Source organism: Mycobacterium sp., assembly GCF_049647605.1.
Classification (GTDB): Bacteria; Actinomycetota; Actinomycetes; order Mycobacteriales; family Mycobacteriaceae; genus Mycobacterium.
In genome coordinates this window covers 1-55,589 of sequence record NZ_JBARXZ010000154.1, presented here as the reverse complement: position 1 = coordinate 55,589, position 55,589 = coordinate 1, and the positions used below count along the sequence as shown (strand labels likewise).

Genomic DNA, 55,589 nt, shown 5'->3' with positions numbered 1-55,589 from the left:
GCACAGCGGCGCCGACGGCGGCCGGGCGGGCGGCCAGGTCCAGCGCCGCCCCCCAATCGTGTTGCCGCTGCCGTGTTTCGGCGATGACGGCCGGTAATCGGCCGCTGACACGCAGTTCCGGCGCGTGCTCGAGGGCCAGCATGGCCAGCACGTCCCGCTGGGCATGGAGCTCGCGTGCCGCCGCCTCCTGTGCGGTGGCGCCCCGGGCCGCCAGCCAAGGCGCCAGCACACCGGCCACCGCCAGGCAGATGGCCAGCACCAGCGCCGCCGCCGGTGAGATGATCGCGATGACAACCACCGCCGCGACGGACAGCACCACGGCCACCGCGATCGGAAGCACCGCCCGCACCAGCGCATCGGCCACGGCGTCGACGTCGGAGCCCACCCGCCCGGCCAATTCGCCACCGTCCAGGCGCGCCACCACGTCCACCGGGCCGTCGGCGAGACTGCGGTAGAGCTGTGTGCGCGCGGTGCCGGAGGCCCGCAGCGCCACGTCATGTGAGGCGAGCCGTTCACAGTAGTGCAGCACCCCGCGGGAGATGCCGAGTGCCCGAACTGCCACCACGGCGATGGTGAGGTCCAGAATGGGCGGCATCTGCCAGGCCTTGGTGATCAGCCAGGCCGATACCGCTGCCAATGCCAGCGCGCTGCCCAGCGACAGCACCCCGCACAGCGTGGCCAGCAGCAGCCGGGGCAGCCGGGGTTTCAGCAGGGGCAACACCTGCAACAGGGGGTCAGGCCGAAGCATGGCTGCCCACTTCGATGATCTGGTCGGCGATGGCCAGCACTGGCGCGCGGTGCCCCACCATCACGACGGTCGAGCCGGCGCGGGCGCGGTCGACGAGGGCGTCGAGCACTGCTGCCTCGGTGGCGGCATCCAGGTGGGCGGTGGGCTCATCGAGCAGCAGCACCGGCGCCGCCGAGCCGAGAGCCCTCGCCAATCCCAGTCGCTGTCGCTGGCCCAGCGACAGGCCCACGCCGCCGCGTCCGAGGACCGTGTCGAAACCCTGAGGTAACTCGGCCAGCACCTGGTCGAAGCCGGCAGCGCTGCAGGCGGATTCGGGATCGACGAGCTCGCCGAACAAGGTCAGGTTCTCGGCGACCGTGCCGGGCACCAGCACGGGACGCTGCGGAAGCCAGCTCAGCTGTGCCCACCACGCGTTGCGCTCCAGATCTGCCACCACGACACCGGCCACGCTCACCTGCCCCGCCGAGGCGGTTGTCAGCCCGGCGATCACCTGCAAGGTGGTCGACTTCCCCGCCCCGTTCGGCCCGGTGAGCACCGCCACCCGCCCCGGTTCGATCACGGCGTTGAGCTGCTCGGGCGCAAAGCCGGAACGGCTGAGCACCGAGAGGGCTTCGATCCGGATCGGCGCGCCGGCAGCCCGCACCGTGCGAGTGCCGGACGGTGCGGTGGTGGCGGTGTCGATCAGCGCGAAGGCGCGGTCGGCGGCGGCCTTTCCGTCTTGGGCGGCGTGGAATTCGACGCCGACCCGACGCAGCGGCCAGAACACATCCGGTGCCAGCAGCAGCACGGTCAGCGCGGTGGCCAGGTCCAGATGCCCGTACACCAGCCGCAGCCCGACGCTGACGGCGACCAAGGCCACCCCCAACGTGGCGATCAACTCCAGCACCAGCGAGGACAGGAAGGCGATCCGCAGGGTGGCCATCGTCGATCGACGGTGTGCCGTGGAGAGATCGGTGATGCGTCCCGCCGGCCCGTCGGCCCGGCCCAGTGCGCGCAGCGTCGGTATTCCGGCGATCAGATCGAGCATCCTGGACTGCAGTGTGGTCATCGCCGTCAGCGCGGCTGCGGAGCGTTCCGCGGTGGCCAGACCGATCAGCACCATGAAGATCGGGATCAGCGGCAGTGCCACCAGGACGATCGCGGTGGCCTGCAGATCGAACACCGCCATCACCACCACCGCCGCCGGGGTCAGCAGCACGGCGAGGATCAGTGCCGGCAGGTAGGCGGTGAAAAAGGGCCGCAACCCGTCGAGCCCACGCAACACCACCACGGCGGCGTCGTCGCGCCGTTCGGCGAGCAGGCGCGGATCACCGGAGGTCACCGAATCCAGGACTCGCCCGCTGAGGTCGGCGATGGCGCCGCTGGCTCCGTGCTGGCTGAGCCGGCCCTGCATCCACTGGGCGGCGGTGCGCAGCAGCCACACCGCAGCCAGCAGGAGCAGCTGCGGTGTCCACTGCGACAGCGTTCGCTGACCGGGGTCGGTGACGATCGCCGCCACCATGTGGGCCAGCAGTACCGCTGAGGCCAGGGCACACCCCGTGATCACAACACCGCAGCAGACCGAGGCGACCAGGAACCGGCGCACTGCGGCGGAGGTTCGCCACAGCCGCGGATCCAGCGGTGCCCGGCCTGCCGATGCGGATTTTTCGGTAGTCAGGAGGTGCGTCCCGGCAGGCCTATCGGATCTGGGATCCGGTCAGCTGAGATCCGTTGCCGGAAAACCCAGTACGTCCAGGATTGGTAGATGATGACCATCGGCGCGCAGATCGCTGCCGCCCACGTCATGATCTTCAGCGTGTAGGGACTCGACGACGAGTTGTAGATCGTCAGGCTCCACTCCGGGTTCAGTGTCGAGGGCACCAGGTTCGGGTAGAGCGCACCGAACAGCATGACGACCACCGCCGCGACCACCAGGGTGGTCGAGATGAATGCCAGCCCGTCCCGAGTTCCCTGGTGCAGCAAGGCGACTGCGGTGAGCTGGGCAACGACGGCAATCGCCAGCACCGCCCACATCCAGGTCTTGCCGTGGGCCAGTTGGGTCCACACCCCGAAGGCGGCGACCAACAAGGTCACCGGCACCGTCAGCAGGCGGGCCACCCGCAGCACATCGGTGCGGATCTCGCCCGCGGTCTTGAGGGCCAGGAAGGATGCGCCGTGCAACAGGAAGAGTCCGCCGGTGGCCAGGCCGCCCAACAGTGTGTAGGGGTTGATCAGCGCACCGAACGTCAGCTGGATCTGGTGATCGGCGTCGACGGGCAGTCCGTGGGCCAGCGAGGCGAAGGCGACACCCCAGAGCACCGCGGGGAGCCAGGACCCCACCGCAATGCCGATATCGGCGCGGGTCCGCCATTTCGGGTCGTCGATCTTGCCGCGCCACTCGATGGCCACGATTCGCATGATCATCGACAGCAGGATTGCCAGCAGTGGCAGGTACAGCCCGGAGAAGACTGTCGCGTACCAGCCGGGGAACGCCGCGAACATGGCGCCGCCGGCGGTGATCAGCCAGACTTCGTTGCCGTCCCACACCGGTCCGATGGTGTTGAGTACTGCGCGGCGGCGTTTTTCCACCGTCTCGGCAGGCAGCGGGGCCGTACCGGACTCCCCGCCGGTCCCGCGCAGGCGCGCGAGGGGTTCCATCAGCATGCCGACGCCGAAGTCGAAGCCCTCGAGGATGAAGAACCCGAGGAACAGCACGCCGACGAGGATGAACCAGAACTCTTGTAAGCCCATGATGATCTCCTGGGTAGGCGAGGGGACTCAGTAGGCGAACGAAAGTGGGGCGACGTCATCGTCACCCGGTGGTTTGGGTGGCGCCGGCTCGGAATCGTGTTCCTGTGGGCCGGCAGTGATGTAGCGGCGCAGCAGGTAGAACCAGATGACCGCCAATACCGCGTAGATCAGGGTGAAGCTGATCAAGCTGGTGAGCACCATGCCCGCCGAGTGTTGCGATACGCCTTGTTGGACGGTCAGGTGGATGTCGGGATCGCCGTCGATGTTCGGTACCACCACCCAGGGCTGGCGGCCCATCTCGGTGAAGATCCAGCCGGCGCTGTTGGCCAGGAAGGGGGTCGGCAGGGTGATGAGCGCAAATGTCGAGAACCAGCGCTTGTTCGATGTCCGGCCGCCACGGGTCAGCCACAATGCGGTGAGCGCAAACAGCACCGGGATCACCAGCAGGCCGATCATCGCCCGGAACGACCAGTAGGTGACAAACAGGTTGGGGCGGTAGTTGCCGGGGCCGTACTTCTCCTCGGCTTGCGCCTGGAGGTCTTCGACACCCTGCAGGGTGACGCCGGTGAACTTGCTCTCGGCCAGGAACGGTAGGACGTAAGGCACCTTGATGAGGTGGGTGACACTCTCGCAGTTGTTGTGGGTGCCCACCGTCAGGATCGAGAAGTCGGGGTCGGTTTCGGTGTAGCACAACGATTCCGCCGATGCCATCTTCATCGGTTGTTGCTCGAACATCAGCTTGCCCTGGATGTCGCCGGTGAAGAACAGGGCGACCGCCGACACCAATGCCACCCAGCAGCCCAGGATGGTTGCGGGCCGGTACATGTTCCTGGCTTCGGTTGCGGTGCCGTCGGTTTTGAGATTGTCGCGCACCATCAGCCAGGCGCAGACGGCGGCGACAAACACACCGGCCGTCAGGAATGCACCGGCCACGGCGTGCCAGAACGCCGCGATGCCGGTTTCGTTGGTGAACAGCGCGACGATGCTGAGGAGTTCGGCGCGCCCGGTCTCGGGGTTGTAGTGGGCGCCGACCGGGTGCTGCATGAACGAGTTGGCACTGATGATGAAGAACGCCGAGGCGTTCACCGCGAGCGCGACGATCCAGATGCAGGCCAGGTGCACCAACCGGGGGAGCCGGGTCCAGCCGAAGATCCACAGTCCGATGAAGGTGGATTCGAAGAAGAAGGCGACCAGGCCTTCCATTGCCAGGGGAGCGCCGAAGATGTCACCGACGAAACGGGAGTACTCGCTCCAGTTCATCCCGAACTGGAACTCCTGGACGATGCCGGTGGCCACCCCGATGGCGAAGTTGATCAGGAACAGCTTCCCGAAGAACTTGGTCAGCCGGTACCACTCGGTGCGGCCGGTCACCACCCACATCGTCTGCATGACGGCGATCAGCGGCGCCAAGCCGATCGTCAGCGGAACGAAGATGAAGTGGTAGACCGTGGTGATGCCGAACTGCCATCGTGATACGTCGAGGGCGTCCATGTGCAACTTCTCCCGGGGCCGGCCGTGCTGAGTACTACGTGTCTACGACACAGAGTAGTAGTTGCGTGGTCGCAGGACTACCGATTCGACGGTCGCACCCCAGTGATATCCCCGACAAGGGACTTTCGGGCTACGCCGAAAGGGCTTTGGATTCTTTCCGGATGCCGAAGGCCATCACGATCTCGAAGATGCCCGTCACGATCAACCAGATACCGACCACCAGCGCCAGTGTGGCCAGCGACTGGAAGGGCATGACCATCATGACGATGCCGGCGATCAGGGTGACGACGCCGAAGAAGATCTCCCAGCCGCGGCCGGGCAGCGTCTTGTCGCTGATCGCGGAGGCGGCGGTGGCCACCCCACGGAAGATGAATCCGATGCCGATCCAAATCGCGAGTAGCAGAATGGAGTCTTCCAGGCTCAGGAAGCACAGCACACCCAGTACGGCGGCGGCCAGGCCGCTGATGAACAGCAGTACCTTGCTGCCGATCGGGGCGCGCAGGCTGAATGCCAGGACCACCTGGGCGATACCGGTGACCAGCAGATAGGCGCCGAAGAAGATCGCGGCCACCAGGATCGAGATGCCGGGCCAGGCAACAACGGCGATCCCGAAGAGAACCGCGAGCACACCCGACACCAGCGTGGACTTCCACAGGTGGGGCAAGAGGCTTGGAGCTGTAAGCGTTCCCATGCGCGAAGTGTGGCATAGCGGGGTTGCGAAAGCGTCGGTTTTTGATCACGGTTCGATGTGCCAAGAACGCAGAATGCCTGTGATAAGAGGGTGCTGTCGTTAATGTTCGGTTACCGGGACTGCGCGCTGGGTTTCCGGTGGTTAAGGTCGTCGGCGGTTCGAGACGGACGGCACGACGACCCGATGCAAAGAGAAGAGGCACCGTGGAAGCTGGAGAAATCGTGGAAGCTGGAAACCAGAATCGCCGAGCACGTCCAGGTCGGTGGTCCACCGCAGCGCTGTTCGCGGTATCGGGAGCCTTGGTGCTGTCCGGTTGCGCAGCAGGCAGCGACAGCGGCGGAAACAAGGAGACCACCTCCGCCGGGGCAGCGCCCTCGGGGGTCGAGGAGATCGCCAACACCGTGCCCGAGGACATCAAATCCACCGGTAAATTGGTCGTCGGCGTGAACATTCCCTACGCCCCCAACGAATTCAAGGACGAGAGCGGCCAGATCATCGGCTTCGACGTCGACCTGATGAATGCGGTGGCCGCCACCCTCGGCTTGACCGCCGACTACCGGGAGTCCGACTTCGCGAAGATCATCCCGTCGATCCAGGGCGGAACCTTCAACGTCGGTATGTCGTCGTTCACCGACACCAAGGAACGTGAGCAGACCGTCGATTTCGTGACGTACTTCTCGGCTGGCACCCAGTGGGCGCAGAAGCCGGGCGCGGGTATCGATCCGAACAATGCCTGCGGTAAGAGGGTTGCCGTCCAGGCCACCACCTTCCAGGAGACCGACGAGCTGCCCGCCAAGAGCAAGGCCTGCACCGATGCCGGTAACCCGGCCATCACCATCGTGCCCTTCGACGGTCAGGATGCCGCCACCAACGCGGTGATTCTCGGCCAGACCGACGCCATGTCGGCGGACTCGCCGGTGACGGCGTACGCCATCAAGCAGAGCAACGGCAAGCTGGAGCAGGCCGGTGAGATCTTCGACGCCGCGCCATACGGCTGGCCGGTGGCCAAGGGGTCGGCGCTGGCGCAGTCGCTGCAGAAAGCTCTCGAGCACCTCATCGAGACCGGTGAGTACGAGACGATCAGCACCAAATGGGGTGTCCAGGAGGGCATGATCGACAAGCCCGTCATCAACGGCGCGATCAGCTGATCGATGAGTGCTGACGCTTCGCCGCCATCCACCCAGAAAGCCGCCCCGCCGCCGACCGGTCCTGCTGCCATAGACGCGGTCCCACTGCGGCATCCGTGGCGGTGGGTGGCGGCGGGCGTCATCCTCGTCCTGGCCGGCCTGTTCCTCTATGGAGCGGCCACCAATCCGGCCTACGGCTGGTCGACCTACTTCGAGTACCTGTTCAACGAACGGGTCCTGACGGTCGGTGTGCTCAACACGCTGCAGCTGACCGTCTATTCGATGGTGCTTGCGATCCTGCTCGGCATTCTGCTTGCCGTCATGCGGCTTTCACCCAACCCGGTGTTCCGGTGGGTGGCGTGGGCGTATCTGTGGATCTTCCGTGGCACCCCGGTGTACGTGCAGTTGGTGTTCTGGGGCCTGATGCCGACCATCTACCAGAACATCCAGCTCGGTGTGCCGTTCGGGCCGTCATTGCTGCACTTCAACCTGCAGTCGCTGTCATTCCCGTTTGCGCTGGCGATCATCGGTCTGGCCCTCAACGAAGCCGCCTACATGGCCGAGATCATCCGCGCCGGAATCAGTTCCGTGCCCGAGGGGCAGCTGGAAGCCTCCACCGCGCTGGGCATGTCCTGGGGCCTGGCGATGCGGCGCACGGTGTTGCCGCAGGCGATGCGGGTGATCATCCCGCCGACGGGCAACGAGATCATCAGCATGCTGAAGACCACCTCACTGGTCACCGCCGTGCCGTTCACGCTGGATTTGTACGGCATCACCTCTCGGGAGATCGCCGCGCGCATCTTCGAACCCGTGCCGCTGCTGATGGTCGCGGCGACCTGGTACCTCGTGGTGACCAGCATTCTGATGGTGGGTCAGTACTACCTGGAGAAGCACTTCTCCCGTGGCGCGTCACGCAAGCTCACCACCAAGCAACTCGAGGTGCTGGCCAAGGCGCAGATGGGGGAAACGCCATGACACCGATGGTGAAAGCGGAAGCCGTCTGCAAGGACTTCGGTGCGCTCAAGGTCCTCAAAGGCGTGACCCTCGAGGTGGATCGGGGCCAGGTACTGGTGCTCGTCGGTCCGTCCGGGTCGGGCAAGTCGACATTCCTGCGGTGTATCAACCACTTGGAGCAGGTCAACGCCGGACGGTTGTACGTCGACGGCGACCTGATCGGCTACCGGGAACGTGGCGGCAAGCTGCACGAGATGTCGCCGCGAGACGCCGCCAAACAGCGCCGCGACATCGGCATGGTGTTCCAGCATTTCAACCTGTTCCCGCACCGGACGGCGCTGGAGAACATCGTCGAAGCGCCGGTGCAGGTCAAGGGCGTCAAGAAAGCCGAAGCGGTGACCCGGGCCAAGGACCTGCTCGACCAAGTGGGACTGTCCGCCAAAGCCGATGCCTATCCCGCACAGCTGTCCGGCGGTCAGCAGCAGCGGGTGGCCATTGCCCGGGCGCTGGCGATGAGCCCCAAGCTGATGTTGTTCGACGAGCCCACCTCGGCGCTGGATCCGGAACTGGTGGGTGAGGTCCTTTCGGTGATGAAGACGCTTGCCTCAGAAGGGATGACGATGATCGTGGTCACTCACGAGATGGGCTTCGCCCGCGAGGTGGCCGATCAGTTGGTGTTCATGGACGGCGGCGTCATCGTGGAAAGTGGAAAGCCGCGCGAGGTGCTGGGAAATCCGCAGCATGACCGCACCAAGGCGTTCCTGTCGAAGGTGATGTAACCTCAAGCGACCCGATCCGGGGGGTTTGGTCGCTGTCCAGGAGTTTGCCGGTGGATGCTCACAGTGACGGGTCGTTGCGGCCCTTCGGGCATTACCAGTTGCTGGAGCTGCTCGGTCGCGGCGGTATGGGCGAGGTCTACCGGGCGCGCGACACCAAAACCGACCGGATCGTTGCGCTGAAGGTCCTGCCGCCGCATCTGGCCGAAGATGTGGTGTTCCAGCGGCGGTTTCGCCGGGAATCGCAGGCCGCCGCCGGTGTCGATGACCCTCACGTCGTGCCGATACACAGCTACGGGGAGATCGACGGTCGGCTCTATCTGGACATGCGGCTGGTAGAGGGCCTCGATCTCGGCACCATTTTGGCCGAACGTGCTCATCCACTGGGGAAGCGACTTGCGGTCAAGGTGGTGGAGCAGGTGGGGTCGGCACTCGACGGCGCCCATGCGGCGGGTCTGGTCCACCGCGACGTCAAGCCGTCCAACATCCTGATCTCCGAACGTGAATTCGTCTATCTGATCGATTTTGGTTTGGCCCGCACCACCAGCGATCCCGGATTGACCACGGCGGGCAGCACACTGGGCACTCTGGCCTACATGGCGCCGGAACGCTTCAGCGGCGGCCAGGCCGATCCGCGCTCGGACATCTACGCACTCACCTGTGTGCTCTACGAATGTCTCACCGGCAGCAGGCCATACCCCAGCGACAGCCTGGAACAGCAGATCGCCGGCCACATGGTCACCCCGCCGCCGCTGCCGTCGGACAGTGATCGCAGGCTGGCCGCATTCGATGCCGTGATCGCCAAGGGGATGGACAAGGACCCCGCGAAGCGTTACCGCACCGGAGCGGAGCTGGCCGCGGCGGCGCGCCGGGCGCTGGAGAGCCCGGTACCGCGAATCGGGCAGCACAAGGCGCGGCACTCCGCGCACCGGGCACCCGCGCGTCGCGGCGACCGATCGCGCCGGTGGGGTTTTGTCGTCGCCGGGCTGTGCGTGCTGCTGGTGGCGGTAGGCGGGGTTGCCGCGTGGCAGCTCCGGGGCCAGAGTTCCTCGGGCGGCGCGCGGTCGGCCAGTCTGGCAGAGAGCAACGCGGCACCTGGTGACGCCGGGCCTGCAGCGGTTTCGGCGATCGCGGCCACCGTACCCGCTGACGTCCGGGCCACCGGCCGGATGGTCATTGGCGTCAATGTTCCCTACGCGCCCAACGAATTCCGGGACACCCGCGGCGAATTGGTGGGCTTTGACGTCGATTTGATGAATGCGGTGGCCCGGGTGCTCGGTCTGAGGCCCGACTATCGGGAAACCGCTTTCGAAACGATCGTGCCGTCGGTGCAGTCCGGGACCTTCAACGTGGGAATGTCGTCGCTGACCGACACCAAGGCCCGGGAGGAGAGCGTCGACTTCGTCACCTACTTCCAGGCGGGCACGTTGTGGGCGCAGCGACCGGGTGACACCGTCGATCCCGCGGCCGCCTGCGGGCTGCGAGTCGGGGTGGCCTTCGGCACCATCCAGGACACCGACGAGATCCCGGCCAAGAGCGACACCTGTGTGGCCGCCTCGCAGCCACCCATCGAGAAAGTGGTCTACACGAGTCAGGACGATGTGACGGCAGCGTTGATGTCCGGTGCCGTCGACGCGATGTCCGCGGACTCTCCGGTGACGGGGTTTGCCATCAAACTCAGTGGTGGTGGGCTGGAGGAAGCTGGGGAGGTGTTCGATTCGGCGCCCTATGGGTGGCCGGTGGCCAAGGGGTCGCCGCTGGGTGAATCACTGCGGCAGGCACTCGAGCACGTGATGGGCACCGGCGAGTACCGCACCATCGCCACCATGTGGGGCGTCGAGAGGGGCATGATCGAGGCCCCGGCGCTCAACGGTGCGGTGAAGTAGAAATTCGGTATGTCTCACCAACCAGATCGGGATCCCTGTGGGCCGCTGTGGCGGGCCGCCCAGGTGTTCCGGTTGCTGAGTTTCGTTTACGCGTTGGGCTTTCAGGTGGTCAGCAACGGCGAGCTGGACCGCCCGGTGCTGGGGTGGCTGCTGTTTGCCGTGTTGTCCGTCTGGACTGCCGCGTGCGGCGTTGCCTATCTGCGGGGTTTTGGACGCCGGCCGGTCTGGGTGCTGAGCGAGATCGTGGTGGTGTGCGCGCTCATCATGTCGACGGAGCTGGTTGCCTCCTCGGGATGGATCGCCGACAACCAGTCGTTGCCGACGACATTGTGGGCCACCAATGCGACCATCTCGGCGGCGATTCTGCTGGGTCCGGTGTCGGGCATGTTGACCGGCGTTGTCATCATGGCGGTGTATGCCTTCCTGAAGGGGTACGTCAGCCTGGATTTGGCACGCAACGCGACCATGGTGATCGAACTCGCGGTGGGGCTGGCGGTGGGGATGGCGGGTCAGACTGCGCGGCGTGCCCACGCCGAATTGGAACGCGCCACGCGACTCTCGGCGGCGGTGGCCGAACGGGAACGGCTGGCCCGCCAGGTGCATGACGGTGTCATCCAGGTTTTGGCGCTCGTCGCCAAGCGTGGTCGTGAAATAGGCGGAGCCACAACAGAGTTGGCTGATCTGGCCAGTCAGCAGGAACGTGCGCTGCGCCGGCTGGTGAGCGCAGAGGTGGTGGACCCCGAGCCCGACTCTGCGTTGGTGGACATCGTGGCGGGTCTGCGGTTGCGGGCCGGGGACCGGGTGGTGGTCAGCCTGCCCGCCACCCCGGTATTGCTCGACGCGGAGGTCGCCGCTGAACTCGAAGCCGCGGTGGGCAACGCCCTGGACAACGTGGTGGCCCATGCAGGGCCGGGCGCCACCGCATACGTGTTGGTCGAAGATCTGGGAGATGAGGTGACGGTGAGTATCCGTGACGACGGCGTGGGGATCGCGCCGGGGCGGTTGGAACAGGCCGTCGCGGACGGGCGTGTCGGGGTCTCGAAATCCATTGTGGGGCGGCTGCAGGCGCTCTCGGGTTCGGCGAAGCTGACCACCGACGTCGGTGGCGGCACCGAGTGGGAATTGACGGTGCCTCGTGGCTGACGGGCAGCCGCTGACCGTCATGGTCGTCGACGATCATCCGATCTGGCGGGACGCGGTGGCCCGGGATCTGGCCGAGGACGGTTTTGCGGTGGTGGCGACCGCCGAGGGGGTGGCGTCGGCACGTCGGCGTGCCGATGTGGTGCGCCCCGATGTGGTGCTGATGGACATGCAGCTCACCGATGGTGACGGCGCCCAGGCCACCGCCCAGGTCTTGGAGGTGTCTCCCGAGTCGCGGGTCCTGGTGCTGTCGGCGTCGGCGGAACACGACGATGTGCTGCAGGCGGTGAAGGCCGGTGCCAGCGGCTATCTCGTCAAGAGTGCCTCCAGAATCGAACTGGCCGAAGCGGTTCGGGCCACCGCGGCGGGCCGGGCGGTGTTCACCCCGGGCCTGGCAGGTCTGGTGCTGGGGGAGTATCGCCGGATCGCGCGCCGTCCGGACGCGGCACCGGACGCGCCGACGCTGACCGAGCGGGAGACCGAGGTGCTGCGCCATGTGGCCAAAGGGTTGACGGCCAAGCAGATCGCCGCGAAGCTCTCGGTCAGCCACCGGACTGTGGAGAATCACGTGCAGGCCACATTCCGGAAGTTGCACGTGGCCAACCGCGTGGAATTGGCGCGTTACGCCATCGAACACGGGCTCGACAAAGAACCCGGAGGCAGATCCGAGTAGTCCTACTCAACTCCCGCACCTGTTCGTGGGCGACGATAGCGGGATGAGCCAACCGCATCAGGCCGCGTTTGCCCGCTTGTCGGACGAATTCACCGCGCTGTCGCATCAGCTGGCCCGCGTCGCGGGGCAGCTGACCGAGATGGAAAGCGTCCTCGCTGTGCCGGCACCGGCACTTGCATCTGCGCCCGCGCCGACACCGATGCAGTACCGACCGCCCTATCCCTACCCCTATCCGGTGCCACCGCAATATCCACCACAGGCATACCCATCGCCGCCGTATCCGGTGGCACCGCAGGTGGCCGCCCCGGGACCCGTCGCACCGCCGGTTGTTGCCCCGCGACCTGTCGCACCGCCCACATCGCCGGCAACACCGCCGGTTTCGGGTAAGGAACCTCGGCAGAGCTGGATCGGCAAGGTGCTGGCCGTCGCCGGCGTGGCTGTCACGCTCATCGGTGTTGTCATGCTGTTGGTACTGGCCGCGCAGGCCGGGCTGCTGGCACCACCGGTCCGGGTGGCGGCCGGCGCGGTGCTCGCGGGAGCGCTGGTGGCTGTCGCCGTGGTGTTCAACCGTCGGCTCGGCGGACGGATCGGTGCCATCTCGCTGGCGGCGACGGGCATCGCCGCGGCGTACATGGACGTCATCGCAATGACCACCATCTACGAATGGATGCCGCCGGCGGCGGGATTGTTGCTTGCCGCCGTGATCGGCGGGGGCGGTCTGGGATTGGCCCGCCGCTGGGATTCCCAGCAGCTCGGACTGCTCGTGTTGATCCCACTGGCCGTGTTGGCGCCGATCGTCACCGACGGTGTGAGCGTGCTGCTGGTCGGCTTCATGCTGGTGCTTTCGGCGGCGTCGCTACCTGTTCAGCTGGGCAAGGACTGGCCCCTGCTGCATGCGGCGCGCACGGTGGCGGTCACATTTTCGCTGTTGTTGACGCTGCTGGTTTCGGGCGTCGTCTCGCAGGAGAGCCCGGGGCTGCTCGGCGGCGCCTCCGGGGTGGCCGCGCTTCTGGCCGTGGCAGGTGCCCTGGTGCTGCTTCCCACCAGCTCGCATCCGGTGGCGATCGCGGTGACCACCGCGGTCGGTGTCCTTCCGGCGCTGTCGGCGGCGATCGCGGTGGAGCGGGTGCTGGCGGTGCTGTTGGCCGCTGCGGTCGCGATCGTCTTGTTGGCCATCGTTTTGCTGGGCAGCCGGCTGCCCGGAGTGACCAAGTCCGTCACGGCCATCTGGTCGGTGTTGTCGGCGGTCGCCGCGGTCGTGGCGGTGACGGTGGCTTTCGACGGTCACATCGAGGCGCCGGTGTTCCTTGCGCTGGCACTGGTGGTGACCGTCGCAGGCCGCCACAGTGCGATAGCACGTTGGACGGCAATGGGTTTCACCGCCATCGGTGGTTTGGTGTTTCTCGCTTACAGCCCGCCGCAGTACCTGGTCGAGGCGGTGTCCACTGCGGCGCCGGAGGCGGTGTCGGTGCTGGCGGCCAGCGCGCTGCTGATCGCCTGCGCCGTCGCGATCTGCTGGTCGTGGATGGGCTCGGTTGATGATCAGGTGGCCCGGGTGCTCTGGTCGGGTGCATTGGTGGTCAGCGTCTACGCCGTCACCACCTTCACCGTGACCGCCGGTGTGCTGGTGGGAGGCGAAGGGGGCGGATTCCTGGCCGGGCACATGGCGGCCACCATCTGCTGGATCGCGATGGCCGCGGCGCTGTTCGCGTATGCGCTGCGGGTCGGTGACCGCGATGCGCGCACCGCACCGATCGCCGGTGGGCTGGCTCTGACCGTGGCGGCCACAGCCAAGCTGATGCTGTTCGACCTCGGCACTCTCGACGGGATCTTCCGCGTGGTGGTTTTCATCGTCGTCGGGCTGGTGCTGCTGGCGATGGGTGCCGGGTACGCGCGCAGCCTCGCCGAACAGGATCAGCAAAGGGATGCCTCGCCAACCGTGACGGACTAGACAATCCGTCGGGCATGTTTTGCAGCGCGTCGGCGTTGTGCTCATCAGGTAGGTGGGCAGGTAAAGAAAACCAGGAATACCGGCCGAAACTCACGTTTCGGCGGGATCGGGCGAGTTCCGAGCGCCGACGGGCACTGGTGTCCGAAACAAGGGAAAGGGCGTTTGTCGTGACTGTCGCAGCAACCATCAATCAGCGGCGTGAAGCTACCGACATCACCGGTTTTGTACCGACCGCGGAGTTCTACGGCAACCTCCAGAAGGTGCTGGTCGATCTCATCGAGCTGCACCTGCAGGGCAAGCAAGCCCACTGGAACGTGGTGGGAACAAACTTCCGGGACCTGCATTTGCAGCTCGACGAGCTGGTCGATTTTGCCCGGGAGGGCAGCGACACCATCGCCGAGCGCATCCGGGCACTCGGCGGCGTTGTCGACGGCCGCTCCGACACGGTGGCCGCCACCACTTCGCTCCCGGAGTTCCCGGCTTTTGAGCACAGCACCACCGAGGTGGTGGATCTGATCACCACCCGCATCTACGCCGCGGTGGGCACCCTGCGCGCGGTGCATGACGCGGTGGATGCCGAGGATCCGAGCAGCACCGACATCCTGCACCAGCTGATCGACGGTTTGGAGAAGCTGGCCTGGTTGATCAAATCGGAGAACCACAAGGTCTGACCACAAATCTTGATTGAGAGGGGCCGTACGGCTCGCCTGGAACTTCTCTCGCCGGGCGGGCCGTACGGGCATATCTAGGATGTGTTGATGCTCAGCGTCGCCGCCCTCCTGAAACACCCTTTGGTGTCGGTCTCGGTCGGGGCGGGAGCGTTGGCCGCCGGCGCCGCCACCGCCTGTTACCGCACGGCGACCCAGGTGCCGGTGCTGGGCCCGGCGATCGATCACGGTGTCCACGCTCTGGCCCAGCGCGGCGACCACATCATCGCCGTCGGCCTCGAACCGGCGCGGGCGGCTGTGGCTTCCGTCGTGGTGCAGATCGTCGAGCAGGTGCTCGACCAGATCGATCTCACGGCCCTGGTGCGGGACCGGGTGGACGTCAACGCGATTGTGGCTGAGGTCGACATCGATGCGATCGTCGACCGCATGGACCTGATCGGGTTGGCCAACACCGTGATCGACGGTGTTGATCTGCCGTCGATCATCCGGGAATCCACCAGTTCGGTGACAGCCGAGGTGATGACCGACGTCCGCACCCAGGGGGAGCGGGCCGACGACATGGTCTCCGGCATCGTCGACCGCATGCTGGGCCGTCGTGGCGACGCCATGGGTTCGACACGATGACGGGTCTGCGGACTGCCGGAATTGTCAGCCGCGGGCTGGCCGCCGTGATCGATCTGATCGTGGTGCTGGCGTTCATGGGGATCTTCTACGTCGGTCTGATCTTGTCGGTGCTGGCCTTCTCCCCGCGGGCCTTCAGCTTCCCGGCGCCGTCGTTGATCTTCTCGACGATCGGATTCGGGGTGGTGGCCGCGGGATACCTCGCCGCGTGCTGGGCGGTGTCGGGATGCACCGCCGGCTGTGTGGTGATGGGGTTGCGGGTGGTCGGCCGCGGCGGCAGCCGACTGGGTTGGGCGGCTGCGCTGCTGCGGGGTCTGGCGTGTGTGCTCTTCCCGATCGGGTTGGCCTGGGCGGCACTGGATTCCAACCGACGGTCGCTGCAGGACGTCGCGTTCGGTACTCGGGTGATCTACAACCGACCGTGATGTGTCACTGACCGAGAACGTGGATCTCGGTGCCCGCCGGTGTCTGCACCGGTTCTGATCGTCGTCCCACCAGGTACCAGGTTCGCATCACGCCCTTGCCTTTGACCATGATGTCGCCGCGCTCCTCGAGGATGAAATCGTTTTCGAGGCGGTGGAAGACGTCTTCGGGCACCTGGATCCGGCCGGCCTGGTCGGTGGTTTCCATTCGGGAGGCGACGTTGACGGCGTCGCCCCAGACGTCGTAGAAGAACCGGCGGGAGCCGACGACGCCGGCAACCACCGTGCCGGCCGCCAGCCCGATCCGCATCGGGACGGCGCGCCCCAGCGGATCGGTGAGTCCCGTCGCTGCGGCCAGCATGTCCAGGGCGAGGTCGGCGAGCGCTTGCGCATGGTCTTCTCGTGGTTCGGGGACTCCGCTGACCACCATGTAGGAATCGCCGGTGGTCTTCACCTTCTCCAGGCCATGCCGGTCCACCAGCACGTCGAACGCGGTGTAGATGCGGTCCAGGAAACCCACCAGATCGCAGGGTGGGATGTCGCTGGCACGTTCGGTGAATCCGGCGATGTCGGCGAACAGGATCGAGGCGTCGTCGTAGCGGTCGGCGATGGTGGTGCGGTTCGGATCCTTGAGCCGGCTGGCGATGCTGGCCGGCAGCATGTTGGACAGCAGTCGTTCGGAGCGGTCGTACTCCATTTCCATGGCGGCCTCGGCGCGGGCGATCTCCCGCAGGGCGTACCACACCGTCGCGAACGCCAGTACGCACGAGGCTGTGACCGAGGTGATGAATCCGACCGTCAACGGCCACGCCGGTTGGTTGTCGACCCTGCCGGGGACGGTGATCTCCAGGGTCACTGCCAGGGCGGCACCGAGAGCGGCCAGCGCCCCGGCCAGCACGATGCGTTCGATGCCCAGCATCAGCACCAGCACCGATGCGGCAACCAGGTAGTAGAACTGCAGCCCCGCGTCGGTGCCGATGTTCCAGGTGATGAAGAAGATCGACCCGTAGGCCACCACGGTGAACATCAGCGGGGCCACCAGGTCCCCGAGCGGGCGGAGCAGCGGGATCGCCAGGAACACCAATCCGGTCACGACATTGATGACGCCGATGTGCCACATTTCGTACCCGGACACCAGCTGCCATGTGCCGAAGCCGGCGCTGACCAACGCGGCGATCCAGGTGGTGATCTTCAGGACCCGGAATCGCCGGGCGGTGCTGTCCGCGTAGTGGGCGCTGCGGACCGGCACACACGGGTGGCGCTGCCGGAACCCACCGTCGGCCAGGGCCGCGGCGGCGGCATCGCGAAACGTCACCACGAGGGCAGCGTATCCCGCAACGGCGCTGGTGAGGGCCGACTTCGGCGATGGCGCTCAGCTGGTGGCGGAGACCAATCGCGTGGCGCGATCGACGACGGCTTCCAGGTCTTCGCCGAGATTCCCCGACAGCCATTGCTGTGCCAGTTCGGACATGGCTCCGGTGTAGAGCGCCGCGGCGATCAGTGTCGTGATCTTGTCCTCGACGGGATGGGTCTGCTCCCGCTCGCTGAGGACGATCTGGCGCAGGTTCTCCAGCGCGATCTCCCGGCGGGTGGTGAGCACCGGATTCGCCCGGGCCTCGGTGAACAGCACCCGGCCGCGGCGGGAGTCTGCCGAGCTGAACCCCAGTACGGCACGGATGCCGGCGCGGAGCCGGTCGACGTCGGTGCCGCCGGAGGTGATGACGTCTGTGATCGCCACCTCCACGGCTTCAGCCAGGCCGGTCGCCACTCCGTCGTAGACCGCACCGAGCAGTTCGTTGGTGTCGGCGAAGCTCTCGTAGAAGTACCGGGTGTTGAGGGCGCACTCGCGGCACACCGACCGGACCGACACGGCGCTCTCGCCACCGTCTCCGAACAGTGCAAAGGCCGCGGCGACCAGCAGTCCCCGGCGCTCGATCCGGCGGTCGGTCAGTGGTACACCGGCCCACCTGGTGAGGCTCGACATCGGTTCATCCTAGCGATACAAAATTTTGGCGACGGGTGTTGCCAAAAGTGTAGGCTGGGTTGCCACCCCCACTTCGAACAGCGCGCAGGTGATAGCAATGCAGTTACTGCCGCCCTTGCCCCATCAGATGCTTCAGCAGCGGTTTCTCAGGTTCTACGACGAAGAGATCCGGCGCCGTTATTTCCGCGGCCTCGAGTTCGCTGAGCCGGTGGGTGACCCGGGTTGGTTCGGGCCCGGCAGTGCGGTCTGGCACGTGCACTCCCATATGCCGGCGCTGGTGCTCGGGCTCTACTGTGCCGCCTATCTCGAGCGGTTCGATCCGTCGATCTTCTGGATGGGTATGGACCATTCGCGCATCCCCGAACGCGACGCCGCGGGCGTTGCCACCGGTCGGATCGATCCGGACGGCGCCGGCGTACGCCTCGGTCATTCGGTGTCGTTCTTCACCGGGACGGCCTACGGCTCCACCGCCACTGCCGAGCGGCTGGCCACGACGGTGCGCGCCATGCATCACACGGTCAAGGGAACCCGGCCCGACGGGCTGGCCTATGACGCCGACGATCCCGACTGGTTGCGCTGGAACTATGCGACGGTGGTGTGGGGGATCGCCACCGCGCATGAGATCTATCACCCGAATCCGTTGCGTGGCAGGAAGATCGATCGCTACTACCGGGAGTTCGTGAAAGTCGGCCACGCGCTCGGCGGGACCGATCTGCCCGAGACCAAAGCGCAGACGCTGGACTGTCTGAAGTCCTATCTGCCCAGGCTTGCGATCACCTACGGCATGGCGATGTCGACCGGTCCGAATCTCGGCGACGCCGACGACGGTCTTCCCGGGGGTGAGCTCATCGACTGGGCGATTCGCGATGCTCTGCCCGACTGGGCCGCGGCCATGGTGATGCATCGCTCGCCCCATCCGATCGAGCGGTTCGCCAGGAGGGCGGTGATGTGGTCGGTGATCAACGGCATCCACACCGTGATGGGCCCGTTGCCGGAGTTCCGTGCCGCCCAGCAGCGCGTCCGCAACGGCGTCGACGAGCCGACGTCGCCCACCCACATCCCGGGCAGTGACCCGGTGCGTTCCCGGGCTGAAGCCGAGGGGATGACCTGACAAAAACCCGTCGCTACGTCACGTCGGGGAAATCGGATTGGCTTACACCCCCGTAAATGGTGTGCCGGAGGCTAGTCTTCCTATGCCAGCAAACTTCGCCGACGGGGGACTCCGTGATTTCACGCCGCTCGATGCAGCTCGAACCGTCGTGCCAGTCTTGTGCTGCGCTCCACGTCAAGCGGTCGGCGGCGGTTCTGTTTGCACTCGGCGCAGTGGTAGCCGGCGCCCCGGCCGTCGCGTCGGCGGCACCGGGCACCGATCGTGGTAACGACACGTCGAGCAGCCGCGAGCAGGCCCGGGAGTCCAAGAGATCCGAAGCGGCAGCCTCGGGCGCCCGGTCCGGCACCAGGGGCTCACAATCTGATTCGCGAGCCTCCGGATCTGGCAACACCGATGATGCAGACGCCGACGTCGATGCCGGCACCACCGATGCCGTCGACCCGAATGCCGACGGTTCCGCGGGCGCCTCGCCGGATGAGGCCAAGGGTGCCGCACCGCGGAAGGCGCGGACCTTCGGCACGGCCGGCGCTGACCGCACACCGTCCGGCAGATCGGTTGCCGACACTGCCGACGAGGTCGACGAGGTCGACGGCACCCCCGTCGACAACCGGTCCGCTGACACGACCGTCGACAACACCGCTCCCGACAGCACGACTCCCGACAACACGGCTTTCCACAACGCTGGGTCAGTCGACGACACCTCGGGCGAAGAAGCATCGGCCGAACCGGAGCCGGTCTCGTCCACGGCCACCCCGAACACCACCGAATCGGCCGTCATCGTGCCCGCCGCGCTACCGCAGCCGGCACCCACTCCCGTCGTCCGGCCGGTGAACGCGGCCACGGTGGTCGCCGACATCCTCACTTGGGCCGGTTTCGGATCGTTTGCCGCCGATCTGCCGGTTCCCGCCGCGCCCCTGCCCCGGATCATGGAGATGTTGTGGGTTGCGGTCCGTCAGTCCCAATCCAGCTGGAACAACCAGCGTCCGACCGCCCAGCCGACGTTGACGGGGCAAGACGGCGAGGTGGTCGGCGCTGGCGTCGATGTCACCGGCGTTCCGCCGGCGATCAACGACGCCTCCGTGGGCCGGCCCGACGCGGTGACCGTGCAGATGGGCACCGACGGCCGGATCAGTGTCATCAACGGCACTTTCACCTCTGAGCAAGTCACCGACAGTGCCGCTGCGGCCAAGGTGCTCAACGAGTGGGCCTCGATCCTGGGCGCCGAAAGTGGTTTTGCCAGTGCCGATTTGATCACCGTCCACCGGGTGGTCCGGTCGTCGTCATCCGGGTCGGCGGTCACCGAGGAGTTCTACCGGCTCCGGGAAAGCATCGGCGGCATCACCGTCGTGGGCAGTGAGGTCATCCTCGTCACCGACGGCAATGGCACGGTCACCGGTCTGTACAACAACCACGACAGCCGCCTCAACGGCCTGGATACCTCGGTCGAGGGGTTCAACGGGTCGGCGGCCGTGGCATCGGCGGCGGCGCACCTGTTGGGCGCGTTCGGCCAGCGGCCCAGTAAAGCCTGGACGGCACGGCTGCTGAAGTCCACCACTGCCGACACCGAACTGGTCATCTTTGCCCTCGAGGACGACGTCGCGCCGGCGCTGGCGTGGCACGTGAAGATGCGATCTGCGGCCGATTCGGCCAACCTGCTCGGAGCCAGCTACTACGTCCGCGCCAACGGCGCCGACGCCGGAAAGGTGATCGTCGGGACCTCAAATGTCCAGGCGCTGACCACCGCCGGAGTCGACCTGCGCGGAGTCACCCGCACCATCGACGTGGCCCCGGGCCGGTGGCTGTTCTTCTTCAACTCCCACAGCCTCGTCGACAAGACCCGCAACATCTCCACCTATGCCACCACCTACAGCCTTTTTGGGCTCGGCGGGCCGGTCACCCCCGGCAGCTTGGTGACGCGCTCGCTGCTGTTCGGCTGGAGCGCGGCGGGGATTTCGGCACACGCCAACATGGCGGTCGTCTATGACTACTACGCCACGGTGCTGGCCCGCGATTCGTTCGACGGCAACGGTGCCACCGTGGTGACCTCGGTGGGCTACAGCCCGCGAACCACCCTGCAGGAGTACCTGTTCGGGTATGCCAATGCCTTCTGGAGTCCGTCGGCTCAGCAGTTCGTGTTCGGCAGCGTCGGGCAGTACGAGGCCGCCCTGGACGTGGTGGCCCACGAATTCACCCACGGAGTGGTCAGCCACATCGTCAGTAACGGCGGGTCGGTGCTCGACTACGGCGAATCCGGCGCGCTCAACGAGGCCTACTCCGACATCCTCGGCGTCCTCATCGAAGGCAAGACGGGCTCGGGTCGCTGGCTGATCGGTGAGGACTCCGCCAACGGTGCCATCCGCAGCCTGGCCAGCCCGGGTTCGGTCGGAACGGGCTACAAGACCCACTATGTGAACCGCTACACCGGGACCGAGGACGACGGTGGGGAGCACTGGAACAGCACCATCTTCAGCCACGCCGCCTACCGGATGATCACCGATCCCAACACCGCATCGGTGTCGAACGACACGTGGGCGCGGGTGTTCTATCACTCGCTGTACCGGCTCAGCCCGGGCGCGAAGTTCGTCGACGGGCGCGCGGCGATCCTCGACACCGCGACGCAGTTCGGGTTCACACCCTCGGAGCTCCAGGCGATTGCCGACGCATTCGACGGCGTGGGCATTGTCGGCACCTCCACGCTGGTGGGGCCGGACGTGCTGGTCCTGGTGTAACTGGTGCCCTCGGTGAGATTCGAACTCACACTGCACGGGTTTTGAATCCGTTTCCTCTGCCAGTTGGGATACGAGGGCTTAATGTCGCGTGCGGGTTACCACCATAGAGGATCGCCGCGCGGGAACTGACAGAGGTTACCCTTCCGGCCCTGCGCTCGCCCAATGGGCCGCCTCGCGCGACAATGACGGGATGACCGCGCCAACGGGCGACTCCGACGTCGCCACCCCGCACCGAGTGCTCATCGCCGAAGATGAGGCGCTGATCCGGCTGGATCTGGCCGAAATGCTGCGCGAAGAAGGCTACGACGTTGTCGGCGAGGCAGGTGACGGCCAAGAGGCCGTCGAGCTGGCTGAACAGCTCAAACCTGATCTGGTGATCATGGATGTGAAGATGCCGCGCCGGGACGGTATCGACGCCGCCGCCGAGATCGCCAGCAAGCGGATCGCCCCGATCGTGGTCCTGACCGCGTTCAGCCAGCGTGATCTGGTCGAGCGGGCCCGCGATGCCGGCGCCATGGCGTACTTGGTCAAACCGTTTTCGATCAACGATCTGATCCCGGCGATCGAACTGGCTGTCAGCCGGTTCAGCGAGGTCTCGTTGTTGGAACGTGAGGTGGCGAGCCTGTCGGACCGGCTGGAGACCCGCAAGCTCGTCGAGCGCGCCAAGGGTTTGTTGCAGTCGAAGCAGAACATGTCCGAGCCGGAAGCGTTCAAGTGGATCCAGCGCGCGGCGATGGATCGCCGCACCACGATGAAACGGGTCGCCGAGGTCATCCTGGAAACCCTCGATCCGCCCGCGGAAGAGCCCGCGGACGAGTCGCCGGAAGGCTGACGCGGCGCCTCCGGAGTTAAAACTGCGTTTCCCCGCAGCCGAGTTTTTGCTCGCCCGTCGCGCTGACCGCGATGTTTGTCGACTCGACGCGATTCCGATGAGGTTCGCCTTGATCAACAGCACGCGGTCCGGCGATCGGTTGGTTATGTTTCTCTCCTAAGCGTTGATGGTCCGACCTGGGGTGTTGACGAGGACTCACATTGACTCGGAGGTGAGAAGTGCGCAGTCGCGCGACACGGAGTGCATTCGCTCTCAGTTCAGCAGCTCTGCTTGCGGTGGGACTTGTCGGCTGCAACCAGGGTTCGCCCGAGGAAGGTTCAGCACAAAGCGATCTGGCGATCGTCGAGCAAGTCCAGATCGATCAGAACGGTGCCGAGGTACCGGCTGTGGAGGGTGCCGAACCGGCCAATCCCGCCGGTGACGGCAACGCCCAGTGCCCCCCGCTGTCGCTGGCCATGGCCGGGGCGTTGACCGGTCCGGACGCTGCACTCGGAATCAACATCAAAAACGGTGTCCAGTTGGCCGTCGATCAGCACAACGACGCCAATCCCGGCTGCCAGGTGCAGCTCAAGACATTCGACACCGAGGGTGATCCGCAGAAGGCGACGCAGATCGCCCCGCAGATCGTCAATGACGCCTACACGGTCGGTTTGGTCGGCCCGGCGTTCTCGGGCGAGACCAAGGCCACCGGCCAGGTGTTCGATCAGGCGGGTCTGGTGGCGACCACCGCGTCGGCCACCAACGTCACGTTGTCGGAGAACGGCTGGCGGACGTTCTTCCGCGGGCTGGCCAACGACGGGGTGCAGGGCCCCTCGGTGGCCAACTACCTGAAGAACACGCTGGGCAATCAGAAGGTCTGTGTGGTCGACGACAGCACCGACTATGGCCTCGGTCTGGCCCAAGCGGTCCGCGAGACACTCGGTGAGGTCGCGGATCCGGGTTGCAACATCTCGGTGAAGAAGGGCGACAAGGACTTCTCCACTGCGGTCAACCAGATCAAGGGTGTAGCACCGGATTCGGTGTTCTTCAGCGGGTACTACGCCGAGGCGGCGCCGTTTGTGCAGCAGTTGCGTGACGGGGGTGTGGAGGCGACGTTCGCCAGCGCCGACGGCACCAAGGACCCCGAGTTCGTGAAGCAGGCCGGTCAGGCTTCCAAGGACGCCGTGTTGGCGTGCCCGTGCGGTCCGGCCACCGGGTCGTTCGCCGAGGAGTACACCGAGAAGTTCGGGCAGGAGCCGGGCACCTACAGCACCGAGGGCTATGACCTGGGGACGATCCTGCTCAAGGGCATCGACGCGGGCAAGGTGACACGTCCGGAGCTGCTGGAGTTCGTCCGCACCTACAGCGCGCCCGGTATTGCCCGCAACTACGAGTGGACCCCGACGGGTGAGCTCACCAACACGCTCATCTGGATCTACAAGGTCCAATAAGACTGGCGATGAACGCGTCCGCGGCCCAACGGCCCGGACGCGTTCTCTTTCATCGGGTTTGCGTGAGGAGCTCCGAAACGGATGATCCAGGACTGCATCGGGCACACCGCGTGTCTTGCCAATATCGGCTTCAATGTCGAGGGCCTGTTCAACAGCTTCTGGCAGTTGACCATCGATGGATTGTCCTGGGGGGCGATCTATGCGTTGGTGGCGGTCGGCTACACCTTGGTCTTCGGTGTGCTGCGGCTGATCAACTTCGCCCACTCCGAGATCTTCATGCTGGGAATGTTCGGCGCGTACTTCTGTCTCGACATGATCCTCGGCTTCACACCGAGCGGAAACGCCTACAACAAAGGCGTGTTGCTGACGGTGCTGTACCTGGGTATCGCGATGCTGTTCGCGATGCTGGTATCCGGTTCTGCGGCAGTGGGTTTGGAGTTCATCGCGTATCGGCCCCTGCGAAAACGCAACGCCCGGCCGCTCACCTTCCTGATAACCGCGATCGGGATGTCGTTTGTCCTGCAGGAGTTCGTGCATTTCATCCTGCCGAAGCTGATCACCGGCTACGGCGGTAACAACGCCCAGCAGCCGATCACGCTGGTGCAGCCCAAGGAGCAGTTCTCGGTATTCGGCGCCTCGGTCACCAATGTCACGCTGGTGGTCATCGGTGCCGCGCTCATCCTGGCGCTGCTGGTGGACATGGGGCTCAATCGAACCAAGTTCGGCCGGGGTATCCGGGCCGTCGCCCAGGACCCGACTACCGCGACACTGATGGGTGTCTCCCGGGAGCGCATCATCATGACCACCTTCCTGATCGGTGGTCTGCTGGCGGGCGCCGCCGCGCTGCTGTACACGCTGAAGGTGCCGCAGGGCATCATCTATTCGGGCGGTTTCCTGCTGGGCATCAAGGCTTTCTCGGCTGCGGTGCTCGGCGGGATCGGCAACCTGCGGGGCGCGTTGCTCGGTGGCCTGCTGCTCGGTGTCATGGAGAACTGGGGCCAGATGCTCTTCGGCACCCAGTGGCGCGATGTGGTGGCGTTTGCGCTACTGGTGCTGGTCCTGTTCTTCCGGCCCACCGGCATACTCGGTGAGAGCCTCGGGAAGGCACGAGCATGACCACAGTCAAGAAGGCCGCGATGGCGCCCGGCGATATCGCGCGGGACTGGTGGAGCGAGCGGACCCGCGTCCAGAAGTGGGGCTTCGGTGTCATCGGGTTTGCGGTGATGGCGCTGCTTCCGCTGTACACCCCGCCGTTCCTCGACACCCCCGGTGTCAGCTTCGACGGTGTGATGGCTCAGTTCACCATGATCGCGTTGGTGGCGATCGGGCTCAACGTCGTGGTCGGGCAGGCCGGGCTGCTGGACCTCGGGTACGTCGGTTTCTACGCGGTGGGGGCCTACACGGTCGCCTTGTTGACCAGCCCGCAGAGTCCGTGGAACAAGCTGGGGGTCAGTGGATTCTTCAGCACCGACTGGGCGTGGTTGTCCTGTGTGCCACTGGCCATCTGCTTCACCGCGCTGGCCGGACTGATCCTCGGTACGCCGACGCTGCGGCTTCGCGGCGACTACCTGGCGATCGTGACGCTCGGTTTCGGTGAGATCATCCGGCTGCTGGCCGACAACCTCAACGACGTCACCAACGGCTCGCGTGGTCTGGGTGCGATCGCTTTCCCGCGGCTGGGTGAGGACAAGATGCCCGGAGGCTATTTCTCCGGCGCCAACGCGATGGGAAACGCCAACAACGGCACCTGGTGGTACTGGGTGGGGTTGTTCCTCGTCGCGATCATCTTGCTGTTGGTGGGCAACCTGGAGCGCAGCCGGGTGGGCCGGGCGTGGGTGGCGATCCGGGAGGACGAGGACGCCGCGGAGGTGATGGGTGTCAACGCCTTCAAGTTCAAGCTCTGGGCGTTCACCATCGGTGCGGCCGTCGGGGGTCTGTCGGGGGCGTTGTACGCCGGCCAGGTGCAGTTCGTGGCGCCCACCAACTTCAACATCATCAATTCGATGCTGTTCCTGTGTGCGGTGGTACTCGGTGGCCAGGGCAACAAACTGGGTGTCATCTTCGGTGCGTTTGTCATTGTCTACCTGCCCAACCGGCTGCTCGGGGTGCACCTGTTCGGCATCAACCTGGGGGATCTGAAGTACCTGTTCTTCGGGTTGTCACTGGTGCTGTTGATGATCTTCCGACCGCAGGGGTTGTTCCCGGTGCGCCAGCAGTTGCTCACCTACGGCAAGGCGGCCCGGAAGTTGTTGAGCAGCGCCGACGATTCGAAGGCGGCGGCATGACCGACCAGCAGCCCGAGCCCCTCATCCACGAGGAGATGGCGTCGCTGACCCGCGACGTCTCGGTCGCCGAGGGGCAGGCATTGCTCGAAACCACGGATCTGACAGTCAAATTCGGTGGCCTGACCGCGTTGGACTCGGTGAGCTTCAGCATCAAGCGGGGCGAGATCCTCGGTCTGATCGGACCCAACGGCGCCGGCAAGACGACCTGTTTCAACGCCATCACCGGGGTGTACCGGCCCACCTCGGGCACCGTGATGTTCGATGGTGAGCCGCTGGGCCGGATCAAGCGGCACCAGATCACCCGCCGGGGTATCGCCCGGACCTTCCAGAACATTCGTCTGTGGGGCGAGATGACGGCGCTGGAGAACGTGGTGGTGGGCACCGACGCCCGGCACCGGACCTCGGTCCCGGGGGCGTTGTTCCGTACCCCGAGGCACCGACGTGAGGAGAAATCGGCCATCGAGAAGGCCGCCGCATTGCTGCAGTTCGTCGGTATCGCCCATCGCGGCGATGAGAAGGCCAAGAACCTGCCGTACGGTGATCAGCGCCGCCTGGAGATCGCCCGGGCACTGGCCACCGAACCGAAGCTGCTGTGCCTCGATGAACCCGCGGCCGGCTTCAACCCGAGCGAGAAGGCCGCCCTCATCGAGTTGATCCAGGCGATTCGCGACGACGGCTACACCGTGCTGCTGATCGAGCACGACATGCGTCTGGTCATGGGGGTCACCGATCGGATCGTGGTGCTGGAGTTCGGCCGCAAGATCGCCGACGGTCTTCCCCTGCAGATCCGGGAAGACCCGAAGGTGATCGCCGCTTACCTGGGAGTCCCTGATGACGAGCTCGAGTGAAGTCCTGCTGGAAGTCCGCGACGTTGTGGTGCACTACGGCAGAATCAAAGCGCTGCACGGTGTCTCGCTGGTGGTGCATCGGGGTGAGCTGGTCACCCTTCTGGGGTCCAACGGCGCCGGTAAGACGACGCTGATGCGTGCCATCTCCGGGCTGCGTCCGCTGACCTCGGGGTCGGTCTGGTTCGAGGGCCGCGACATCTCCCGCGTGAAGGCGCACCACCGCGTCACCGACGGCCTCATCCAGGCGCCGGAGGGTCGTGGCGTGTTCCCCGGGATGACCGTGACGGAGAACCTTGAAATGGGCTGTTACGGACGAAAGTTCGAGAGCAAAGCCCTACACCGTGAACGGCTGGATTGGGTCTTCGAGACCTTTCCCCGGCTCAAGGAGCGTGAAACTCAGGTCGGTGGCACGTTGTCCGGCGGTGAGCAGCAGATGCTGGCCATCGGCCGGGCACTGATGGCCCGGCCGCGGGTGCTGTTGCTCGACGAACCCTCGATGGGGCTGGCGCCCATGGTGATCTCGCAGATCTTCAGGATCATCTCCGAGATCAACAAACAGGGCACCACAGTGCTGCTGGTGGAGCAGAACGCCCAGCAGGCTCTGAGCCGATCCGACCGCGCCTACATCCTCGAGACAGGTAACGTGACCCGCACCGGTCCCGCCCGGGAACTGTTGTCCGACGACAGTATTCGGGCCGCCTACCTCGGTGTCGCTTAGCGCGGGGTCGCTTGGCTTGGCGTCGGCTGACTCACGCGATGGATGCGTCGGCGTTGCGCTGCATCCGCAGGTGCTCTTCATGGTTCGGGTCGCCGAGTCGCTCGAGGTTGAGCCCCTTGGTCTCGATACCGAACACCACGGTGATCACGGCGCCCAGGACCGAGGCTCCGACAAGCATGGACAGCAGGGCCGTGGTGCCCAGTTCGATGAGCAGGACCGGGAACAGGAATGCGGTCAGCACCGCGCCCACCTTGGCGAACGATGCGGCGAAACCGGCACCCTTCCCGCGGATAGCGGTGGGGTAGACCTCCCCGGCCAACAGATAGGTCATCGAGTTCGGGCCGAGGTTCGTCGCGAAGTAGAACAGCATGAACCCGGCGAACAGCAGCACCATGTTGTGGCCGCCGTCGGACCGGATCGACAGCGCGGCAAGCGTGAGCCCGACGGCGGTGCCGATGAACCCGATCGTCTGCAACTTGATCCGGCCCACCTGGTCCACGAGCAAGATCGCGGCGATGATGCCGAGGACAAACAGAACGCTCATGATCGCCGACCCCTCAGCGGCAAGCATGTCGTTGTGGATGACATCGGACAGGGAGTCGGACGTTGATTCCGCTCCGATGACCGCGACCAGAATTGTGGGAGTGAAAATGCCGATGCCGTAGGTGGCGAGGTCCTGTAGGAACCAGGGAACCGAGGCCAGGATGGTCGCTCGCCGGTGCCGTTTGGTGAACAGCGCGCGGTAGCCGCTGGTGGAGCGGTGTTCGGCGGCACCGGGGCCGTCGAGGGAGGACAGGGACACCGACCGCGGATAGCTGGGGGTGCGGTGCAGAAGCCGTACGATCTCGTTCTCGGCCTCGGTCACCCGCCCCTTGGAGGCCAGCCAGTGTGGACTGTCGGTGATGAAGAATCGGCCGACGATCACGATCACCGCCGGGATGATCGCGACGGCGTACATCCACCGCCAAGCCCCGGCTTCGGCGTCACCGTAGAGGATGACGTAGCCGACGATCGCCCCGAAGAGCGCCCCGACGGCCTGGAAAGCGAACGCGCTCAACACCAGTCGGCCACGTTTGGATGTTGGGATGCTCTCCGAGATGACCATGTGGGCGGTCGGGTAGTCGCAGCCTAGTGCGAGCCCCGATCCGAACAGGAAGACCACCAGCATCGGGAAGTTCGGCGCGAATGTGATCGCCACCAGGAAGGTGGTGAACAGGATCATCTCGGCGATGAACATCCGCTTGCGGCCGAAGGTGTCGGCCAGGCTGCCCAGTGCGGTCGCACCGACCAGGATGCCCGCCAGGGACGCCGCGGTCACCAGACCCCGGTCGGTGGCACTCAGCCCGAACTCGCGAGTCAGAAGTGGCAGTGCCACCCCCGTCATGAAGACGATCATGCCTTCGAAGAACTTGCCTGCCGAGGCCAGCGACCAGATGCGCCACTGCATTGCGGTCATCGGGGTGGTCGAGGTCTGGGTGCCGTCGGACCAGATCGGACGTTCGTCGATGTAATCCTGCACCGTGCGAGGTACCGGGGGATGCTTCTCGACTACCGATTCGGTCATCTTGTCCTTACTGCGGCACATTTGCTTGGCAGCAGGAATGATGCCTGCCTTCGGACGCCTGGTCCCAGCCAGAAGGGTGTGATGTTGGAGAATTTGCCGTCTGGAGAGATTCGGTACATGCGGAGTTCACCGGAGCGGGCAGAACCGCCGAAATCGCAGCGTTTTTGTCGTGGTGACGGCAGCAGATGCTCGGTGGAGCCACCGGGTGTGCGTTTGCCGTGGCGGCGGGTTAGCGGTTGCCGGAGGGTGTCGGGCACGGCGCGCTCGATGGTGACCGCCGCCCGCTTCGTGGCAACTGATCTCCGACGGAACAGTCGCTCGGTCGCTGTCGTCGATCCTGATGTCCATGGTGTGGCGTCAATCACCGGTTCCCGAGTTGCGAATCGCCGGAAAGTTTCGGAATCCGTGGCTAAGTTCTCTCTGCAGAACCAGCGTCGGCCAAGCGTCGCAGCGCTGAGCGTTTGTTCTTGCTGAACAGGGGAGAGTCGATGTCGCAGAGTCCGGTTCGCGGCGGCGAGGACAGCCTGGCGATTGCCCTGGGAGCGCGGATCCGGCACACCCGTGGCGTCCGGGGAATCACCTTGCGTGAGATGGCTATCCGGCTCGGCGTCAGCCCTGCCACCATGAGTGCGGTAGAGAACGGCCGGACCGGGATCAGCGCCCTGAGACTCACCGAGGTGGCCCGGGTCCTGGAGGTCTCGACTGATGAGTTGTTGTCGCCGGCAGCCGACGGGGACGGCGGCGCCGGGGTCGACGTGACGAGCGCGGGGCGGGCGGTCGAGGACTGGCGCCGTTACGACCCACTGCAGTTCGACGCGCCGTTGATGGCGGCTCTCGAGGCATTTCTGGAGGTCGGCTACCACGGCTCCACCATGCGGGACATCGCCAGGCGGGCGGGGTTGTCGGTCCCCGGCATCTACCACCATTACGCCAGTAAGCAAGAGATGTTGTTGAAGATCCTCGACATCTCGGTGGGGGATCTGCTGCGCCGCAGTGAACTGGTACTCGTCGAAACCGGCGGCGACACCGGCGTCGACCGGTTCTGTCGGCTCGTCGAGAATCTGGCTCTGTTCCACACCCATCGACGCGAACTGGGCTTCATCGGGGCAACCGAGATGCGCAGCCTGGAAGAGCCCGGCCGCAGCCGGATCGTGGCCATGCGCAACCGGATACAGCAGCTGGTGGACATCGAGGTCGAACGCGGGGTGGACGAGGGCGCGTTTGTCGTTGATGCTCCGCACGAGGCGGCGCGCGCCGTTGTCACGATGTGTACCGGTCTGGCGCAGTGGTTTTCCTCAGATGGGCCGGCCTCGCCAGAACAGGTCGCGCAGTGGTATGTCGGATACGCACTGGGTGTTGTTCGACACCAGGAATGACGGTGGCCGCCACGGCGAGAGCGCCGTGGCGGTACGTCAACTGCGGGCGGCCCGCAGACCTGCCGCGAACAGCCCGTCAACCGAGTCACCTGCGCGACGGAACTGGTCGTCGGAGGTGGCCCCGCTGCGGTGCCGGTAAGCGATCCCGGCGGCGATCACCGCGAGTTTGAAGTAGGCCAGCGCCTGGTAGAACCGCCAGTGCACCAGATCGCGGCCGGTTTCGACGGAATACCGGTGCGCCAGCTCGGCCGGAGATGGCCACCGCGGGCTGGTCCATGCCGCCGGGAATCCGAGGACCTTGTCGAACAGTGGATCTCGGCAGGCACACATCAATGCGATATCGGTGAGCGGATCCCCGAGGGTGGACAACTCCCAATCCAGCACTGCCCGCACTGCACCGGTGTCGGCGTCGATCATCACATTGTCGACCCGGAAGTCGCCGTGCACGACAGCGGCACCCGAGAGTTCAGGTGCATTGTCGAGCAGCCAGCCCGTGAGTGCCTGGGCATCGGGAGTATCCGCTGACCGGACGTCCTCCCACTGGCGTGCCCAGCGCTGCGCCTGGCGCAGCGGAAACCCGGTCGGCCGGCCGAGATCGGACAGCCCGTGGGCGGTGTAGTCGACGGCGTGCAGCGCCGCCAGCGTGCGGACCAGTTCGGTGGCACATCTGGTGATCGCGTTGTCGTCGAGCTGGGTCAGCTCGTCACGGGTGCGCACCACATCGCCGTCGACAAAACCGAAGACGGCAAACGGGAATCCGAGGATGGTGGTGTCCTCGCAGAGGGTCACTGCCGGTGCCACCGGGACACCGCTGTGCTGCAGGCCCGACACCACACGGTATTCCCGGCCGACATCGTGGGCCGATTGCGTGAGCCCGGCGGTGGGCGGTCGTCGCAGCACCCACCGGGTGTTGTCGTCGCGCAGCAGGTAGGTCAGATTCGAGCGGCCGCCGCTGATCAACTCGGACCTGAGTTCGCCACACACGTCAACATTGTTGGTGCGCAGAATGTCCCGCAGCCCGCTGAGGTCGGACAGCGCCGTCGGATCCACCATCAGGCGCTCCCGGCCGCGCGGAGGGCGCGACGGGCGATGGCCCAACGATGGACGTCGGAGGGGCCGTCGTAGATGCGGAACGGCCGCACCTCGCGGAGCAGCCGGGCCAGGGGAAGGTCATTCGACACGCCGAGCGCGCCGCACATGTCCACGGAGCGGTCCACGACGCGCCAGATCGCCTCTGCGGCAAAGGTCTTGGCGATCGATGTGGCCTTGGAGGCCCGTTGCCCCTGATCGAGCTCCCAGCAGCCGCGCAGGAGCAGTGCTTCGGTGGCGGCGAGGTCGATCTCGTTGTCGGCGATCATCTTCTGCACCATGCCCAATTCGCCCAATGTCGAACCGAACGCTTTTCGCTGTGCGACGTGGGCGACGGCGATGTCGTGGCTGCGGTGTGCGGTTCCCAGCCAGCGCATCACATGCGTCATCCGGGCCGGACCCAGCCGTACCTGGATATGGGCGAGGCCCGCATCCACGGAGCCGAGAACATCGGCGTCGCCTACGAAGAGGTCGTCGAAGGTGACCTCGCAGTGGCCGCCGATCATCGATCGGTCCAGTGTTTCGATGTGCCGGCCGACGTGGATTCCATCGGCCTCGGCGGGGGACAGGAACAGGGTGACTCCGCCGGCGGTGCCGGGCTCACCGGAGGTGCGGGCCGCGATGATGAAGAAGCCCGCCCCGTCGGCGCCGGTGATGAACCACTTGCGGCCGTTGATCCGCCATCCGCCGTCAACTCGTGTTGCGGCGCAGCGCAATGCGGCCGGGTCCGAGCCGGCTCCCGGTGCCGGTTCGGTCATGGCAAACGCGGAGCGGACATCGCCGCAGGCCAATGGTCGTAGATACCGGTCACGTTGACCGGCGTCGGCAACGTGGGCGAGCAGGTGGATGTTGCCTTCGTCGGGTGCTGCGATGTTGACCGCCAACGGGCCGAACACCGAGTGGCCGGCCGCCGCGAACACCGGAATGCAGTCCACCAGTGACAGTCCCTGCCCGCCGTATTCCGCGGGCACCTGGGGTGCGAAGACTCCGGCGTCGCGGGCCTTCTGCTGCAATTCGAGTCGCAGGGGATCGCCGCCGGCGGCGTCGATGTCACCGCCGCTGGCTTCCTCGACCGGCGCCACGACGTCCTCGACGAATCGGCGCGTTCGGGTGGCTAGATCGAGAGCCAATGGGGAGAAGGCCAGATCGGCGGGCACGCGGCAACCTCCGGTGTAAGACGGAACGATCGTTCGGTCGTGGATGGGTGGTTGCACCATTGCATGCAGCGAAGTTCGATGTCAAGTGGTGTTTTACCCCTTGAAAAGCTGAACAACCACCCAACCTGATCGGTGGTGGTGTTCAGCCGATGTCGAACCGCTTGATGCGCGCGGTTGCGCCGGTGGCCAGTCGGACCGCACTGCGGGGGACGTCGAAATGTGCTGCGAGCAGCCGGATCACGGCCTCATTGGCCTTGCCGTCGACGGCCCGTTCGGGAACGAAGACGGTGAGCTCGCCGTCGGGACCAACCTCTACCAGCGGGCCCTTTTTGCTGCCGGGTTTGACCCGAACGGTGACGACCACGCGTCAGCGGGCCACGATCACCGAGGAACCATGGCCGAACAGGCCCTGGTTGGCGGTGATACCGACCGTCGCCCCCTCGACCTGGCGTCCGGTGGCCTGCCCCCGGAGCTGCCAGGTCAACTCGCAGACCTGGGCGATCGCCTGCGCGGGAATGGCCTCGCCGAAGCAGGCCAGCCCGCCGGACGGGTTGACCGGCACGCGACCGCCGAGAGTTGTGGCACCACTGCGCAACAACTGCTCGGCTTCACCTCGGGCGCACAGTCCGAGGTGCTCGTACCAGTCGAGTTCCAGCGCCGTCGACAGGTCGTACACCTCGGCCAGGCTGACATCCTCGGGGCCGATCCCGGCCTCCGCGTACGCCGCGTCCAGGATCTGGTCTTTGAACACCCGCTCCGGTCCGGGCACCACCGCGGTGGAGTCGGTCGCGATGTCCGGCAACTCGGGAAGGTGCTGGGGATACTGCGGGGTCACGGTGCTGACCGCGCGGACCGACGGCACCCCGTCCACCGACCCGAGATGCTTCTCGGTGAACGACTTGCTCGCCACGATCAGTGCTGCGGCGCCGTCGGAGGTGGCGCAGATGTCGAGCTGTCGCAGCGGGTCGGAGACCACCGGACTGGCCAGCACGTCCGCGATGGCACTCTCCTTGCGGTACCGGGCATTCGGATTCTGCAGACCGTGGCGCGAGTTCTTGACCTTCACCTGCGCGAAGTCCTCGGTGGTGGCGCCGTAGAGATCCATGCGCCGGCGCGCCAGGAGTGCAAAGTAGACCGGGTTCATCGCGCCGATGAGGTGGAACCGTTGCCAGTCCGGATCGTTCTTGCGTTCTCCGCCGACCGGTGCGAAGGCGCCCTTGGGGGTGGTGTCGGCACCGATGACCAAGGCGACGTCGCAGAACCCGGCGAGGATCTGCGCGCGGGCACTCTGCAATGCCTGCGAGCCGCTGGCGCAGGCGGCATAGCTGGAGCTGACGGGGACCCCGTTCCAGCCCAGCTTCTGGGCAAAGGTGGAGCCGGCGATGAACCCGGGGTAGCCGTTGCGAATGGTGTCGGCGCCGGCGACCAGCTGGATCTGGCGCCAGTCCAGGCCGGCCTCGGCCAGCGCCGCGCGGGCCGCGACGACTCCGTACTCGGTGAAGTCGCGTCCCCACTTGCCCCACGGGTGCATTCCCGCGCCCAGGATGTACAGCGGATCGGTCATGCCAGCCTCCACGCGTAAACCGTGCGTTGCACGCCGTCATCGTCGGTGTAGAGCGGCATCGTTGTCAGCTCCATCTCGACACCGACCCGCAGATCCGCGGCCAGGGTGCCCTCGGCCACCTTGCCGAGCACGATGAGGCCCTCCTCGGCGAGTTCGACGGCCGCGATTGCAAACGGTTCGAACGGATCCGGTGCGGGGTAGGGGGCCGGTGGCGGGTAGCGGTTCTCGGTGTAGCTCCAGACCGTGCCGCGGCGGGACAGGGCGACGGCCTCGAGGGTGTCGCTGTCACACGCCGGGTTGGGGCAGTTGTTGGCCCGTGGCGGGAACACGTAGGTCCGGCACTGCGGGCACTTGCCGCCGATCAGATGCGGGTTGCCGGCCTCGTCGGTGTCCCACCATCCGTCGATCGCCGACTGACTGCTGGCTTGCGTAGCTCCTGGCACGCGGGTCAGCGTACCGGAGAACTGAAACGTGTTGCAGTTTTGGGGTCCCTCGCCGGGGCCTGCCGGGCGGTCGCGGTGTCAGAGCCTCTGCCTAGAGTTAGGGGCGTGAGCCCAGCCAAGACAGCGTCCGCGAAGGCACCCGCAGGACCCGGCGACGATCGTCCCACCTTGATGCTGCTGGACGGCAACTCGCTGGCCTTCCGCGCCTTTTACGCATTGCCCGCCGAGAACTTCAAGACCCGAAGCGGGTTGACCACCAACGCGGTCTACGGATTCACCGCGATGTTGATCAACCTGCTCCGTGACGAGGCGCCCACCCATATCGCCGCGGCCTTCGACGTTTCCCGGCAGACGTTCCGGCTGGAGAAGTACCCGGAGTACAAGGCTGGTCGCGCCGCGACGCCGGACGAATTCCGCGGGCAGATCGACATCACCAAAGAGGTGCTCGGTGCGCTCGGCATCACCGCGCTGGCCGAGGCGGGCTTCGAGGCCGATGATCTGATCGCCACGCTGGCCACCCAGGCCGAGGCGCAGGGTTTCCGGGTTCTGGTGGTCACCGGTGACCGGGACTCGCTGCAACTGGTCAGCGATGACGTGACCGTGCTCTATCCGCGCAAAGGTGTCAGCGAGCTCACCCGTTTCACCCCCGAGACGGTGCAGGAGAAGTACGGCCTGACGCCGCGGCAGTATCCCGACTTCGCCGCACTCCGTGGTGACCCGAGTGACAACCTTCCCGGCATTCCCGGCGTGGGGGAGAAGACCGCCACCAAGTGGATCGCCGAGTACGGCTCGTTGCAGGCCCTCGTCGACAACGTGGACAAGGTCAAGGGCAAGGTGGGCGACTCGCTGCGCGCGAACCTGTCCGGTGTGGTCCTCAACCGGGAACTCACCGACCTGGTGAAAGACGTGCCGCTGGCGCAGACGCCCGAGACGTTGCGGATGCAGCCCTGGGACCGTGACCTGATCCACCGCCTGTTCGACGACCTCGAGTTCCGGGTGCTGCGCGACCGGCTCTTCGACACGTTGGCCTCCACCGATCCCGAGGTGGACGCGGGATTCGACGTTCGCGGTGGGCTGCTCGAGCCGGGCACCTTGGCGGCCTGGCTGGCCGGACATGCTGCCGGTGGTCGCTACGGGATTGCGGTCGTGGGGACTCACCTGGCGTTCGATGCCGACGCGACCGCGCTGGCCATCGTCGCGGCCGACGGCGACGGCCGCTATATCGACACCGCGACGTTGACCCCGCAGGACGAGGCCGCGCTGGCGGCCTGGCTGGCCGACCCGGACGTGCCGAAGGCGCTGCACGAGGCCAAGCTGGCCATCCATGACCTGGAGGGCCGGGGCTGGCGGCTGGCCGGTGTCACCTCCGACACCGCGCTCGCGGCCTACCTGGTGCGCCCCGGGCAGCGAAGCTTCACCCTCGACGATCTCGCGGTGCGGTACCTGCGTCGCGAACTGCGTGCCGATGCCCCGGAACAGCAACAGCTTTCGTTGCTGGATGAGGAGGAGGGCGTTGACGAGCAGGCGGTGCAGACCCTGATCCTGCGCGCCAACGCGGTCGCCGACCTGGCCACCGCGCTGGACGAGGAGTTGGAACGCATCGATTCCTCGGCCCTGCTGGGGGACATGGAGCTCCCGGTGCAACGCGTGCTGGCGGAACTCGAGACCAACGGCATCGCCGTCGATGCGACCTTGCTCGGCGAACTGCAGAGCGAGTTCGCCGACCAGATCCGCGACGCCGCCGAAGCCGCCTACGCGGTGATCGGCAAACAGATCAACCTCGGCTCCCCGAAGCAGCTGCAGACGGTGCTGTTCGACGAGCTCGAAATGCCCAAGACCAAACGCACCAAAACCGGCTACACCACCGACGCCGACGCCCTGCAGACCCTGTTCGACAAGACCGGGCACCCGTTCCTGCAGCATCTGCTGACCCACCGCGACGTCACCCGGCTCAAGGTCACCGTCGACGGGTTGCTCAACGCGGTGGCCTCCGACGGCCGGATCCACACGACGTTCAACCAGACCATCGCGGCGACCGGCCGGCTCTCGTCCACCGAGCCGAACCTGCAGAACATCCCGATCCGCACCGATGCCGGCCGCCGCATCCGCGACGGGTTTGTGGTGGGAGCCGGCTATGCCGAACTCATGACGGCCGACTACAGCCAGATCGAGATGCGGATCATGGCGCACCTGTCGCAGGACGCCGGGCTCATCGAAGCGTTCAACACCGGGGAGGACCTGCATTCGTTTGTCGCTTCCCGTGCTTTCGACGTGCCGATCGACGAGGTGACCCCCGAGCTGCGGCGCCGGGTCAAGGCGATGTCCTACGGGCTGGCCTACGGGTTGAGTGCCTACGGTCTGGCTTCGCAGCTCAAGATCTCCACTGAAGAAGCCAAAGTGCAGATGGATCAATACTTCTCGCGGTTCGGCGGCATCCGTGACTACCTGCGTGACGTTGTCGACCAGGCCCGCAAGGACGGCTACACGTCGACGGTGTTCGGGCGGCGCCGCTACCTGCCGGAGCTTGACAGCAGCAACCGCAATGTCCGTGAGGCCGCCGAGCGGGCCGCCCTCAACGCGCCCATCCAGGGCAGCGCCGCCGACATCATCAAGGTCGCGATGGTCAACGTCGACGAGGCCATCAAGGCCGCCGGTCTGCGCTCACGCATCCTGCTGCAGGTGCACGACGAGCTGCTGATCGAGATCGCCGAGGGGGAGCGCGATCAGGTGGAGGCCGTGGTGCGCGACAAGATGGGTACGGCCTACCCGCTGGATGTTCCGCTGGAGGTGTCGGTGGGTTACGGCCGCAGCTGGGATTCGGCGGCTCACTAGCCGGGTCGACGAGGCGGCGACGGTGGGGGTCCCCCCCAGCGGAGCGAGGGGGAGAGCCGGGGAGAGAGGGCCCGGCTACCGGCGCGGCAGGGGCTCGGGGATCCGATACGCGGCCAGCGTCTGCAGCGCCGGGGTGGCGGCCCTGGCGGTGCGCAGCCACTGCGTCTCCTCGTCGAACATGGCCAGCACCCGCGGGTCGGCAAAACCACGATCCACGCGGTCTTTCACGAAGGCCAACTCGACCACCTGTGTGGCGAAATTGCGCACCGCCTTGCCTGCGGCTTTCCCGTCGATCCGGGTCACGGTGTTGACTGCCAGCTTCCGGTTGCGCAGCGAGCCCAACCAGCTCGCTTCGTTGGGGGTGACCAGACCGGCGCTCACCATCCCGGGCAGCTTCGCGGCCACCAGGGTCTGCTCGCGGCGCCGGGCGGTGACGCTGAGCCAAATGGCCAGGCCGAACATCGGGACCATCCACAGCACGTACACCGCGAGGTACCAACCGAAGCCCAGCACCGCGGAGCCGTTCCACAGCCCGTGCAGGAGCACCGCGCCCAGGTAACCGAGCACCAGGTACCCGATCTTGGCGAACACGTTGCGCTGCTGCAGCGCGAAGTACACACCGATCCCGATCGAGGTGGTGAACAGCGGATGGGCAAACGGGGCCATCACCAGCCGCAGCGCCGCCGTGACCAGGGAGCCGCCCAGGGATTCGCCACTGGCGATGTAGAAGATGTCCTCCAGCCAGGCGAAACCCGCCGCGACCAGGCCGGCGTAGACCAGGCAGTCGACCAGTGAGTTGAGCTCGCGGCGCCGCCGCCCCGTCATCATGATCAGCAGGAAGGCGCCCTTGGCGGCCTCTTCGATGACCGGCGCGGCGACGGCCATGGTCCGCCAGTCGGTCTCCTCGGAGGCGCCCAGCAGTGTGCCGAACAGCATCTCCAGGATCAGCGAGACCACGATCGCCACCGATGCGCCCCACGCGAAGGCCAGGATCAGCAGCCGGGCCGGCTCCGGCTCGAACCGATCCAGCCACAGATAGGCCAGTACAACAACGGCGATGGCCACGCTGGACAGCACGAAGCCGATGGCCGTCCCGACCGGATTCACCGCGGTGAGCAGGATCACGAGCAGCCCGGCGATCGTCCACAGCGCGATGAGCACCCAGATCGGCGCACCGACCTTGCGGATGCGGCGGGGGAACGGCGGGAGAAACGGCGGGACCACGGCCGGGTTGCTGATGTTGCGCACGTCTGGAGATTAGCTGCGGATCGGGCCCGGGTTTGTCCAGCGTGTGCCCTGTCTAGTAGTCTCGACGAGTACTCGTCTGCAGGATCAGCGCAGAGTGCGCCTTTCTAGACTGAGCTGGACCAACAACAGAACTGTCCCTACGACTTAAGCTGTCCGGAGCAACCCAACAATATGCCAAGTCCCGTCGCCACCTCGCCGCAAGTAGCCGTCAACGATATCGGCTCGGCTGAGGATTTTCTCGCCGCAATCGACAAGACCATCAAATACTTCAACGATGGTGACATCGTTGAAGGGACCATCGTCAAGGTCGATCGTGACGAAGTCTTGCTCGACATCGGCTACAAGACCGAAGGTGTCATTCCTTCGCGCGAACTGTCCATCAAGCACGACGTCGACCCCAACGAGGTTGTGTCCGTCGGCGACGAGGTGGAAGCGCTTGTCCTCACCAAGGAGGACAAAGAAGGCCGTCTGATCCTCTCCAAGAAGCGGGCTCAGTACGAGCGCGCCTGGGGCACCATCGAGGAGCTCAAGGAGAAGGACGAGGCCGTCAAGGGCACCGTCATCGAGGTCGTCAAGGGCGGCCTGATCCTGGACATCGGTCTGCGTGGCTTCCTGCCCGCGTCGCTGGTCGAGATGCGTCGTGTCCGCGACCTCCAGCCGTACATCGGCAAGGAGATCGAGGCCAAGATCATCGAGCTGGACAAGAACCGCAACAACGTGGTTCTGAGCCGGCGCGCCTGGCTCGAGCAGACCCAGTCCGAGGTCCGCAGCGAGTTCCTCAACCAGCTGCAGAAGGGCGCCGTCCGCAAGGGTGTCGTCTCCTCGATCGTCAACTTCGGCGCGTTCGTCGATCTCGGCGGCGTCGACGGCCTGGTGCACGTCTCCGAGCTGTCCTGGAAGCACATCGACCACCCGTCCGAGGTTGTCCAGGTGGGCGACGAGGTCACCGTCGAGGTGCTCGACGTCGACATGGATCGCGAGCGGGTTTCGTTGTCGCTCAAGGCGACTCAGGAAGATCCGTGGCGCCACTTCGCCCGGACCCACGCCATCGGCCAGATCGTCCCGGGCAAGGTCACCAAGCTGGTGCCGTTCGGTGCGTTCGTCCGTGTCGAAGAGGGCATCGAGGGTCTGGTGCACATCTCCGAGTTGGCTGAGCGTCACGTCGAGGTGCCGGATCAGGTTGTCGCCGTCGGCGATGACGCCATGGTCAAGGTCATCGACATCGACCTCGAGCGTCGCCGGATCTCGCTGAGCCTCAAGCAGGCCAACGAGGACTACACCGACGAGTTCGATCCGTCGAAGTACGGCATGGCCGACAGCTACGACGAGCAGGGCAACTACATCTTCCCCGAGGGCTTCGACGCCGACACCAACGAGTGGCTCGAAGGCTTCGACAAGCAACGCAACGAGTGGGAGGCCCGGTACGCCGAGGCCGAGCGTCGCCACAAGATGCACACTGCGCAGATGGAGAAGTTCGCCGCTGCCGAGGCCGAGGCCGCCAGCCGGCCCGCGACGGCCAACGGCTCGTCGTCGAGCTCGGGTGAGTCCTCCGGTGGAGGCTCACTGGCCAGCGATGCACAGCTCGCCGCATTGCGCGAGAAGCTCGCCGGAAACGCGTAGTCCGGCAGCTCGCACAAAGACACTCATTCGCCGAGTGAAGCCGCGCAGCGCGTCCCACAAGGACGTGCTGCGCGGTTCTTTTTTCACCCCTTCGTCCATGTGAGGGCAGAACATTGCTGCGAATCGGTTTGACGGGCGGAATCGGCGCCGGGAAGTCCACGGTCTCGGCCACTTTCAGTGAATGCGGCGCCATCGTCGTGGACGGCGACGTCATCGCCCGCGAGGTGGTCGAGCCCGGTACCCAGGGGCTGGCCCGGCTGGTCGAGGCGTTCGGCGAGGACATCTTGCAGTCCGACGGTGCGCTCAACCGGCCCGCGCTGGCGGCGGTGGCGTTCAGCGACGAGGCCAAGCGTCAGACCCTCAATGGGATCGTGCATCCGCTGGTGGCGCACCGCCGCTCGGAACTCATCGCAGCGGCCGCCGACGATGCAGTGATCGTCGAAGACATCCCACTGCTGGTGGAATCCCAGATGGCGCCGATGTTCGCGTTGGTGATCGTCGTCCACGCGGATGCGGTGCTGCGGGTGCAACGTCTCATCGAGCACCGCGGCTTCAGTGAGTCGGACGCCCGCGCCCGGATCGCCGCGCAGGCCACCGAGGAACAGCGTCGTGCGGTCGCCGATGTGTGGCTGGACAATTCGGGTAGCGCCGGTGCGCTCGTCGAGCAGGCACGGGACCTGTGGCATCAGCGGATCCTGCCGTTTTCGCACAACCTCGAGCGGCGGACGACGGCTCACACGACTCCGGTACTGGTGCCGTCCGACCCGACGTGGCCGGAGCAGGCCAAGCGCGCAATGGCCCGACTGAACACCGCCTGCGGGCACCGGGCCACCCGCATCGACCACATCGGATCCACCGCCGTTGCCGGGCTGGACGCCAAGGACGTGATCGATATCCAGATCACGGTGGATTCGTTGGCCACCGCAGACGAGCTCAGCGAGGTGTTGCTGGCGGCCGGTTACCCCCGGATCGAGCACATCACCGGTGACGTGGCCAAACCCGATGCGCGCAGCACGGTGGCGCGTTTCGATCACGTCACCGACGAAAACTTGTGGCACAAACGAATTCACGCGTCAGCGGATCCCGGACGGCCGACGAGTGTGCACATCCGGGTCGACGGCTGGCCCAATCAGCAGTTTGCGCTGCTGTTCGCCGATTGGGTGACGGCCAACCCGGCGGTGCGCGCGGACTATCTGGCCCTCAAACGCCGGGTCGCCGATGCCGGACACCGGACCACCGGTGCCTACGCCGAGGCCAAAGAGCCTTGGTTCCTGGATGGGTATCGACGCGCATGGGAGTGGGCCGACACCACCGGCTGGCGCCCCTGACACGTGGCCGGTCATCTGTCCTGGTTCGTTGCCGGCCTGGTCGGCCTGATCATCGGCGCAGAGATGTTGGTGCGTGGCGGCTCTCGGGTCGCGGGGTCCCTGGGGATCTCGCCGATCATCGTCGGCCTCACCGTGGTGTCGATCGGTACCAGCATGCCCGAGCTTGCCGTCGGCGTCCTCGCGGCCGCCGAGGGCAGTGGGACACTCGCCGTCGGAAACATCGCCGGTACCAACACCTTCAATCTGCTGTTCATCCTGGGGCTCAGCGCGGCGATCAAGCCGCTGTCGATTCCGGGGCGCACCCTGCGTTTTGACCTACCGGCGATGACCGCCGCGGCGATTCTGCTGTGGGTGCTGGCGGCCGACGGGGTGCTGTCGCGGATCGACGGCGTGGTGCTGGTGAGCGCGGCGGTGATGTACTCGGCTGCGTTGATCTACACGGGGCGGCGCGAGAGCCGGCAGCTGCGCGACGAGTTCGTCGCTGAATTCTCCGAAGACGTCCCTGCGCCGGCCCGGCTGCGATCTCGGCGGGCGAAGCTGGCCTGGAACACCGGACTGCTGCTCGTCGGTATCGCGATCGTCGTGATCGGCGCCGACTGGCTGGTGGACGGTGCGGTGGGCATCGCGGGCGAGTTCGGGGTGTCGGATGCTTTCATCGGGTTGACGGTTGTGGCCATCGGTACCTCGGCACCCGAATTGGTGACCACCGTGGTGGCGACTCTTCGCGGTCAGCGCGACATCGCGTTGGGAAACCTGTTGGGGAGCAGCATCTACAACATCGTGCTGATTCTGGGGGTCACCGTGTTGGTGCCCGCCGGGGGGTTGCACCTGGGGCCGGATCTGGTGCGGATCGACATCCCGGTCATGGTGGTCGTGGTGCTGCTCTGCATCCCGGTCTTTGTCACGGGACGCCGGGTGACCCGCGCCGAGGGGGCGAGCATGGTCGCTGCCTACCTGGCTTACCTGACGTTCCTGCTGATGACGCAGTTGTGAGGACGATCAGGCTGCCGGCGGGTGGTCCTCGGCCGGTGACAGCGGCGGCTCATCGGGTGTCGGCACGGTTTCGGGTACGCCGGTCAACGGTGCCTCACAGGTCAGCGACCCGAAATCGGGGTCGTTACGTTGCGGCAGGACGCGCGGGGCGACGAAGTCGTCGGCCTGGGATGCCAGGGCATCATCGATGAGCACCTCGCAGTGCAGGTTGGCCGAGTACGGCCAATCGATCGAGAGCCGCATGGTCGCCACGGCGGATGCCGGGAGCACGGTCTGCGCTTCGAACACGCGGCCGGGCACCATCGTGGGCTCTGCCATCAGGGTTTGTCCGCCCTCGGCGGAATAGGTGATGGTGGCGCCGCGGGAGACGCCGTCGATGCGTGCCCGGTAGGTGACGTTGTGCAATACCTCCGGCGCAGGCTCGGTCGCCTGGGATTCCGGTGTCGGGTCCGCAGAAGCGATTCCGGGGGTTAGCTGAATGCACGCACCAGTGAGCAACACGGCGGCGGTAGCCATGTGTACCGGGTACTTCATATTCGCTGACATTACGCTCCTATCGCCAGAGGAGGTCAATTCCGTTACTTGTTAGCCAAGCGTGCAGGTCGTGGCCATGCTCGGCCAGCCCGGCCACGGTCGCAACCGCGATGTTGACCGCACGTTCGGCGGTGATGTCGGTGATGAGGCCCGCTTTGTGGGCCGCAAAGAGTTCGTCGACGTCGATGAGTTCGGTGCGCTGCCCGGTGTGCACCACCAGGTCGAGGTAGTGGTCGACCGTGTGCCAGACGTCGCCGTCGCCGGAGATCTCCCCGATGTCGACATAAAAATCCTGGTCCCGTTCGTGGCCGGGGTTCCAGTGGAAGATGTTCACCCGAATGCCGAGGTCAGGCAGTAGCCAGGACTCGAGGTAATGGAACTGGGCGCGCCCCGGCGTCGGCCGGGCCATGTAGAGACCCCAGGGCCGGCGGGTGTAGACGTCGACCGCCCGGACGAATCCTTTGGGATCGGTGTTGGTGTGGGCGGCCAGATCGAATGTTTCATGTTTTGGCGGGTGGATAACGCCAGTTTACTGGGCGGTTCCCGCTGGTGGGCTGCCGGGAATGTCACCTGTCGGTGATGAGTTCTAACCTGGTGAACATGGCTTTCGCAACCGAGCACCCCGTCGTCGCGCATTCGGAGTACCGCGCTGTCGAAGACGCCGTGCGGGTGGGCGGTGAGTTCCAGGTGGTCAGCGAGTATCAGCCCGCTGGTGACCAGCCGGCGGCCATCGAGGATCTGGAACGCCGCATCCGAGCCGGTGAGCGCGACGTCGTGCTGCTCGGGGCCACCGGCACCGGTAAGTCCGCGACCACCGCCTGGCTCATCGAGCGGCTGCAGCGGCCCACCCTGGTGATGGCGCCCAACAAGACTCTGGCCGCGCAGTTGGCCAACGAGCTGCGCGAGATGCTGCCCAACAACGCCGTCGAGTACTTCGTCTCGTACTACGACTACTACCAACCCGAGGCCTACATCGCGCAGACCGACACATACATCGAGAAGGACAGCTCGATCAACGACGATGTTGAGCGGCTGCGGCACTCGGCGACCTCGAATCTGCTGTCCCGGCGCGATGTTGTGGTGGTGGCGTCGGTGTCCTGCATTTACGGTCTGGGAACGCCGCAGTCCTATCTGGATCGTTCGGTGGAGCTGAAGGTGGGCGACGAGGTGCCCCGGGACGGGCTGCTGCGCCTGCTGGTCGATGTGCAGTACACCCGCAACGACGTGTCGTTCACCCGCGGCACCTTCCGGGTGCGTGGTGACACGGTGGAGATCATCCCGTCGTATGAGGAGCTCGCGGTGCGCATCGAGTACTTCGGGGATGAGATCGAAGCGCTCTACTACATGCACCCGTTGACCGGTGATGTCGTCCGCCAGGTCGACTCGCTGCGCGTCTTTCCCGCCACGCACTACGTGGCCGGTCCGGAACGGATGGCCATCGCGATCTCCAGCATCGAGAAGGAACTGGAGGATCGGTTGGCCGAGTTGGAGGGGCAGGGCAAGCTGCTGGAGGCGCAGCGGCTGCGGATGCGCACCAACTACGACATCGAAATGATGCGTCAGGTCGGTTTCTGCTCGGGTATCGAGAACTATTCGCGGCATATCGACGGCCGTGGGCCGGGGACCGCGCCGGCTACCCTGCTCGACTATTTCCCCGAAGACTTCCTGATGGTGATCGACGAGTCGCATGTCACCGTGCCGCAGATCGGCGGCATGTACGAGGGCGACATGTCGCGCAAGCGCAACCTGGTGGACTTCGGGTTCCGGCTGCCGTCCGCGGTGGACAACCGGCCGCTGACCTGGGAGGAGTTCGCCGACCGGGTCGGGCAGACGGTGTACCTGTCGGCGACGCCGGGTTCCTATGAGATCAGTCAGGCCGGTGGTGAGTTCGTCGAGCAGGTCATCCGGCCGACCGGGTTGGTGGATCCGCAGGTCATCGTGAAACCGACCAAGGGGCAGATCGACGACCTGATCGGGGAGATCCGGGCTCGCGCCGAGCGTGATGAGCGGGTCTTGGTGACCACTCTGACCAAGAAGATGGCCGAGGACCTCACCGATTACCTGCTGGAGATGGGTATCCGGGTGCGCTACCTGCACTCGGAGGTCGACACGTTGCGGCGGGTGGAGCTGTTGCGCCAGCTGCGGCTGGGGGAGTACGACGTGCTGATCGGGATCAACTTGCTGCGGGAGGGTCTGGATCTCCCGGAAGTGTCGTTGGTGGCGATCCTGGACGCCGACAAGGAAGGGTTCCTGCGCTCACCACGCAGCCTGATCCAGACCATCGGTCGTGCGGCACGCAACGTCTCCGGTGAAGTGCACATGTACGCCGACAAGATCACCGATTCGATGAAGCAGGCCATCGATGAGACGGAGCGTCGCCGGGCCAAGCAGATCGCGTACAACACCGAACACGGGATCGACCCGCAGCCGCTGCGCAAGAAGATCGCCGACATCCTCGACCAGGTGTACCGGGAGGCCGACGACAGCGAGACTGTCGAAGTCGGTGGCTCCGGCCGTAATTCGTCGCGCGGCCGTCGTGCTCAGGGCGAACCGGGGCGGGCGGTGAGCGCCGGGGTGTTCGAGGGACGCGACACCAAGAACATGCCGCGAGCTGAGCTCGCCGACCTGATCAAAGACATGACCGATCAGATGATGTCCGCGGCCCGTGATCTGCAGTTCGAGCTGGCCGGCCGGATCCGCGACGAGATCGCCGACCTGAAGAAGGAACTGCGCGGGATGGACGCCGCCGGACTGAAATGAGTCCGGGTGCCCGTAACTTGATCTCAACCGCGGTTGAGCTCGTACGGTGAGCCCGTGAAATCACCAGCTGACACCGGAACGTGGCGGACTCTGCTCGGGCCGGCGTATCTGCGGACATCCACGGTGCTCGCCGGCGGTGTGGCGTTGTACGCGACCAACGAGTTCATCACGATCAGCCTGCTGCCCAGCGCGGTCGCCGATATCGGCGGGCAACGCTTCTACGCCTGGGTGATGGCCGTCTACCTGGTGGCCTCGGTGGTGGCGGCCACCACCGTGTACCCGATCGTCACGCGGTTGGGTCCGCGCTGGTCGTATCTGGGAGCGCTGGCGGTGTTCGGCGCCGGCACGATGCTGTGCGCTTTGGCCCCGACGATGGAGCTGTTGCTGGTTGGGCGCGTCATCCAGGGGTTGGGCGGCGGAGTGCTCGCCGGTCTGGGTTACGCGGTGATCAACGCCGCCCTGCCGCAAGAACTGTGGACCAAAGCGTCGGCGCTGGTGTCGGCCATGTGGGGAGTGGGTACGCTGCTCGGGCCCGCCACCGGCGGGTTGTTCGCCCAATTCGGGCTTTGGCGTTGGGCTTTCGGGGTGCTGGCCATCGCCACCGCGGCGATGGCGATCCTGGTGCCGTTCACGCTGTCCCCGCGGCAGCAGCTGGACTCCGAGGTGGCGCCGTTCCGCATCCCGATCTGGTCATTGCTGTTGTTGGGGGCGGCGGCACTGTCGGTCAGTATTGCCGGGGTGTTGGGCAGCCCGGTGCTCACGGGTGTGCTGTTGGTCCTCGGTGTGCTGTTGGTCCTGGCGTTCCTGGTGGTCGACCGTCGGGTATCGGTTGCGGTGTTGCCGCCCAGCACGTTTCGGCCCGGCCCGCTCAAGTGGATGTACCTGACTCTCGGTCTGCTGATGGCCGCGACGATGGTGGACATGTATGTGCCGTTGTTCGGTCAGCGGCTGGGGCATCTGGCGCCGGTGGTTGCCGGGTTCCTCGGGGTGGCGCTGGCGGTGGGGTGGACGGTCGGCGAGATCGGCAGCGCCTCGTTGCGGTCGGTGTCGATGACCGGGCGTGTTGTTGCGGTCGCGCCGTTGGTGATGGCCCTCGGGTTGGTCCTGGCGGCCGTGACGCAGTTCGAGGACGCCTCGGTGTTGGTGATGGGGGCGTGGGTGCTGGCGCTGCTGGTGACCGGCACCGGGGTGGGTATCGCGTGGCCGCATTTGTCGGCGTGGGCGATGGCCAGCGTGGATGATCCGGAAGAAGGGGGCGCGGCGGCCGCGGCCATCAACACCGTGCAGCTGATGTGTGGTGCTTTCGGGGCGGGCCTGGCCGGGGTGGTGGTGAACTCTACCGACCGCGGTGATGCCACGGCGGCGCGCTGGTTGTTCGGGGTCTTTGCGGTGCTGGCCGTTGTCGGGACCATCGCGTCGTTCCGGGCCAGCGCTGTGGCACGGCATCGTGGCGCCGACGTTGCTGCGCTCACCCCGCCGAACTGAGCTATCAGCCGATCGAAGCACCCTGCAATCAGACTGATTCAAACCGTGGTGGCAGGCCGCCGGAATTGGCACTGTGGTCGTCAGTGCGGGTGTGGCTGAGTGGCTAGGCACCGGCCTGCAAAGCCGTTTACACGGGTTCGAATCCCGTCATCCGCTCGCACGGTTGCCCAGCTAGATGCCGTATCTAGCTGGGCAAACTCTTAGGTCGCGGTTGAATGTCGGCGCTGAACGGGTGTGTAGTGCCGTCGAAAACCGTTTGCTGTGCTGTCGGCACCGGACGCGAATATGGCAGACATGAATATCGACAGTCACGAGATCGACATTGCGAGCGACCCCCTACCTGCCTGGCCGGCCGATGATCGGACCGTCGGTGACCGCGTCGGTACCCGAGCGAGGATAGGTGCGTGTTGCCCGACGGACACGTCGTCGACCTCCAGAGACTGTTCAAACTCCAGCGCATCTCGGCGACCGAGCGCACGCTGAACGAGGTCGGCGATGTCGGTGTCACCGACCACCTGCGGCAGTCCCCTGAGGTCCGGGCCGCCCTGCCGGCGTTGATCGCCGATACCGTCGCCGACCAGGATGTGCACAGCGCACTGATCTCCCGCTTCGCCGGCAGTCTGACGACCCTCCGGACCAGATTCGACCAGCCCGACGACGTTCCTGCCCAGGACAGCGACCTGCCCTGCTCACCGAAGTTGTTGTCGGCAGCGCCATTTTCCGCATCATCGTCCGGCACGACGCCCCGCTGGACACTGCGTGGGTGAATAATCTGACCAGCCTGATCAGCTCGGGCTGGCATCATGGCAGAAATGGACGCGCATCCGACGCCGGAGGCCGGTGATCCGTTCGACGACGCGATCAGCGCGGCGCTGGACTCCCTGCCGCCCAAGCTCCGCGTCGCGATGAGCAACGTTCAGATCATCGTCGAGGACGAGCCGCCCGGCGGACAACCGCTGCTCGGCCTGTACCACGGCGTCCCGCTACCCCAACGGACCAGCAGGTACAGCGGCGTACTTCCAGACCGAATCAGCATCTTCGCCGGGCCGCTCGCACGACTCGCCGCCGGCGACACGGATCGACTGCGTCACGAGATCAAGCATGTCGTGCTCCACGAGATCGCGCATCACTTCGGGATCAGCGACCAGCGGTTGATCGAGCTCGATCGCTACTGAGCGCTACCGCTGCACCCTTCGAGCCAGTGGTCGGTTCGGGCGCGCTCGACGATGCAAACGCCGACCAGCGCGTCATCTAGGTCGAGGTCACGGAGCGCCGAGACCGTAGGTGTAATTTCCGCTGTCCCAATTCATCGTGGCGTGGTACTTGCGGCCGCTCAGCGTCCCGTCCCCGTTGTCCTTGGTTGCAGTGAAGCATTCGAAGATCGTGGTCTTGGCGGTCAGGTCATCGGTCGATCCACCACCAACTGGATCGCAGGACACGGACAACACTGGGCCATCAAACAGCCCCTTCATGATGTGGTCCCGCGCCATGGTCGTTATGGATTCCTCGAGATCCCCGATAGCTGAGGCACGTTGAGATCGTTTGGCCTCAGTATCGCGTCGAACCTTCTCTGCTGCCGTTGCCGCAGCGTCAGCAGCGGCCTTGGACGACGACGCCGCGATGGCGTTGTTTCGCATCTGTGTGTCGTGGTTTTTGTTCCAGAGCAGAGCCCCGATGCCGGCTGTGACAAGGACGATCAGCGCTGCAATGCCGGCGAGGACAGCCTTCTTCTTGCCCGTCGGCTGCTTCTCCGTCACGCCTGCGGCGTCGGCCGGAAAAGGGTTGGCGTCGTCAGGTTCTGGAAGCGCCAGCCAACGTTGTCCGTCCCAGTACCTCTGACCGCCCTGCGGCGTTGGATACCAACCGGGAGGGGCTTCATCCGATTCGCTGGCCATTCGACCCTTTCTCTGTTCGTTCCCGCCGACTTTTGCATGACGACAGGAGATCCGCCTCCGGACCAAGTGTCATGATTCCCCCACTGAAACCGCAGTCATGCTACTTGAATGGTGTCGTGATCATCCCAGAATCGCGATGTTGGCCGAGTGACAGATAAGCGTCGCATTGTAACGTTTCGTATCTGGAAGTCCTTGCTCGTCCCGGCTTGAAATATGCAGGCTCTAACGCCTCAATCGCCGAGCGTTGGGTCTGATATCTCAGTTGGAGGCCATTTCAAATGTGGATCGCCGAGTTCGCGCCACGAGAGCGGTCGTCCGTCGAAGGAAGCTGAAATCGTTCCGAATCACGCAGGTGTGCAATGTGTTTTGTGCGGTGCGGGAGATGCGCCGCCTACGCCTGGTTCTGGCGATCAACCCTTCGGGCGGTATCGACTTGCCGCGCAGGACTTCTGCAGGTCCGCACAACCTCAAGCGCAGCCGGTGGCGAAGCTCGCCGCCGGATGCGGAGAAACAGGGAAGTGAAGTTCGAACCCGCCATACGTTCGCACGCTTGCGCCCGTATGCACATGCCTTCCTTTGTCATTCATCCTCGAGGGCAGCGGCCCACGCCTCACTCGAGCATCGTCGCCAACCCGCGCAACAGCGCGACCAATCCCCATTCGAAGGCGTCGTCGGCCCGGGTCGGTTTGGGGGCGCCGGTGGCCAGGGCGTCTGCCAGCTCGGGTCCCACGTCGGCGCCGGCGGTCCAGGGCTGGTCGGGGGCGGCCAGGTCCAGTGCGGAACCCAGCACGTAGTTGTCGGCCAGGGTGATGATGCGCAGGGTGTCGGCGGAGTTGAACCCGGCTTTTTGGGCCGTGGCGGCCAGTGCGTTGTACATGACAAACGCGTGGGTGCTGTTCACCGCGTGGATCGCCAGCAGCGGGATCAGGCGGGGATAGCGGGCGAAGCTGCGCCGGTAAGACCGCATGATTTCGGCGACGGTCTCCGTCCAGTCGCGGTCGGGATCGTCGTCGGGCAGTTCGACATCGGACATGGCGCGTTCACGCAGCAACTCGACGATTTCGTCGCGGCCGGAGACGTGGTTGTACAGCGAGGACGGGCTGACCCCGAGTCGGCGCGCCAGTTCCGGGATGGTGAAGCCGCCGGTGGCGTTGACCAGGTCCAACGCCACACCGGCGATGCGGTCGGTGGACAGCAGTGGAACTGGTGGTCGGCCCAATGTTCACCCCTTGGAAAGTTCCTGTTGCGAAAGCTTATGGCACCCATCACACTAAAACGAACTCAATTCGTTTTAGGAGCTGGATGCCTACGCAACACACCACGTCGACGCTGTTCACCGGGGGCACGATCTGGACGGGGGCCGGCACGGACAGCGATGCGCTGCTGGTCGTCGACGGGGTGGTGCAGGCCCTCGGCGAGCAGGCGCGGGCCGCTGCAGCTGATGCCGAAGTTGTTGATCTTGACGGCGGCTTCCTGATGCCGTCGTTCGGCGACGGCCACGCACATCCGCTTTACGGCGGGCTGGAAGCGGCGGGACCGCTGGTGCGGGCTTGTAGCACCGTCGACGAAATAGTGCAGACCGTCAAGCAATTCGCTGACGACCATCCCGACCAGGAGTGGATTCTCGGCGCCTCGTACGACTCCAGCCTGGCTCCGGAAGGACTGTTCGATGCCCGTTGGCTGGATGCCGCCGTGCCGGATCGGCCAGTGGTGTTGCGGGCCTGGGACTACCACACCGTGTGGTGCAACTCTGTGGCGTTGGAGCGGGCCGGCATCACCGCCGACACCCCGGACCCGGTGATGGGCGAGATCCCGCACCGTGCAGACGGTTCCGTGCTGGGCACGTTGCGGGAATGGGGTGCCGTCGACCTGGTGATGGCGGTCGCGCCCACCCATGGCGAGGACGTGCGCGTCGCGGCCTTGCGTACCGCGGCCGACTACTACACGTCGCACGGTGTGACCTGGGTGCAGGACGCCTGGGTCGAGCCCGCCGACGTCGACACCTACATCGAGGCCGCCCGCCGCGGCGAGCTCAAGATGCGATTCAACCTGGCCCTGTATGCCGACCCGCGTCATTTCGACGCCCAGATCGAGGTTTTTGCCGAATCTCGGCGTCGGGTGCAGGAACTCGACTCTCCGTACCTGACGTGTCAGACGGTGAAATTCTTCGCCGACGGCGTGATCGAGAACGAGACCGGTGCCCTGTTGCAGCCGTACTGTTCGGGGTTGCACAGCCACGGGATGAGCGTGTGGGAGAACAACTCCCTGGCCGAAGCGGCGCGACGCGTCGACGAGCTCGGCTTCCAGATCCACATCCATGCGATCGGTGATGCGGCGGCCCGGCAGGCCCTCGACGCCATCGAGTACGTGGTGGAGCGCAACGGTCCCCGCGACCGGCGCCCGGTGATCGCTCACGCCCAATTGGTCGACGGCGCCGACATCGGCCGCTTCGCGACACTCGGCGTGATCCCCAACATGCAGCCACTCTGGGCCCAGTTGGACGCACTGATGACCGAGCTGACCATCCCGCGGCTGGGTATCGACCGCGCCGACCGGCAGTACCAGATGAACACCCTGGTCGACTCGGGAGCGCAACTGGCCTTCGGTTCGGACTGGCCGGTGTCCTCCGGGGCCCCGCTGGACGGAATCTCGGTCGCGGTCTCGCGGCGCACCACCGACGGCACACCCGACGGGGGCTGGACGGCCGGTGAGATCCTGCCGATCGAACAGTCACTGCAGGCCGGTACAGCCGCCGTCAGCTATCAGGCCTACGCCGAATCCTGCTGGGGCCGCATCGAACCCGGCGCTAGTGCCGATCTGGTTTGGCTGGATCGGGATCCGCGCACCACCGCACCGCTGGAGATTCCGGCAATTCGTGTGCTGCGCACCTACTTGCAGAGCAACATCGTCTACGCAGCAACTCACTGAAGGGGGAACACCATGTCATCTACCGCGTCCGCCGACCCGGCGGCCTTCCGGCCGGTGCCCGACGGCCACGAAGGCAAACTCCGTCGGGCACTGGGTGTTCCGTCGCTGGTGCTCTTCGGCCTGGTCTACATGGTGCCGCTCACCGTGTTCACCACCTACGGCATTGTCACGGTGGAATCCGGCGGCCGGGTGCCGATGGCGTACGTGGTGACGCTGGCGGCGATGATCTTCACCGCGCGCTCCTACGCGCGGATGGCGGGGGCGTTCCCCGTCGCCGGTTCGGCCTATGCGTACACGCAGAAGACCTTCGGCGCGCCGGTCGGCTTCCTCGCCGGCTGGTCACTGTTGCTCGACTACTTGTTCCTGCCGATGCTCAACTACCTGGTCATCGGCCTGTACTTGAACGCCGCGGTGCCGTCGATCCCGAACTGGGTCATCATCGTCGTGACAATCGCGATCGTGACCGTCCTCAACATCATCGGCATCGTCTCGGTGGCCCGGGCCAACATGCTGATCATCGCGGTCCAGGCGATTTTCATCGTGGTGTTCTTCGTGATGGCCATCGCGACCATCTCGGGTTTTGGCACCGTCGACGTGATGGCTCCGTTCACCGGAGACGGCAGCGCCGGCGGCATGGCCCCGGTGCTGGCCGGCGCGGCCATTCTGTGCCTGTCCTTCCTCGGGTTCGATGCGGTGTCAACGCTTTCCGAGGAAGCCAAGGACGCCAAACGTGACGTGCCCAAGGCCATCATGCTGGCCACCGTCATCTGCGGCGTGCTGTTCATCGTCCTGTCGTATGTGTCGCAGCTGGTGTTCCCGTCCAACGTGTTCACCGACGTCGACTCGGGATCGCTCGACGTCATGGCGGCCGCCGGCGGCGCCTTCCTGTCGGCGTTCTTCACCGCCGCTTACGTCGCAGGCGCCACCGGATCGGCGCTCACCTCGCAGGCGTCGGTGGCGCGCATCCTCTATGCGATGGGACGCGACGGCGTGCTGCCGCGCAAGGTGTTCGGACATGTCTCGGTCAAGTTCAGCACCCCGACGTGGGCCATCCTGGCGGTCTCGGTGATTTCGTTGCTGGCGGTTGTCATCGATCTCGCCATCCTGGCGTCGGTGGTCAGCTTCGGAGCACTGGTGGCGTTCTCGGCGGTGAACCTGACGGTGATCAAGCACTACTTCATCGATGCCAGGGAGAAGAACGTGCTCAACAACCTGGTGCTGCCGTTCATCGGGTTTGCGCTCACGGTCTGGCTGTGGACCAGCCTGTCCAGCACTGCACTGACCATCGGGCTGATCTGGTTGGCGGTCGGATTGCTCTGGCTGGCCGTGGTGACCCACGGCTTCCGGCGCCCCACGCCCGTGCTGGACATGAAGGAGTAACGCCACCCGTCAACCACCACCAGCGCGGTGTCCGAGAGCCCTCGGACACCGCGCTGTTGTCGTCTGTGCCCGTCTGGCAGGGAAGCCGCCCGGTTGCTAAATGGCTAACGTGTATTTACCTGCCCGGCCATCGTGACCGCATCGATATCTCCCGAACGCGGGACATGCGACACGCCGCAGGGGCCCCAGGGGTATTGCGCTCAACTGGGAAAACTCTCAAAAACCCTGGTGCTCGGTCACCGGAATGCCACCTCTTGGCAACGGTTGCATAAACGTGTGAAACGTCGCGTCGGCAAAGGCTCCAACCATGGATACGTTCTCCCGCGAACACCGCTTTTCTAGGAGTCGGGGAGAACATGTCTAAGACTACGAATCGCATCGCCATCGGCGCCGCCGCGACAGCGGGGTGCTTGTGGGCGGTTCAGCTCGTCACCCCGTTGACGATGATGCTTGCCCAGGCGCCGGCTTCTCCAGGTGTGCCGTGCGTGAGCCTGCTGCAGGGCTTCAATCCGGGAACGCCGGGGACGCCCGGGTCGGTGGAGACCATCACATCGATGATCCCCGGACTCCCCACCCCGGGGACTCCTCCTGGCGGCCTGGTCAATTCGACGACCGGGATCACTCCCAACCTGCCGGGCTTCCCGGGAGGCTCCGGAGGAACTTCGAGGACGGCCGTGACTCCGAACCTGCCGGGCTACCCGGGTGTGCCCGAGGTCGCCACGACGACCGGGCTGACCCCGGGTGGTCCCGGAACTCCTGGCGGACCGGGTGTCAATTCGATGACCGGTGTCACGCCGGGTGGCCCGGGGGTTCCCGGGGTGCCGACGGTGACCTCGACCGGTGGCGGCACCCCGCCGATACCTGGTGTTCCGGGTGCGCCGGTGGTGAACAGCGGTGGCGGTGCGTTGCCCCCGGGGCCGGGCACTCCCGGTGTGCCGGTGGTGAACAACGGTGGCGGTGTGCTGCCGCCGGGGCCGGGCACTCCCGGTGCCCCCGTTATTGATTCGGCTGGTGGCGCGCTGCCGCCCGGACCCGGTGGTCCCGGCCTTCCCATCGGCAGTTCTTCCGCCGGTGTGCTCCCGCCGGCCCCCGGCGGCCCCGCGATCCCGATGGGCGGTGCCATCGACACCGCGGCCGCGGGCATCCCCGGAGCGCCCGGGTTGGACGCAGCCGGCGCCGGCGCAGGCGTTGGTGCACCTGGTGCCCCCATTGCTGATGCCGGCGGTGTCGGCGGCGGTGCCGGAGCTCCCGGTGCTGGTGGCGGTGTTCCCGGTCTGCCGGTGATGGACGCTTCCGCGGGTATCGCTCCTCCTCCCGGCGCCCCGGCCATCCCCACCGGCGGTGTCATCGAGGCCGGAACCCCGCCGGCCCCGCCGCTTCCGGGCGCCCCGATTGTGGATAACGGTGGTGGTGTGTTGCCTCCGGGTCCGGGTGCTCCTGGTGTGCCGATTGTGGATAACGGTGGTGGTGTGTTGCCTCCGGGTCCGGGTGCTCCTGGTGTGCCGGTGGTGGATAACGGTGGTGGTGTGTTGCCTCCGGGTCCGGGTGCTCCTGGTGTGCCGGTGGTGGATAACGGTG

The 55,589-nt window shown here is 65.9% G+C and carries 47 protein-coding genes, 2 tRNA genes and 1 pseudogene; 31 read left to right on the top strand and 19 right to left on the bottom strand.

The annotated features are described in order from the left end of the window. The 5 genes from WBB07_RS19855 to WBB07_RS19835 form a co-directional block, all read right to left on the bottom strand. Positions 1-748 (bottom strand): ABC transporter transmembrane domain-containing protein (locus WBB07_RS19855; protein WP_526310102.1); only part of this gene is annotated, 748 nt, incomplete at its 3' end. Beyond that, the gene (gene cydD, locus WBB07_RS19850; protein WP_526310101.1) at positions 735-2,333 is read right to left on the bottom strand and encodes a thiol reductant ABC exporter subunit CydD; all 1,599 of its coding nucleotides are present in this window, start codon (positions 2,331-2,333) and stop codon (positions 735-737) included. The genes cydD and WBB07_RS19855, both read right to left, overlap by 14 nt. Before the next feature lie 68 nt (positions 2,334-2,401). Then, positions 2,402-3,478 carry a cytochrome d ubiquinol oxidase subunit II gene (gene cydB, locus WBB07_RS19845; RefSeq protein WP_526310100.1) on the bottom strand — a complete coding sequence of 359 codons (1,077 nt, stop codon included), beginning with the start codon at positions 3,476-3,478 and terminating at the stop codon, positions 2,402-2,404. A 27-nt stretch (positions 3,479-3,505) separates the two neighbouring features. Then, positions 3,506-4,969 (bottom strand): cytochrome ubiquinol oxidase subunit I, encoded by a 1,464-nt coding sequence (locus tag WBB07_RS19840; protein ID WP_526310099.1) that lies wholly within the window; start codon positions 4,967-4,969, stop codon positions 3,506-3,508. Positions 4,970-5,099: 130 nt separating this feature from the next. Further along, positions 5,100-5,660: an HdeD family acid-resistance protein gene (locus tag WBB07_RS19835; RefSeq protein ID WP_526310098.1), complete on the bottom strand. Its 561-nt coding sequence runs from the start codon at positions 5,658-5,660 to the stop codon at positions 5,100-5,102. A 221-nt stretch (positions 5,661-5,881) separates the two neighbouring features. Between WBB07_RS19835 and WBB07_RS19830 the strand changes: the two genes are divergently transcribed. From WBB07_RS19830 to WBB07_RS19785, 10 genes are all read left to right on the top strand, one after another. After that, the gene (locus WBB07_RS19830) at positions 5,882-6,808 is read left to right on the top strand and encodes an ABC transporter substrate-binding protein (protein WP_526310110.1); all 927 of its coding nucleotides are present in this window, start codon (positions 5,882-5,884) and stop codon (positions 6,806-6,808) included. A gap of 3 nt (positions 6,809-6,811) precedes the next feature. Next, a complete protein-coding gene (locus tag WBB07_RS19825; RefSeq protein ID WP_526310097.1) occupies positions 6,812-7,762 on the top strand; it encodes an amino acid ABC transporter permease in 951 nt (316 codons plus the stop codon). Continuing rightward, on the top strand, positions 7,759-8,520 hold the full coding sequence (locus tag WBB07_RS19820; protein ID WP_526310096.1) for an amino acid ABC transporter ATP-binding protein: 762 nt from the start codon (positions 7,759-7,761) through the stop codon (positions 8,518-8,520). The genes WBB07_RS19825 and WBB07_RS19820 overlap by 4 nt, the downstream gene beginning before the upstream one ends. A 125-nt stretch (positions 8,521-8,645) precedes the next feature. Then, the gene (gene stpK7, locus WBB07_RS19815; protein WP_526310109.1) at positions 8,646-10,403 is read left to right on the top strand and encodes a serine/threonine protein kinase StpK7; all 1,758 of its coding nucleotides are present in this window, start codon (positions 8,646-8,648) and stop codon (positions 10,401-10,403) included. A 9-nt stretch (positions 10,404-10,412) separates the two neighbouring features. Beyond that, positions 10,413-11,546: a MacS family sensor histidine kinase gene (gene macS, locus WBB07_RS19810; protein WP_526310095.1), complete on the top strand. Its 1,134-nt coding sequence runs from the start codon at positions 10,413-10,415 to the stop codon at positions 11,544-11,546. A 19-nt stretch (positions 11,547-11,565) separates the two neighbouring features. Beyond that, positions 11,566-12,216, top strand: coding sequence for a response regulator transcription factor (locus tag WBB07_RS19805; RefSeq protein WP_526310108.1), 651 nt, complete (start codon positions 11,566-11,568; stop codon positions 12,214-12,216). A 43-nt stretch (positions 12,217-12,259) separates the two neighbouring features. After that, complete coding sequence (locus tag WBB07_RS19800; protein WP_526310094.1) at positions 12,260-14,167, top strand: DUF2339 domain-containing protein; 1,908 nt, start codon at positions 12,260-12,262, stop codon at positions 14,165-14,167. Positions 14,168-14,352: 185 nt separating this feature from the next. Further along, entirely contained in the window at positions 14,353-14,838 is a 486-nt protein-coding gene (locus WBB07_RS19795; RefSeq protein ID WP_526310107.1) for a Dps family protein, read from the top strand. Between the two features lie 87 nt (positions 14,839-14,925). After that, a complete protein-coding gene (locus WBB07_RS19790) occupies positions 14,926-15,459 on the top strand; it encodes a hypothetical protein (RefSeq protein WP_526310093.1) in 534 nt (177 codons plus the stop codon). Further along, positions 15,456-15,881: an RDD family protein gene (locus WBB07_RS19785; RefSeq protein WP_526310092.1), complete on the top strand. Its 426-nt coding sequence runs from the start codon at positions 15,456-15,458 to the stop codon at positions 15,879-15,881. The genes WBB07_RS19790 and WBB07_RS19785 overlap by 4 nt, the downstream gene beginning before the upstream one ends. A gap of 4 nt (positions 15,882-15,885) precedes the next feature. Here WBB07_RS19785 and WBB07_RS19780 read toward each other — a convergent pair whose 3' ends face one another. Both WBB07_RS19780 and WBB07_RS19775 read right to left on the bottom strand, forming a co-directional pair. Beyond that, the gene (locus WBB07_RS19780) at positions 15,886-17,193 is read right to left on the bottom strand and encodes an adenylate/guanylate cyclase domain-containing protein (protein ID WP_526310091.1); all 1,308 of its coding nucleotides are present in this window, start codon (positions 17,191-17,193) and stop codon (positions 15,886-15,888) included. Between the two features lie 57 nt (positions 17,194-17,250). Continuing rightward, positions 17,251-17,862, bottom strand: coding sequence for a TetR/AcrR family transcriptional regulator (locus WBB07_RS19775; RefSeq protein WP_526310090.1), 612 nt, complete (start codon positions 17,860-17,862; stop codon positions 17,251-17,253). 97 nt (positions 17,863-17,959) lie between these two features. Between WBB07_RS19775 and WBB07_RS19770 the strand changes: the two genes are divergently transcribed. Together WBB07_RS19770 and WBB07_RS19765 are read left to right on the top strand one after the other, a co-directional pair. After that, a complete protein-coding gene (locus tag WBB07_RS19770) occupies positions 17,960-18,973 on the top strand; it encodes an oxygenase MpaB family protein (RefSeq protein ID WP_526310089.1) in 1,014 nt (337 codons plus the stop codon). Positions 18,974-19,086: 113 nt separating this feature from the next. Then, a complete protein-coding gene (locus WBB07_RS19765; protein WP_526310088.1) occupies positions 19,087-21,702 on the top strand; it encodes a M4 family metallopeptidase in 2,616 nt (871 codons plus the stop codon). 1 nt (position 21,703) lies between these two features. On the opposite strand, the gene WBB07_RS19760 is transcribed toward WBB07_RS19765, so the two are convergent. Continuing rightward, a tRNA-Leu gene (locus tag WBB07_RS19760) sits at positions 21,704-21,780 on the bottom strand. Between the two features lie 112 nt (positions 21,781-21,892). Here WBB07_RS19760 and WBB07_RS19755 point away from each other — a divergent pair. From WBB07_RS19755 to WBB07_RS19730, 6 genes are all read left to right on the top strand, one after another. Beyond that, positions 21,893-22,534 carry a two-component system response regulator PdtaR gene (locus tag WBB07_RS19755; protein WP_526310087.1) on the top strand — a complete coding sequence of 214 codons (642 nt, stop codon included), beginning with the start codon at positions 21,893-21,895 and terminating at the stop codon, positions 22,532-22,534. Between the two features lie 218 nt (positions 22,535-22,752). Beyond that, the gene (locus WBB07_RS19750) at positions 22,753-23,964 is read left to right on the top strand and encodes a branched-chain amino acid ABC transporter substrate-binding protein (protein WP_526310086.1); all 1,212 of its coding nucleotides are present in this window, start codon (positions 22,753-22,755) and stop codon (positions 23,962-23,964) included. A gap of 81 nt (positions 23,965-24,045) precedes the next feature. Then, positions 24,046-25,080, top strand: a complete 1,035-nt coding sequence (locus tag WBB07_RS19745; RefSeq protein WP_526310085.1) for a branched-chain amino acid ABC transporter permease — start codon at positions 24,046-24,048, stop codon at positions 25,078-25,080. Next, a complete protein-coding gene (locus WBB07_RS19740; protein WP_526310084.1) occupies positions 25,077-26,249 on the top strand; it encodes a branched-chain amino acid ABC transporter permease in 1,173 nt (390 codons plus the stop codon). Before WBB07_RS19745 ends, WBB07_RS19740 begins: the two co-directional genes overlap by 4 nt. 35 nt (positions 26,250-26,284) lie before the next feature. After that, entirely contained in the window at positions 26,285-27,097 is an 813-nt protein-coding gene (locus WBB07_RS19735) for an ABC transporter ATP-binding protein (RefSeq protein ID WP_526310106.1), read from the top strand. Then, the gene (locus WBB07_RS19730; RefSeq protein ID WP_526310083.1) at positions 27,081-27,815 is read left to right on the top strand and encodes an ABC transporter ATP-binding protein; all 735 of its coding nucleotides are present in this window, start codon (positions 27,081-27,083) and stop codon (positions 27,813-27,815) included. The genes WBB07_RS19735 and WBB07_RS19730 overlap by 17 nt, the downstream gene beginning before the upstream one ends. A 31-nt stretch (positions 27,816-27,846) precedes the next feature. Here the strand turns inward: WBB07_RS19730 and WBB07_RS19725 are convergent, their stop codons facing one another. Then, complete coding sequence (locus tag WBB07_RS19725) at positions 27,847-29,379, bottom strand: MFS transporter (protein ID WP_526310082.1); 1,533 nt, start codon at positions 29,377-29,379, stop codon at positions 27,847-27,849. Positions 29,380-29,867: 488 nt separating this feature from the next. Here WBB07_RS19725 and WBB07_RS19720 point away from each other — a divergent pair, with 488 nt between their 5' ends. Further along, positions 29,868-30,755, top strand: coding sequence for a TetR-type transcription factor C-terminal domain-containing protein (locus tag WBB07_RS19720; protein ID WP_526310081.1), 888 nt, complete (start codon positions 29,868-29,870; stop codon positions 30,753-30,755). A 36-nt stretch (positions 30,756-30,791) separates the two neighbouring features. Here WBB07_RS19720 and WBB07_RS19715 read toward each other — a convergent pair whose 3' ends face one another. From WBB07_RS19715 to WBB07_RS19695, 5 genes are all read right to left on the bottom strand, one after another. Further along, entirely contained in the window at positions 30,792-31,808 is a 1,017-nt protein-coding gene (locus tag WBB07_RS19715) for a phosphotransferase family protein (RefSeq protein WP_526310080.1), read from the bottom strand. Further along, a complete protein-coding gene (locus WBB07_RS19710) occupies positions 31,808-33,001 on the bottom strand; it encodes an acyl-CoA dehydrogenase family protein (protein ID WP_526310079.1) in 1,194 nt (397 codons plus the stop codon). Before WBB07_RS19710 ends, WBB07_RS19715 begins: the two co-directional genes overlap by 1 nt. Positions 33,002-33,143: 142 nt before the next feature. Beyond that, complete coding sequence (locus tag WBB07_RS19705) at positions 33,144-33,365, bottom strand: DUF167 domain-containing protein (RefSeq protein WP_526310078.1); 222 nt, start codon at positions 33,363-33,365, stop codon at positions 33,144-33,146. Between the two features lie 3 nt (positions 33,366-33,368). After that, positions 33,369-34,565: a lipid-transfer protein gene (locus WBB07_RS19700; protein WP_526310077.1), complete on the bottom strand. Its 1,197-nt coding sequence runs from the start codon at positions 34,563-34,565 to the stop codon at positions 33,369-33,371. Next, positions 34,562-35,008: a Zn-ribbon domain-containing OB-fold protein gene (locus WBB07_RS19695; RefSeq protein WP_526310076.1), complete on the bottom strand. Its 447-nt coding sequence runs from the start codon at positions 35,006-35,008 to the stop codon at positions 34,562-34,564. Before WBB07_RS19695 ends, WBB07_RS19700 begins: the two co-directional genes overlap by 4 nt. A 171-nt stretch (positions 35,009-35,179) precedes the next feature. Here WBB07_RS19695 and polA point away from each other — a divergent pair, with 171 nt between their 5' ends. Continuing rightward, a complete protein-coding gene (gene polA, locus WBB07_RS19690; RefSeq protein WP_526310105.1) occupies positions 35,180-37,840 on the top strand; it encodes a DNA polymerase I in 2,661 nt (886 codons plus the stop codon). A 75-nt stretch (positions 37,841-37,915) separates the two neighbouring features. On the opposite strand, the gene WBB07_RS19685 is transcribed toward polA, so the two are convergent. Continuing rightward, positions 37,916-39,079: a PrsW family intramembrane metalloprotease gene (locus WBB07_RS19685; RefSeq protein WP_526310104.1), complete on the bottom strand. Its 1,164-nt coding sequence runs from the start codon at positions 39,077-39,079 to the stop codon at positions 37,916-37,918. Positions 39,080-39,259: 180 nt separating this feature from the next. On the opposite strand from WBB07_RS19685, the gene rpsA reads away from it, so the two are divergent. From rpsA to WBB07_RS19670, 3 genes are all read left to right on the top strand, one after another. Beyond that, entirely contained in the window at positions 39,260-40,708 is a 1,449-nt protein-coding gene (gene rpsA, locus WBB07_RS19680; RefSeq protein WP_526310075.1) for a 30S ribosomal protein S1, read from the top strand. A gap of 113 nt (positions 40,709-40,821) precedes the next feature. Further along, on the top strand, positions 40,822-42,036 hold the full coding sequence (coaE, locus tag WBB07_RS19675) for a dephospho-CoA kinase (RefSeq protein WP_526310074.1): 1,215 nt from the start codon (positions 40,822-40,824) through the stop codon (positions 42,034-42,036). Between the two features lie 3 nt (positions 42,037-42,039). Further along, positions 42,040-43,029 (top strand): calcium/sodium antiporter, encoded by a 990-nt coding sequence (locus WBB07_RS19670; protein ID WP_526310073.1) that lies wholly within the window; start codon positions 42,040-42,042, stop codon positions 43,027-43,029. Between the two features lie 6 nt (positions 43,030-43,035). Here the strand turns inward: WBB07_RS19670 and WBB07_RS19665 are convergent, their stop codons facing one another. Both WBB07_RS19665 and WBB07_RS19660 read right to left on the bottom strand, forming a co-directional pair. Next, positions 43,036-43,545, bottom strand: a complete 510-nt coding sequence (locus tag WBB07_RS19665) for a hypothetical protein (protein WP_526310072.1) — start codon at positions 43,543-43,545, stop codon at positions 43,036-43,038. 37 nt (positions 43,546-43,582) lie between these two features. Then, a complete protein-coding gene (locus tag WBB07_RS19660; RefSeq protein ID WP_526310103.1) occupies positions 43,583-44,083 on the bottom strand; it encodes a ribonuclease FAU-1 family protein in 501 nt (166 codons plus the stop codon). An 80-nt stretch (positions 44,084-44,163) separates the two neighbouring features. Between WBB07_RS19660 and uvrB the strand changes: the two genes are divergently transcribed. The 5 genes from uvrB to WBB07_RS19635 all read left to right on the top strand — a co-directional run bounded on the left by uvrB (position 44,164) and on the right by WBB07_RS19635 (position 48,983). Next, positions 44,164-46,323 carry an excinuclease ABC subunit UvrB gene (uvrB, locus tag WBB07_RS19655; RefSeq protein ID WP_526310071.1) on the top strand — a complete coding sequence of 720 codons (2,160 nt, stop codon included), beginning with the start codon at positions 44,164-44,166 and terminating at the stop codon, positions 46,321-46,323. A gap of 54 nt (positions 46,324-46,377) precedes the next feature. After that, positions 46,378-47,808 (top strand): MFS transporter, encoded by a 1,431-nt coding sequence (locus tag WBB07_RS19650; RefSeq protein ID WP_526310070.1) that lies wholly within the window; start codon positions 46,378-46,380, stop codon positions 47,806-47,808. A gap of 85 nt (positions 47,809-47,893) precedes the next feature. Continuing rightward, positions 47,894-47,964 (top strand) — tRNA-Cys (locus WBB07_RS19645). Between the two features lie 248 nt (positions 47,965-48,212). Next, positions 48,213-48,575, top strand: a complete 363-nt coding sequence (locus WBB07_RS19640; protein WP_526310069.1) for a hypothetical protein — start codon at positions 48,213-48,215, stop codon at positions 48,573-48,575. A gap of 45 nt (positions 48,576-48,620) precedes the next feature. Continuing rightward, positions 48,621-48,983 carry a metallopeptidase family protein gene (locus WBB07_RS19635; RefSeq protein ID WP_526310068.1) on the top strand — a complete coding sequence of 121 codons (363 nt, stop codon included), beginning with the start codon at positions 48,621-48,623 and terminating at the stop codon, positions 48,981-48,983. Between the two features lie 87 nt (positions 48,984-49,070). Here WBB07_RS19635 and WBB07_RS19630 read toward each other — a convergent pair whose 3' ends face one another. Then, positions 49,071-49,703, bottom strand: coding sequence for a DUF2510 domain-containing protein (locus WBB07_RS19630; RefSeq protein WP_526310067.1), 633 nt, complete (start codon positions 49,701-49,703; stop codon positions 49,071-49,073). A 610-nt stretch (positions 49,704-50,313) separates the two neighbouring features. Beyond that, positions 50,314-50,922 (bottom strand): TetR/AcrR family transcriptional regulator, encoded by a 609-nt coding sequence (locus WBB07_RS19625; protein WP_526310066.1) that lies wholly within the window; start codon positions 50,920-50,922, stop codon positions 50,314-50,316. A gap of 83 nt (positions 50,923-51,005) precedes the next feature. Between WBB07_RS19625 and WBB07_RS19620 the strand changes: the two genes are divergently transcribed. The 3 genes and pseudogenes from WBB07_RS19620 to WBB07_RS19610 form a co-directional block, all read left to right on the top strand. Beyond that, positions 51,006-52,631 (top strand): amidohydrolase, encoded by a 1,626-nt coding sequence (locus tag WBB07_RS19620; protein ID WP_526310065.1) that lies wholly within the window; start codon positions 51,006-51,008, stop codon positions 52,629-52,631. Between the two features lie 12 nt (positions 52,632-52,643). Beyond that, complete coding sequence (locus tag WBB07_RS19615) at positions 52,644-54,011, top strand: amino acid permease (protein ID WP_526310064.1); 1,368 nt, start codon at positions 52,644-52,646, stop codon at positions 54,009-54,011. Between the two features lie 356 nt (positions 54,012-54,367). Further along, positions 54,368-55,589, top strand: a pseudogene (locus tag WBB07_RS19610) (hypothetical protein); the annotation flags it as partial.

Bases quoted from the DNA above. Each gene is read 5' to 3' on its own strand.
- cydB (WP_526310100.1), bottom strand. From the start codon at position 3,478: ATGGGCTTACAAGAGTTCTGGTTCATCCTCGTCGGCGTGCTGTTCCTC.
- WBB07_RS19840 (WP_526310099.1), bottom strand. From the start codon at position 4,969: ATGGACGCCCTCGACGTATCACGATGGCAGTTCGGCATCACCACGGTC.
- WBB07_RS19835 (WP_526310098.1), bottom strand. From the start codon at position 5,660: ATGGGAACGCTTACAGCTCCAAGCCTCTTGCCCCACCTGTGGAAGTCC.
- WBB07_RS19825 (WP_526310097.1), top strand. From the start codon at position 6,812: ATGAGTGCTGACGCTTCGCCGCCATCCACCCAGAAAGCCGCCCCGCCG.
- WBB07_RS19820 (WP_526310096.1), top strand. From the start codon at position 7,759: ATGACACCGATGGTGAAAGCGGAAGCCGTCTGCAAGGACTTCGGTGCG.
- stpK7 (WP_526310109.1), top strand. From the start codon at position 8,646: ATGGGCGAGGTCTACCGGGCGCGCGACACCAAAACCGACCGGATCGTT.
- macS (WP_526310095.1), top strand. From the start codon at position 10,413: ATGTCTCACCAACCAGATCGGGATCCCTGTGGGCCGCTGTGGCGGGCC.
- WBB07_RS19805 (WP_526310108.1), top strand. From the start codon at position 11,566: ATGGTCGTCGACGATCATCCGATCTGGCGGGACGCGGTGGCCCGGGAT.
- WBB07_RS19800 (WP_526310094.1), top strand. From the start codon at position 12,260: ATGAGCCAACCGCATCAGGCCGCGTTTGCCCGCTTGTCGGACGAATTC.
- WBB07_RS19790 (WP_526310093.1), top strand. From the start codon at position 14,926: ATGCTCAGCGTCGCCGCCCTCCTGAAACACCCTTTGGTGTCGGTCTCG.
- WBB07_RS19785 (WP_526310092.1), top strand. From the start codon at position 15,456: ATGACGGGTCTGCGGACTGCCGGAATTGTCAGCCGCGGGCTGGCCGCC.
- WBB07_RS19775 (WP_526310090.1), bottom strand. From the start codon at position 17,862: ATGTCGAGCCTCACCAGGTGGGCCGGTGTACCACTGACCGACCGCCGG.
- WBB07_RS19770 (WP_526310089.1), top strand. From the start codon at position 17,960: ATGCAGTTACTGCCGCCCTTGCCCCATCAGATGCTTCAGCAGCGGTTT.
- WBB07_RS19755 (WP_526310087.1), top strand. From the start codon at position 21,893: ATGACCGCGCCAACGGGCGACTCCGACGTCGCCACCCCGCACCGAGTG.
- WBB07_RS19745 (WP_526310085.1), top strand. From the start codon at position 24,046: ATGATCCAGGACTGCATCGGGCACACCGCGTGTCTTGCCAATATCGGC.
- WBB07_RS19740 (WP_526310084.1), top strand. From the start codon at position 25,077: ATGACCACAGTCAAGAAGGCCGCGATGGCGCCCGGCGATATCGCGCGG.
- WBB07_RS19735 (WP_526310106.1), top strand. From the start codon at position 26,285: ATGGCGTCGCTGACCCGCGACGTCTCGGTCGCCGAGGGGCAGGCATTG.
- WBB07_RS19730 (WP_526310083.1), top strand. From the start codon at position 27,081: ATGACGAGCTCGAGTGAAGTCCTGCTGGAAGTCCGCGACGTTGTGGTG.
- WBB07_RS19725 (WP_526310082.1), bottom strand. From the start codon at position 29,379: ATGACCGAATCGGTAGTCGAGAAGCATCCCCCGGTACCTCGCACGGTG.
- WBB07_RS19720 (WP_526310081.1), top strand. From the start codon at position 29,868: ATGTCGCAGAGTCCGGTTCGCGGCGGCGAGGACAGCCTGGCGATTGCC.
- WBB07_RS19715 (WP_526310080.1), bottom strand. From the start codon at position 31,808: ATGGTGGATCCGACGGCGCTGTCCGACCTCAGCGGGCTGCGGGACATT.
- WBB07_RS19700 (WP_526310077.1), bottom strand. From the start codon at position 34,565: ATGACCGATCCGCTGTACATCCTGGGCGCGGGAATGCACCCGTGGGGC.
- polA (WP_526310105.1), top strand. From the start codon at position 35,180: ATGCTGCTGGACGGCAACTCGCTGGCCTTCCGCGCCTTTTACGCATTG.
- rpsA (WP_526310075.1), top strand. From the start codon at position 39,260: ATGCCAAGTCCCGTCGCCACCTCGCCGCAAGTAGCCGTCAACGATATC.
- WBB07_RS19665 (WP_526310072.1), bottom strand. From the start codon at position 43,545: ATGGCTACCGCCGCCGTGTTGCTCACTGGTGCGTGCATTCAGCTAACC.
- uvrB (WP_526310071.1), top strand. From the start codon at position 44,164: ATGGCTTTCGCAACCGAGCACCCCGTCGTCGCGCATTCGGAGTACCGC.
- WBB07_RS19635 (WP_526310068.1), top strand. From the start codon at position 48,621: ATGGACGCGCATCCGACGCCGGAGGCCGGTGATCCGTTCGACGACGCG.
- WBB07_RS19630 (WP_526310067.1), bottom strand. From the start codon at position 49,703: ATGGCCAGCGAATCGGATGAAGCCCCTCCCGGTTGGTATCCAACGCCG.
- WBB07_RS19620 (WP_526310065.1), top strand. From the start codon at position 51,006: ATGCCTACGCAACACACCACGTCGACGCTGTTCACCGGGGGCACGATC.
- WBB07_RS19615 (WP_526310064.1), top strand. From the start codon at position 52,644: ATGTCATCTACCGCGTCCGCCGACCCGGCGGCCTTCCGGCCGGTGCCC.